The 55101-nt window shown below is 68.5% G+C and carries 57 protein-coding genes, 1 pseudogene and 1 riboswitch (2 of these 59 running past the window's edge); of the genes and pseudogenes, 28 read left to right on the top strand and 30 right to left on the bottom strand.

Annotated features, from left to right (window positions below):
• On the bottom strand, nucleotides 1–1874 hold the 5' portion of the coding sequence (locus tag ACP2AD_RS15915) for a M13 family metallopeptidase (protein WP_425231014.1). The gene continues 148 nt to the left of window position 1, outside the view; only the first 1874 of its 2022 coding nucleotides appear in the window; the start codon lies at nucleotides 1872–1874; the stop codon falls past the left edge of the window.
• Nucleotides 1875–1984: 110 nt separating this feature from the next.
• Between ACP2AD_RS15915 and ACP2AD_RS15910 the strand changes: the two genes are divergently transcribed.
• A complete protein-coding gene (locus ACP2AD_RS15910) occupies nucleotides 1985–2881 on the top strand; it encodes a hypothetical protein (RefSeq protein WP_425231013.1) in 897 nt (298 codons plus the stop codon).
• Between the two features lie 49 nt (nucleotides 2882–2930).
• Entirely contained in the window at nucleotides 2931–3599 is a 669-nt protein-coding gene (locus ACP2AD_RS15905) for a manganese catalase family protein (protein WP_425231192.1), read from the top strand.
• A 35-nt stretch (nucleotides 3600–3634) separates the two neighbouring features.
• On the opposite strand, the gene ACP2AD_RS15900 is transcribed toward ACP2AD_RS15905, so the two are convergent.
• From ACP2AD_RS15900 to ACP2AD_RS15865, 8 genes are all read right to left on the bottom strand, one after another.
• Nucleotides 3635–5458, bottom strand: coding sequence for an ABCB family ABC transporter ATP-binding protein/permease (locus ACP2AD_RS15900; RefSeq protein ID WP_425231012.1), 1824 nt, complete (start codon nucleotides 5456–5458; stop codon nucleotides 3635–3637).
• Nucleotides 5459–5506: 48 nt separating this feature from the next.
• On the bottom strand, nucleotides 5507–5713 hold the full coding sequence (locus tag ACP2AD_RS15895; protein WP_425231011.1) for a hypothetical protein: 207 nt from the start codon (nucleotides 5711–5713) through the stop codon (nucleotides 5507–5509).
• 47 nt (nucleotides 5714–5760) lie between these two features.
• Complete coding sequence (locus ACP2AD_RS15890) at nucleotides 5761–6708, bottom strand: phytoene/squalene synthase family protein (protein WP_425231010.1); 948 nt, start codon at nucleotides 6706–6708, stop codon at nucleotides 5761–5763.
• Nucleotides 6709–6736: 28 nt separating this feature from the next.
• Nucleotides 6737–7318, bottom strand: coding sequence for a TIGR00730 family Rossman fold protein (locus ACP2AD_RS15885; protein ID WP_425231009.1), 582 nt, complete (start codon nucleotides 7316–7318; stop codon nucleotides 6737–6739).
• Nucleotides 7315–7557, bottom strand: a complete 243-nt coding sequence (locus ACP2AD_RS15880) for a CPCC family cysteine-rich protein (RefSeq protein ID WP_425231008.1) — start codon at nucleotides 7555–7557, stop codon at nucleotides 7315–7317. The genes ACP2AD_RS15885 and ACP2AD_RS15880 overlap by 4 nt, the downstream gene beginning before the upstream one ends.
• Nucleotides 7554–9056, bottom strand: coding sequence for a phytoene desaturase (locus tag ACP2AD_RS15875; RefSeq protein ID WP_425231007.1), 1503 nt, complete (start codon nucleotides 9054–9056; stop codon nucleotides 7554–7556). Before ACP2AD_RS15875 ends, ACP2AD_RS15880 begins: the two co-directional genes overlap by 4 nt.
• Nucleotides 9053–10213, bottom strand: coding sequence for a lycopene beta-cyclase CrtY (crtY, locus tag ACP2AD_RS15870; RefSeq protein ID WP_425231006.1), 1161 nt, complete (start codon nucleotides 10211–10213; stop codon nucleotides 9053–9055). Before crtY ends, ACP2AD_RS15875 begins: the two co-directional genes overlap by 4 nt.
• A 119-nt stretch (nucleotides 10214–10332) precedes the next feature.
• Nucleotides 10333–10647, bottom strand: a complete 315-nt coding sequence (locus ACP2AD_RS15865) for a hypothetical protein (protein WP_425231005.1) — start codon at nucleotides 10645–10647, stop codon at nucleotides 10333–10335.
• 145 nt (nucleotides 10648–10792) lie between these two features.
• On the opposite strand from ACP2AD_RS15865, the gene ACP2AD_RS15860 reads away from it, so the two are divergent.
• The 9 genes and pseudogenes from ACP2AD_RS15860 to ACP2AD_RS15820 all read left to right on the top strand — a co-directional run bounded on the left by ACP2AD_RS15860 (nucleotide 10793) and on the right by ACP2AD_RS15820 (nucleotide 18741).
• On the top strand, nucleotides 10793–11602 hold the full coding sequence (locus ACP2AD_RS15860; protein WP_425231004.1) for a sterol desaturase family protein: 810 nt from the start codon (nucleotides 10793–10795) through the stop codon (nucleotides 11600–11602).
• On the top strand, nucleotides 11520–11945 hold the full coding sequence (locus ACP2AD_RS15855; protein WP_425231003.1) for a DUF2141 domain-containing protein: 426 nt from the start codon (nucleotides 11520–11522) through the stop codon (nucleotides 11943–11945). Before ACP2AD_RS15860 ends, ACP2AD_RS15855 begins: the two co-directional genes overlap by 83 nt.
• A 182-nt stretch (nucleotides 11946–12127) precedes the next feature.
• Complete coding sequence (locus ACP2AD_RS15850; protein ID WP_425231191.1) at nucleotides 12128–13003, top strand: MipA/OmpV family protein; 876 nt, start codon at nucleotides 12128–12130, stop codon at nucleotides 13001–13003.
• Between the two features lie 308 nt (nucleotides 13004–13311).
• A complete protein-coding gene (locus tag ACP2AD_RS15845; protein ID WP_425231002.1) occupies nucleotides 13312–14310 on the top strand; it encodes a ferritin-like domain-containing protein in 999 nt (332 codons plus the stop codon).
• 39 nt (nucleotides 14311–14349) lie between these two features.
• Nucleotides 14350–15384 carry a ferritin-like domain-containing protein gene (locus ACP2AD_RS15840; RefSeq protein WP_425231001.1) on the top strand — a complete coding sequence of 345 codons (1035 nt, stop codon included), beginning with the start codon at nucleotides 14350–14352 and terminating at the stop codon, nucleotides 15382–15384.
• Between the two features lie 97 nt (nucleotides 15385–15481).
• A riboswitch (TPP riboswitch) is annotated at nucleotides 15482–15571 on the top strand.
• A gap of 48 nt (nucleotides 15572–15619) precedes the next feature.
• A complete protein-coding gene (gene thiC, locus ACP2AD_RS15835) occupies nucleotides 15620–17488 on the top strand; it encodes a phosphomethylpyrimidine synthase ThiC (RefSeq protein WP_425231000.1) in 1869 nt (622 codons plus the stop codon).
• A gap of 59 nt (nucleotides 17489–17547) precedes the next feature.
• On the top strand, nucleotides 17548–17721 hold the full coding sequence (locus ACP2AD_RS15830) for a hypothetical protein (protein WP_425230999.1): 174 nt from the start codon (nucleotides 17548–17550) through the stop codon (nucleotides 17719–17721).
• A 65-nt stretch (nucleotides 17722–17786) separates the two neighbouring features.
• Nucleotides 17787–18215, top strand: a complete 429-nt coding sequence (locus ACP2AD_RS15825; protein WP_425230998.1) for a hypothetical protein — start codon at nucleotides 17787–17789, stop codon at nucleotides 18213–18215.
• A pseudogene (locus ACP2AD_RS15820) lies at nucleotides 18142–18741 on the top strand (TIGR02391 family protein). Before ACP2AD_RS15825 ends, ACP2AD_RS15820 begins: the two are co-directional and overlap by 74 nt.
• A gap of 25 nt (nucleotides 18742–18766) precedes the next feature.
• Here ACP2AD_RS15820 and ACP2AD_RS15815 read toward each other — a convergent pair.
• The 3 genes from ACP2AD_RS15815 to ACP2AD_RS15805 all read right to left on the bottom strand — a co-directional run bounded on the left by ACP2AD_RS15815 (nucleotide 18767) and on the right by ACP2AD_RS15805 (nucleotide 19477).
• Complete coding sequence (locus tag ACP2AD_RS15815) at nucleotides 18767–19033, bottom strand: Txe/YoeB family addiction module toxin (RefSeq protein ID WP_425230997.1); 267 nt, start codon at nucleotides 19031–19033, stop codon at nucleotides 18767–18769.
• Entirely contained in the window at nucleotides 19030–19281 is a 252-nt protein-coding gene (locus ACP2AD_RS15810; protein WP_425230996.1) for a type II toxin-antitoxin system Phd/YefM family antitoxin, read from the bottom strand. Before ACP2AD_RS15810 ends, ACP2AD_RS15815 begins: the two co-directional genes overlap by 4 nt.
• A 67-nt stretch (nucleotides 19282–19348) precedes the next feature.
• Complete coding sequence (locus ACP2AD_RS15805; RefSeq protein ID WP_425230995.1) at nucleotides 19349–19477, bottom strand: hypothetical protein; 129 nt, start codon at nucleotides 19475–19477, stop codon at nucleotides 19349–19351.
• A gap of 127 nt (nucleotides 19478–19604) precedes the next feature.
• Here ACP2AD_RS15805 and ACP2AD_RS15800 point away from each other — a divergent pair, with 127 nt between their 5' ends.
• The 3 genes from ACP2AD_RS15800 to ACP2AD_RS15790 are packed head-to-tail and all read left to right on the top strand — an operon-like array spanning nucleotide 19605 to nucleotide 20968.
• Nucleotides 19605–20018 carry a hypothetical protein gene (locus ACP2AD_RS15800; protein WP_425230994.1) on the top strand — a complete coding sequence of 138 codons (414 nt, stop codon included), beginning with the start codon at nucleotides 19605–19607 and terminating at the stop codon, nucleotides 20016–20018.
• Between the two features lie 25 nt (nucleotides 20019–20043).
• Nucleotides 20044–20631 carry a GNAT family N-acetyltransferase gene (locus tag ACP2AD_RS15795; RefSeq protein ID WP_425231190.1) on the top strand — a complete coding sequence of 196 codons (588 nt, stop codon included), beginning with the start codon at nucleotides 20044–20046 and terminating at the stop codon, nucleotides 20629–20631.
• Entirely contained in the window at nucleotides 20624–20968 is a 345-nt protein-coding gene (locus ACP2AD_RS15790; RefSeq protein ID WP_425230993.1) for a hypothetical protein, read from the top strand. Before ACP2AD_RS15795 ends, ACP2AD_RS15790 begins: the two co-directional genes overlap by 8 nt.
• Before the next feature lie 16 nt (nucleotides 20969–20984).
• On the opposite strand, the gene ACP2AD_RS15785 is transcribed toward ACP2AD_RS15790, so the two are convergent.
• The gene (locus tag ACP2AD_RS15785; RefSeq protein ID WP_425230992.1) at nucleotides 20985–22418 is read right to left on the bottom strand and encodes a S41 family peptidase; all 1434 of its coding nucleotides are present in this window, start codon (nucleotides 22416–22418) and stop codon (nucleotides 20985–20987) included.
• Between the two features lie 142 nt (nucleotides 22419–22560).
• Here ACP2AD_RS15785 and ACP2AD_RS15780 point away from each other — a divergent pair, with 142 nt between their 5' ends.
• Complete coding sequence (locus tag ACP2AD_RS15780; protein WP_425230991.1) at nucleotides 22561–23076, top strand: ferritin-like domain-containing protein; 516 nt, start codon at nucleotides 22561–22563, stop codon at nucleotides 23074–23076.
• A 42-nt stretch (nucleotides 23077–23118) separates the two neighbouring features.
• On the opposite strand, the gene ACP2AD_RS15775 is transcribed toward ACP2AD_RS15780, so the two are convergent.
• A complete protein-coding gene (locus tag ACP2AD_RS15775; protein WP_425230990.1) occupies nucleotides 23119–23529 on the bottom strand; it encodes a DUF1810 domain-containing protein in 411 nt (136 codons plus the stop codon).
• A gap of 84 nt (nucleotides 23530–23613) precedes the next feature.
• Between ACP2AD_RS15775 and ACP2AD_RS15770 the strand changes: the two genes are divergently transcribed.
• Nucleotides 23614–24231 carry a YbhB/YbcL family Raf kinase inhibitor-like protein gene (locus tag ACP2AD_RS15770; RefSeq protein WP_425230989.1) on the top strand — a complete coding sequence of 206 codons (618 nt, stop codon included), beginning with the start codon at nucleotides 23614–23616 and terminating at the stop codon, nucleotides 24229–24231.
• Nucleotides 24232–24234: 3 nt separating this feature from the next.
• On the opposite strand, the gene ACP2AD_RS15765 is transcribed toward ACP2AD_RS15770, so the two are convergent.
• A complete protein-coding gene (locus tag ACP2AD_RS15765; RefSeq protein WP_425230988.1) occupies nucleotides 24235–25251 on the bottom strand; it encodes a diguanylate cyclase in 1017 nt (338 codons plus the stop codon).
• A 63-nt stretch (nucleotides 25252–25314) separates the two neighbouring features.
• Nucleotides 25315–25848: a peroxiredoxin gene (locus tag ACP2AD_RS15760; RefSeq protein WP_425230987.1), complete on the bottom strand. Its 534-nt coding sequence runs from the start codon at nucleotides 25846–25848 to the stop codon at nucleotides 25315–25317.
• A gap of 58 nt (nucleotides 25849–25906) precedes the next feature.
• On the opposite strand from ACP2AD_RS15760, the gene ACP2AD_RS15755 reads away from it, so the two are divergent.
• Nucleotides 25907–26698, top strand: a complete 792-nt coding sequence (locus ACP2AD_RS15755) for an inositol monophosphatase family protein (RefSeq protein ID WP_425230986.1) — start codon at nucleotides 25907–25909, stop codon at nucleotides 26696–26698.
• Nucleotides 26699–26720: 22 nt separating this feature from the next.
• Here the strand turns inward: ACP2AD_RS15755 and ACP2AD_RS15750 are convergent, their stop codons facing one another.
• Entirely contained in the window at nucleotides 26721–28874 is a 2154-nt protein-coding gene (locus tag ACP2AD_RS15750; protein WP_425230985.1) for an AsmA family protein, read from the bottom strand.
• A gap of 149 nt (nucleotides 28875–29023) precedes the next feature.
• On the opposite strand from ACP2AD_RS15750, the gene rpmI reads away from it, so the two are divergent.
• The gene (gene rpmI / locus ACP2AD_RS15745; protein WP_425230984.1) at nucleotides 29024–29227 is read left to right on the top strand and encodes a 50S ribosomal protein L35; all 204 of its coding nucleotides are present in this window, start codon (nucleotides 29024–29026) and stop codon (nucleotides 29225–29227) included.
• A gap of 12 nt (nucleotides 29228–29239) precedes the next feature.
• Nucleotides 29240–29614 (top strand): 50S ribosomal protein L20, encoded by a 375-nt coding sequence (rplT, locus tag ACP2AD_RS15740; protein WP_425230983.1) that lies wholly within the window; start codon nucleotides 29240–29242, stop codon nucleotides 29612–29614.
• A gap of 183 nt (nucleotides 29615–29797) precedes the next feature.
• Here rplT and ACP2AD_RS15735 read toward each other — a convergent pair whose 3' ends face one another.
• Together ACP2AD_RS15735 and ACP2AD_RS15730 are read right to left on the bottom strand one after the other, a co-directional pair.
• Nucleotides 29798–30397 carry a hypothetical protein gene (locus ACP2AD_RS15735; RefSeq protein WP_425230982.1) on the bottom strand — a complete coding sequence of 200 codons (600 nt, stop codon included), beginning with the start codon at nucleotides 30395–30397 and terminating at the stop codon, nucleotides 29798–29800.
• On the bottom strand, nucleotides 30337–32982 hold the full coding sequence (locus ACP2AD_RS15730; protein ID WP_425230981.1) for a DNA methyltransferase: 2646 nt from the start codon (nucleotides 32980–32982) through the stop codon (nucleotides 30337–30339). The genes ACP2AD_RS15735 and ACP2AD_RS15730 overlap by 61 nt, the downstream gene beginning before the upstream one ends.
• A 92-nt stretch (nucleotides 32983–33074) precedes the next feature.
• Between ACP2AD_RS15730 and pheS the strand changes: the two genes are divergently transcribed.
• The 6 genes from pheS (at nucleotide 33075) to ppc (ending at nucleotide 42265) form a co-directional block, all read left to right on the top strand.
• Entirely contained in the window at nucleotides 33075–34154 is a 1080-nt protein-coding gene (gene pheS, locus ACP2AD_RS15725; protein ID WP_425230980.1) for a phenylalanine--tRNA ligase subunit alpha, read from the top strand.
• A complete protein-coding gene (gene pheT, locus ACP2AD_RS15720) occupies nucleotides 34151–36583 on the top strand; it encodes a phenylalanine--tRNA ligase subunit beta (protein ID WP_425230979.1) in 2433 nt (810 codons plus the stop codon). Before pheS ends, pheT begins: the two co-directional genes overlap by 4 nt.
• On the top strand, nucleotides 36580–37011 hold the full coding sequence (locus tag ACP2AD_RS15715) for a hypothetical protein (RefSeq protein WP_425230978.1): 432 nt from the start codon (nucleotides 36580–36582) through the stop codon (nucleotides 37009–37011). Before pheT ends, ACP2AD_RS15715 begins: the two co-directional genes overlap by 4 nt.
• Complete coding sequence (locus tag ACP2AD_RS15710) at nucleotides 37011–37889, top strand: aldose 1-epimerase family protein (protein WP_425230977.1); 879 nt, start codon at nucleotides 37011–37013, stop codon at nucleotides 37887–37889. The genes ACP2AD_RS15715 and ACP2AD_RS15710 overlap by 1 nt, the downstream gene beginning before the upstream one ends.
• A 131-nt stretch (nucleotides 37890–38020) precedes the next feature.
• Complete coding sequence (locus ACP2AD_RS15705) at nucleotides 38021–39544, top strand: peptide chain release factor 3 (protein WP_425230976.1); 1524 nt, start codon at nucleotides 38021–38023, stop codon at nucleotides 39542–39544.
• A gap of 42 nt (nucleotides 39545–39586) precedes the next feature.
• A complete protein-coding gene (gene ppc / locus ACP2AD_RS15700; protein ID WP_425230975.1) occupies nucleotides 39587–42265 on the top strand; it encodes a phosphoenolpyruvate carboxylase in 2679 nt (892 codons plus the stop codon).
• On the opposite strand, the gene ACP2AD_RS15695 is transcribed toward ppc, so the two are convergent.
• The 7 genes from ACP2AD_RS15695 to ACP2AD_RS15665 all read right to left on the bottom strand — a co-directional run bounded on the left by ACP2AD_RS15695 (nucleotide 42249) and on the right by ACP2AD_RS15665 (nucleotide 50398).
• Nucleotides 42249–43283 carry an HD domain-containing phosphohydrolase gene (locus tag ACP2AD_RS15695; RefSeq protein ID WP_425230974.1) on the bottom strand — a complete coding sequence of 345 codons (1035 nt, stop codon included), beginning with the start codon at nucleotides 43281–43283 and terminating at the stop codon, nucleotides 42249–42251. The genes ppc and ACP2AD_RS15695 overlap by 17 nt on opposite strands.
• A 60-nt stretch (nucleotides 43284–43343) precedes the next feature.
• On the bottom strand, nucleotides 43344–43601 hold the full coding sequence (locus tag ACP2AD_RS15690) for a PspC domain-containing protein (RefSeq protein ID WP_425230973.1): 258 nt from the start codon (nucleotides 43599–43601) through the stop codon (nucleotides 43344–43346).
• Nucleotides 43602–43760: 159 nt separating this feature from the next.
• Nucleotides 43761–44153: a thioesterase family protein gene (locus ACP2AD_RS15685; protein ID WP_425230972.1), complete on the bottom strand. Its 393-nt coding sequence runs from the start codon at nucleotides 44151–44153 to the stop codon at nucleotides 43761–43763.
• Nucleotides 44150–46237, bottom strand: coding sequence for a S9 family peptidase (locus ACP2AD_RS15680; RefSeq protein WP_425230971.1), 2088 nt, complete (start codon nucleotides 46235–46237; stop codon nucleotides 44150–44152). The genes ACP2AD_RS15685 and ACP2AD_RS15680 overlap by 4 nt, the downstream gene beginning before the upstream one ends.
• A 210-nt stretch (nucleotides 46238–46447) precedes the next feature.
• On the bottom strand, nucleotides 46448–48064 hold the full coding sequence (locus ACP2AD_RS15675; protein ID WP_425230970.1) for an SHOCT domain-containing protein: 1617 nt from the start codon (nucleotides 48062–48064) through the stop codon (nucleotides 46448–46450).
• Between the two features lie 32 nt (nucleotides 48065–48096).
• Entirely contained in the window at nucleotides 48097–48498 is a 402-nt protein-coding gene (locus ACP2AD_RS15670; RefSeq protein ID WP_425230969.1) for a surface-adhesin E family protein, read from the bottom strand.
• Nucleotides 48499–48571: 73 nt separating this feature from the next.
• Complete coding sequence (locus ACP2AD_RS15665) at nucleotides 48572–50398, bottom strand: DUF885 domain-containing protein (RefSeq protein ID WP_425230968.1); 1827 nt, start codon at nucleotides 50396–50398, stop codon at nucleotides 48572–48574.
• 59 nt (nucleotides 50399–50457) lie between these two features.
• Between ACP2AD_RS15665 and ACP2AD_RS15660 the strand changes: the two genes are divergently transcribed.
• Nucleotides 50458–51327: a 3-hydroxyacyl-CoA dehydrogenase NAD-binding domain-containing protein gene (locus ACP2AD_RS15660; protein WP_425230967.1), complete on the top strand. Its 870-nt coding sequence runs from the start codon at nucleotides 50458–50460 to the stop codon at nucleotides 51325–51327.
• Here the strand turns inward: ACP2AD_RS15660 and ACP2AD_RS15655 are convergent.
• From ACP2AD_RS15655 to ACP2AD_RS15640, 4 genes are read right to left on the bottom strand one after another with little or no spacing between them, the layout of a single operon-like run.
• Entirely contained in the window at nucleotides 51294–51740 is a 447-nt protein-coding gene (locus tag ACP2AD_RS15655; RefSeq protein WP_425230966.1) for a type II toxin-antitoxin system VapC family toxin, read from the bottom strand. The two genes, ACP2AD_RS15660 and ACP2AD_RS15655, sit on opposite strands and share 34 nt — an antisense overlap.
• Nucleotides 51737–52000, bottom strand: coding sequence for a type II toxin-antitoxin system Phd/YefM family antitoxin (locus ACP2AD_RS15650; RefSeq protein WP_425230965.1), 264 nt, complete (start codon nucleotides 51998–52000; stop codon nucleotides 51737–51739). Before ACP2AD_RS15650 ends, ACP2AD_RS15655 begins: the two co-directional genes overlap by 4 nt.
• Nucleotides 52001–52021: 21 nt before the next feature.
• Nucleotides 52022–52471 (bottom strand): YdeI/OmpD-associated family protein, encoded by a 450-nt coding sequence (locus tag ACP2AD_RS15645; protein ID WP_425230964.1) that lies wholly within the window; start codon nucleotides 52469–52471, stop codon nucleotides 52022–52024.
• The gene (locus ACP2AD_RS15640; RefSeq protein WP_425230963.1) at nucleotides 52468–53706 is read right to left on the bottom strand and encodes a NupC/NupG family nucleoside CNT transporter; all 1239 of its coding nucleotides are present in this window, start codon (nucleotides 53704–53706) and stop codon (nucleotides 52468–52470) included. The genes ACP2AD_RS15645 and ACP2AD_RS15640 overlap by 4 nt, the downstream gene beginning before the upstream one ends.
• A 280-nt stretch (nucleotides 53707–53986) precedes the next feature.
• Between ACP2AD_RS15640 and ACP2AD_RS15635 the strand changes: the two genes are divergently transcribed.
• Both ACP2AD_RS15635 and argB read left to right on the top strand, forming a co-directional pair.
• On the top strand, nucleotides 53987–54637 hold the full coding sequence (locus tag ACP2AD_RS15635) for a queuosine precursor transporter (protein ID WP_425230962.1): 651 nt from the start codon (nucleotides 53987–53989) through the stop codon (nucleotides 54635–54637).
• A gap of 46 nt (nucleotides 54638–54683) precedes the next feature.
• Nucleotides 54684–55101: the 5' end (the start) of an acetylglutamate kinase gene (argB, locus tag ACP2AD_RS15630; protein WP_425230961.1), read on the top strand. It continues 497 nt past the right edge of the window; the window shows 418 of its 915 coding nt (coding positions 1–418); its start codon is at nucleotides 54684–54686; its stop codon lies beyond the right edge, outside the window.

Here is a 55101-nt window from a genome sequence, read left to right as displayed (position 1 = left end):
GCCCGCAGTGCGCCCTCGCGGGTCTTGCCCTGCCACGCCTGTGCGAAGGCCAGAAAGAAGCGCTGGTCACCCGTATAGCCGTTCAGCACCGGCGGCTCGCCGTGGCGCGATACGTAACGCCGATAGGCCGCATAGGCGGTCTCCAGCCCGCCCAGATCCGCCAGGTTCTCGCCCAGCGTCAGCCGCCCCTTGATGTGGACGCCCGGAATCGGCTCATAGGTGTCGAACTGCGCCGCCAGCCGGTCCGCCTGCACCGTGTAGAGCCGCGCCGTCGCCGGCGTCCACCAGTCGTGGAGCCGCCCGCGCTCGTCGTACAGCCGCCCCTGATCGTCATAGCCATGCCCCATCTCGTGGCCGATCGTGGTTGCGCCGGTCTCCGCATAGTTGACCGCCGGATCGGCGTGCGCATCGAAGAAGGGCGGCTGCAGGATCGCGGCGGGCAGCGTGATCTGGTTCAGCGTCGGGTCGTAATAGGCGTTCACCGTCTGCGGCGTCATCTCCCACAGCCCGCGGTCAACCGGATGCGGGAAGCGCCGCAGCTGCAGCCGCCATTCGAACGCGTCTGCCGCGATGTCGTTCGCCAGCGGATCGGTGCGGCTGACAACGAGGCCGCCATAGTCGATCCACCGTGCCGGATGCCCGACCCGCGGGTCGAAGGTGCCGAGCTTCGCCAGCGCCGCGCGCCGGGTCGCGGCGTCCATCCAGGTCGCGCCCTCGATCTTGTCGCGATAGGCGGCGCGCATATCGCCGACCAGCTCGTCGGCGGCGCGGCTGGTCTCGGGCGTCCAATGCTGGTCGACATAGATGCTGCCGACCGCCTCGCCCAGCGCGCCGTCGATCAGCGCCATCCCGCGCTTCCACCGCGCTCGTTGCTCGGGCACATCGCGCAGCGTGTGCGAATAGAAGTCGAAACTGGCCTGGTCAAAGGCGCGGGGCAGGAACGCGGCGTGGTCGGACAGGAAGCGGATCGTCATCCACTCTTTCCAGGTCGCCAGCGGCACATCGGCCAGCCGCTTGCCCGCCGCGGCGACGGCGGTGGTCTCCGCCACATCGACCCGCGGCGCGGCGCCCAGCCCCATCGCGGCGAGCGTCGGCGTCCAGTTCCATTCGGGCGCCAGCGCGGTCAGCTGCGCGCGCGTCATCGGATTGTGGGTCGCGATCGGATCCCGGCGGCGCTCGGGGGTCCACTGATCCTGGCTGATCCGCGTCTCCAGCGCGATTACGCGATCCGCGCGCGCTGCGGCGTCGGCCATGCCGGCCAGCGTCTGCAGCTGGATGAGATAGGCGCGATACGCCTGCCGGAACGCGACATAGCGCTCGCCCGGCAACAGGTAATAGTCACGCGCCGGCAGCCCCAGCCGCGCCTGCCCCGCCGCCGCGGTGTAGCGGGTCGGATCGTCCTGATCGGCAGAGATGCCGATGCCGACCGGCGACGGGAAGCCCGGCGTCATCATCAGGTCGATCAGCTGCTGGCGCGTCGTCACCGCGTCGATCCGCGCCAGATACGGCCGCACCGGCGCCAGCCCGCGCCCCTCGATCCCGTCGGCATCCATCCACGCGGCGTAGAAGTCGCCGACCTTGCGCTGGGTCGTTGTCGCCGGATGGGCTGCGGCCTGCTCAACGATCGTGCGTACCTGCCCCTCGATCTCGTCGGGCAGGTCGTTGTTGTAGCCGGCGCTCGACTTGTCGGCGGGGATCGGGTGGTTGCGGAGCCACGTCCCCTCAGCATAGGCGAAGAAATCGTCCCCCGGCTTCACCGACGCGTCCATGTCCGCCAGCTCCAGCCCCCAGGGCAGATAGCGCGGCTGGCCTGCCGATTGGGCGAACAGCGGCGCGGTGATGAGGGCGGTGGCGACAAGGAGCGAACGGCGCATGGGAAACTCCGAAGGCAAAGGCTGAGCCTTCGCTATCGCGGGCGCTGCCGCCCGACAAGCGTCTCACCTGCGCCAATCGGCGGCGAGCATCGACGCGGCGGGAGTGCGCGATGCGGCGGTGGCGGGCAGTGGCGGCGATGGGGCTGGTGGGCACGGCTGCGCCGCCTGCCGAGCGGATCGTGACGGGCGACCGGCTGGTCGCGATCACCGTCGGTGGCCTTCCCCTGCGATTCCGGATCGATCCCGGGGTGCCCGGGCTGCCACTGGTCGCCGCCCCCGTCGCCGAGCGGCTGAGCCTGCGCGGCGGCGGTCTGCTGGCGCTCGGCGTCGCTTTTTCCATCGGGCATGAGCGGTTTTACGGCCGGACGCAGGTGGTTCGTCTCGGGTGGAACGGCACAACCGCAGGCAAACGGCGGGTCGGATGGCTGTTCCGCGCCTATCCGCTGGCGGTCGACGGCACGATCGGGCCGGCGGGCGTCCCGGAGCAGGTCGTCCGCTTCGCCTTCCACGCGCCGCGAGCGGGCGAGCGGACGGTGACACTGCCGATGGCGGGCGGCGGCGGGCTGTTCGGCGACTGGTTCGCCCTGGGCGCGGCGATCACGGTTGGCGGCAAGCCGCTGATGATCCGCTTCGACCCCGATCACGCGCTAACGCTGGTCACCGCACCGGCGGGCGTGCGCCTTGCCGCCGCCAATGGCGGGACGCTGACAGCCCAGACGGCGCGGCAGGAGATCGCGTACGGGGTCGAGCGGCCGTTGCGGGTGATGAGGCTCGCCCGGCCGTTGGCGGTGGGCCCGCTGTCGCTGACCAGCCTCGCCGTGCGCATCACGGACGGCGGCGGCGCCAACACAATTCCGGAAGCGGGCGCAGACCCGGCCGAGGTCATGGTCACCGCGCGCGGCCGGCAGCAGCCTGGAGTCATGACGGTCGGCGCGGACCAGCTCGACCGCTGCTCGTCGCTGGTGTTCGACAAGGGCGCGCGTCAGGTGCGGCTGAGCTGCAGCTGATCTGGATCAGACACTGAAGTTAGGGTAATATTGCCCGTATTCGCCGCCAATCGCCCGCTGCAGCATCGGGCATATCGAGATGCTGGCGACCGCGGTGGCGCTCAACCTCGAAAAGGCGCCTGCCTCGCTGCAGGAAGCTGGCGCCGGCGATGGTGTGGTCGCAGCCGTGATGGGCGGCGGCAGCGCCAAGGCGTCGATCGAGGGCCTGATTCACAAGAACCTGCTGTCAGCCGGGCTCGCGGCGATGCCGATGGACTCCGACGGCGTGCCATTCAACATGAGCCACATCTACGCGAGCGGCAACGTCGCGGCCGACATGTACTGCAACGTCGCCGCCGAGAGCACGGGCCGCGTGCTGGCGGTGCGGCTGTTCAACGCCGCCGAAGACGACGGCATGAAGAAGATGCTCCACTACATGATCGCGCGTGACACGATGCACCAGCAGCAGTGGCTGGCCGTGATCGAGGAGTTGGGTGCCGAAGCCGCAAACCTGCCGATTCCCAACTCCTTCCCGCAGGAAAAGGAGGACGGGGAGAACATCTACAACTTCTACGCGACGGCCGTCGATGGCTCTTATCCGGAGGGGCGCTGGACCAGCGGGCCCTCAATCGACGGCAAGGGGACGTTTACGGTGTTCGAGAACAAGCCGCTCGGTCAGGAGCCTGTGCTCGGGCCGGCACGTCCCGACAGCGGCGCGCAGAACCAGCAGATCGGTTGAGCACCGGCCCCCCCCCCGCGACGGCGGGGGAGGGGTTACTCCGCGGCCAGCGCCTCGCCCTCGACCTCCCGCTCGGCCTGCTGCCGGTTCCACATCTCGGCGTAAAGCCCGCCGCGCCGCAGCAGTTCGGCATGAGCGCCGCGCTCCGCCACCCGGCCTTCATCGAGGACGACGATCTGGTCCGCCGAAACCACTGTCGACAGCCGGTGGGCAATGACCAGCGTCGTGCGGCCGCGCTCCACCGCCTCCAGCGTGTCGAGGATCGCCGCTTCGGTGCGGCTGTCGAGCGCGCTTGTCGCCTCGTCGAGGACGAGCACCGGCGGATCCTTCAACAGCGTCCGCGCGATCGCGACGCGCTGCTTCTCGCCGCCCGACAGCTTCAGTCCGCGCTCGCCGACGCGCGTTTCGTAGCCTTCGGGCTGCGCCTCGATGAAGCCGGCGATCGACGCCCCCGCCGCCGCGCGCGCGATCTCGGCCGGGCCGGCATCCTCACGGCCATAGGCAATGTTGTAGCCGATCGTGTCGTTGAACAGCACCGTATCCTGCGGCACGATCCCGATCGCGCCGCGCAGCGATGCCTGCGTCACCCGCGCGATGTCCTGCCCGTCGATCGTGATCCGCCCGCCCGTCAGGTCGTAGAAGCGGAAGAGCAGCCGCGCGATCGTCGACTTGCCCGCGCCCGAGACGCCGACGATGGCGCAGGTGGTGCCCGGCGGCACGTCCAGGTCGATGCCCCGCAGGATTTCGCGCTCCTCATAGGCGAAGCGCACCCCTTCGAACCGCACATGCCCGCGTCCCACCGCCAGCGCCGTCGCACCGGGCGCGTCGACGATCTCGCCCGGCGTGTCGACCAGGTCGAACATCGCGCCCATGTCGAGCACCCCCTGCCGGATGGTGCGGTAGACCATGCCGAGCAGGTCGAGCGGCCGGAACAGCTGGGTCAGCTGCATCTGCACAAAGGCGAGCTGGCCGGTCGAGAACCGGCCATGCGCCCAGCCCCAGACGACAAACGCCAGCCCGCCCGCCAGCATCAGGTTGGTGATGAGGCTCTGGCCGATGTTGAGCCACGCCAGGCTGTTCTCCGATCGCGTCGCCGCGTCGGCATAGGCGCGCATCGCATTCTCGTACCGCCGCCCCTCGCGCTCCTCCGCGCCGAAATACTTCACCGTTTCGAAATTGAGGAGCGAATCGACCGCGTGCGCGACCGCGCCGGTGTCGAGGTCGTTCATCCGCGTCCGCAAGGCCGCGCGCCAGTCGGTGACGATGCGGGTGAACCAGATATAGGCGCCGACCATCACCAGCGTCGCCGCCACCAGCGGCCAGCCGAAATAGGTCAGGAACAGGCCCGTGACGAGCAGCAGCTCGAACACCGTCGGCGCAATATTGAACAGCATGAAATACAGCATCGTGTCGATGCTCTTGGTGCCGCGCTCGACCACCTTGGTCACCGCGCCCGTGCGCCGCTCCAGATGGAAGCGCAGCGACAGCTGGTGGAGATGGCGGAAGACCTGCGCCGCCAGCCGCCGGGTCGCGTCCTGCCCGACCCGCTCGAACACCGCGTTGCGCAGGTTGTCGAACAGCGTAGTCGAGAAGCGGGCGGCGGCATAGCCCAGCACCAGCACGAGGATCAGCGTGGCGGCGGTACGGTTCCCCTTCGCCATGCCGTCGATCGCCCCCTGAAAGGCGAAAGGCGCGCCATAGACCTGGACCAGCTTTGACACGACCACCAGCGTCATCGCGCCGACGATCCGCGTCTTCAGCGCCCTCTCGCCGGCCGGCCACAGATACGGCAGGAAGCGTCGCAGCGTCGGCCATAGCGGGCGTTCCGGACGGGTTTCTACGGGCAGGGCGGGGGGCATTGCCCGCGATATAGGCGCGGTCGATCCCGGCTTAAATGCTCGTCGACGTCACCGTCGCTCGATCCCGTCGCACTGGACAGGGAGCGACCATTTGATCTGATCGCGCAGCAACGCTTCCAGCGCGAGGTCGCCGACCGCATGCGCCGTTGCCCGCTTGCGCAGCAACACCTCAAGCAGCCCGAGCCGCGTCGGCGGCGGCGGCGCGACACGGCCTTTGGCGAGCGCCTTGGTCAGGCGGGCGGACAACATGGTCATGGCGGCTTTATCAGCCAAAAGGATGAGAGGCGGCTTGCCTGCGATGGTTACGCCGGTGGTAATCCTCGCGGCCGCGTCCACAGCGTCGGATCGCGCCCGGCAGGGCGGTAGAGGCGGGCGCGGTTTGCCGCCTGCCAGCCTGCGCGCGCGACATGGCCCAGCTTTGCCGCGCGCGAGGTGGTGACGCGCGCGTCCCACGCCCGCTCGCCGCGCGCTGCGACCTCCCGCCCGATCGCACCGTAGATGCCAGCCGCCGCCAGCACCGCCCAGGCCGAGCGCAACGGCAGCGCCGGTGCGCCAAGGCGCGCGCTCGCCTCGTGCTTCGCCGCCCCGTCCGCCAGCCGCTGCGCCAGCACCGCCAGCCCCGGGCGGTTTCGCGCCGCCATCAGCGCGTCCGGCGACACGTCCAGCTCGGCCAGCCAGTCGCGCGGCAGGTAGCAGCGTCCCGCCGCGGCGTCCTCCGCCACGTCGCGCGCGATGTTCGCCAGCTGAAAGGCGATCCCCAGGTCGCACGCCCGGTCGAGCGTCGCGTCGTCGGCTGCATCCACGCCCATCACGACGGCCATCATGCAGCCCACCACTCCGGCGACATGATAGCAGTAGTGATACAGGTCGCTCTCGGTCTGCGGACGCCAGTCCGCGGCATCGAGCCGGAAGCCGGCGACAAGATCGCGCGGCCACTGCGACGGCATCTTCACCTCCGCCGCGACCAGCCCGAGCGCGTCGAACGCCGGGTCGCCGGTCGCCTCGCCGCGCAGCGCAGCCTCGGTCAGCGCCGCCAGTTCGGCGACCTGCGCTCGAGCGTCGGCGACCGCGCGCATCGTGTGACCGTGATCCTGCCCGTCAGCGATGTCATCGCAGCGGCGGCACCAGGCATAGAGCAGCCATGCCCGCTCGCGGGTCGCCGGATCGAACAGTTTGGACGCCGCGGCGAAGGACTTCGACCCCCGCGCGATCGAGTCCCGTGCGGCGGCGACCAGCTCTGCCCTCGTCATTCCCGCGTTCGTGGGACGACGGAAGCGATCACAGCTCGCTCGCCCTTGTCGCCGTGATCGGCTTCGCGGGCACGAACGCCGCCATCCGCTCCAGCAGCGCATCAAGCGTGGCGGCCACGATCAGCAACTCGCGATGCTGCGCGCGCAGAAACCCGACCGCCGCCATCTTCTCCCAGAACGCGACCATTCCGTCATAATAGCCGAGCGCATTGAGCAACCCGACCGGCTTGGCGTGATAGCCGATCTGCGCCCAGCTCAGCGCCTCCCACAGCTCATCCATCGTTCCCGTCCCGCCGGGCAGCGTCACGAAACCGTCCGCCAGGTCGGTGAACGCCTGCTTGCGCTGGTGCATCGTCTCGACGACGTGCAGCTCGGTCAGCCCGCGATGCGCCACTTCCAGGTCGACCAGCGCCTGTGGGATCACGCCAATCACCTCGCCCCCCGCCGCCAGCGCGCTGTCCGCCACCGCGCCCATCAGCCCGAGCCTGCCGCCGCCATAGACGACGCCGATGCCGCGTTCGGCAAGGATTCGGCCGACGGCCTGCGCCAGCTCTATATAGGCCGGGTCGGCGGGGGTGGCGGAGCCGCAATAGACGGCGAGTCGCCTCACCGCCGCGCTTCCGTTGCCGTCGGCGCGCGCGCATGCGTCAGAAAACGCGCCTCGCACGCGCCGATCGCGCGATAATTGTAGCGTGCGTCGGTCAGGCTCAGCCGATAGTTGGGACCGCCGCGCACCACCGCAGCGTCGGCATCGTCCTGCCCGTCGTCATGCCAAAAGCATACCGGGCAGATCTCGTCGGCCGCGCGCTGCTCCAGCGTCAGGTTTGCGCAGCATGGGCAGGCGATCACCGCCCCTCTTCCAGCATCAGCTTCGCCGTCGCCTTGGCGCTCCCGACTACCCCCGGGATGCCCGCGCCCGGGTGGGTGCCCGCGCCGACGAAATACAGGTTGCCGATCGCGTCGTCGCGGTTGTGAACGCGGAAATAGGCGCTCTGGAGCAGCGTCGGCTCAAGGCTGAAGGCGCTGCCCAGATGCGCATTCAGGTCGCGGCCGAAATCGGGCGGGGCATAGCTGAATTTCGTCGCGATCCGATCGTGGATGCCCGGGATCAGCCGCCGTCCAATCTCGTCGAGGATGCGCTTCTCCAGGATCGGGCCGACCACGCTCCAGTCGACCGGCGCCTTGCCCAGATGCGGCACCGGGGCCAGCGCGTAGAAGGTGGAGCAGCCCGGCGGGGCCATCGACGGGTCGGTGACGGTGGGGTGGTGGAGGTATAGCGAGAAGTCCTCGCTCACCACGCCATGAGTATAGATGTCGTCGAGCAGTCCCTTGTAGCGCGGTCCGAACAGGATCGAATGGTGCGGGATGCCCGGCCACTCGCCCTGTACTCCGAAATGCACGACGAACAGGCTCGGCGAATAGCGCTTGCGCTCCAGCCGCTTGGCGGTCCGCTGCGCCGGGCGGGAGTCGCGCAGCAGCGCCTTGTAGGCGTGCATCACGTCGGCGTTGCAGGCGATCGCGTCCGCCTCGCCGCGCCAGCCGCTCGCGCAGACCACCGCGGTGGCGCGGTCGCCCAGCGTCTCGATCGCCGTCACCGCATCGCCCAGCCGCACGACGCCGCCCAGCCGCTCGAACTGCGCAACCATGCCGGCGACCAGCCGGTTGGTCCCGCCCATCGCGAACCAGACGCCGCCGTCCTTCTCAAGCTTGTGGATCAGCGCATAGATCGCGCTGGTCGTCATCGGATTGCCGCCGACCAGCAGCGTGTGAAACGACAGCGCCTCACGCAGCTTCTCGTTCTGCACATAGCTCGACACGATCGAATAGACCGACCGCCACGCCTGATATTTGACCAGCGCGGGCGCCGCCTTGATCATCGACGCGAAGTCCAGAAACGCGGCGTGGCCCAGCTTTTCATAGCCTTCGTGATAGACGCCCGCCGAATAGCCCAGGAACCGCTGATAGCCGCCGACGTCGGCCGGGTTCAGCCTGGCGATCTCGCGCGTCAGCTGCGCGTCGTCGTTCGAGTAATCGAAATTGGTGCCGTCGGGCCAATTGAGCCGGTAGAAGGGCGACACCGGCACCAGCTCGACATCGGCCGCCATGTCGCGCCCCGACAACGCCCACAGCTCCTGGAGACAGGCGGGATCGGTGATGACGGTCGGCCCGGCATCGAAGACGAACGTGCCGAGTTCGGTTGGACGCTCCCAATAATAGGCGCGCCCGCCCGGCTTGTCGCGGCTTTCGACGATCGTGGTCCGCACGCCCGCGGACTGCAACCGGATCGCGAGCGCCAACCCGCCGAACCCGGCGCCGATCACGATAGCGGTTCGCGGCACAGTCTTCATTGCACACCCTTCACCGCCGCAAGCGCGCGACCCACCGGCACCGGCGGCTTGCCGATGAGGATGCGCGCCTTGTCGCCCAGCGTCGACCGCCCGGCATAGAAGCGCCGCACCACGCCCGGCGACAACCGATAGAACCGTTCGATCACGCGATAACGATCGGGCGGGTCGGCGGCGCGGAACAGCATGGCGTTCAGCATCCGGTAAAAGCGCCGGCCGTGCCATGTCGCGCGCGCATGATCATGCGTCAGCGTGTGCAAGGCCGCGCCCGACAGGTCGCGAGTCCCGGCGATCTTCACCGCCAGGCGCACCGCGTCGGGAAGCGAATAGCCGGTGGCGGGCTGGAACAGCCCGGCGCGCATCCCGGCCTTGGCCACCCCGGCGCCGCCCCCCCGCCAATAGGCCTCGAAATCGCCGCCCAGCGCGATCGGCAGTACGCCCGTCTCCTCGCGTGTCGCCTTGAGCACCTGCCATCCCTGCGCCTCGGCATAATCCTCGATCCGGCGGCGAAGCGTCGGCGCGATCAGCTTGGGCGTGTCGCTGAAATAGGTGTCTTCGGCGAACAGCCGGTCCGCACCGAAGGGCAGCAGGTACATGAAGCGATAGCCGTCGAGCTGCGGCACGCGCGCGTCCATCACGGTCGGCCGCTCGCGCCCGTGCGGCGCCGCCAGCTGCAACGCGCGGCCGAGGAACTTCTGCCAGCCCAGCTCCAGCGTCGACAGGTCGCCGGCGCCGCGCGCGTCGACGACACCGCCCGCCTCGACCCGGTCGCCCGAGTGCAGCGTTACCTCGGTCGCCGATACGGCCAGCACCTTCTCGCCCAGCATCAGCGCCGGTGCGGGCAGCGCCGCCCGGACCGCGGCGTCAAGCGCCTCGCTTTCGATCGAGTAATAAGCCTGCCGCAACGTGCGGGCATGGCCCGGAAAGGCGACGTCATAGCCCGGCCAGGCATGGGTGATGAGCGGCGTCAGCAGCCAGCGGTCGGCATCGGCGATGTCCGTGCCGAAGAACGACCAGACATGATTGCCCCCGACCCGCTCGCTTGCCTCGATCAGCCGCAGGTCCAGCGATGGATGCTTCGCGCGCAGCGCCAGCGCCAGCAACCCGCCCGCCAGCCCGCCGCCGACGATCGCGAGGTCGCACCTGATCGTCGAACTCATGGTGCGCGCCTAGCCGATCGGAGCGGCGGACAACAGCCGCGACGGCAGGGGCGGCGACATGGATTGTCTTCCGCCGGGGCCAAACAAGTTCCGCTGCCGCCTCCAGTGAGCAGGCGCGGTCAGCTGCCGAACACCGCCCGCCACCACGGCCGCCGCGGCGGCGGCGCCGGTGAGGCAATCGCCGGGGCTGCGGTCGCCAAGGCTGCAACCGGCTTGGCCCCGGCGATCGGCGCCGCACCGGTCGGGTGCCCGTCGGGCGGCGCCACCCCCGGCTCGATCCGCGCCAATTCCAGCATCAGACCGGTCAGGTCCTGCCCCAGACTGTCGTGATTGTCGGCGCGATAGGTCGCGCGCAGCGCCCGGCCGAGCGGATACAGCCCGGCGTCCTGACGGTTCTCCAGCTCATCCTCGCCCGGAAACTGCTCATCCGCCACAAACCGACACCCCTGTCGGCACATCCAACGCAAGGCCCGCCCGCTTGGGTCCGCATCGGCTTTGCGGGCACGATTATGCCGCGCCGGTGTGGCGGGTTGGTCACGGTCGCTGGCAAGCCGCTGCCGCAACGGGTAGGGCGGGTGTATGGCCGTCACCCTCGCCATCCTCCTCGCCGCCGGCGCGATGACCGTCATGGTTGGCGGCCGCTACCTGCTCACCAGCGGGGGCTTTGCGTGGGTGACGCGGCTGCGGCATCCCGGACTTTACCGCGGCCTGGATGCGCAGATGTGGCGTGAGATCGGGTGGAGCCTGCTCTCCGCCGCGATCTATGGCGTGCCCGCCGGCGTGGTCGCCTGGGGGTGGGCGGCGCAGGGATGGACACGGATCTATCGCGACGTCTCCCTGTATCCGTCCTGGTATCTGCCGCTGTCGGTGCTGCTCTACATGCTCGCGCACGACGCCTGGTTCTATTGGACGCACCGCTGGATGCACCGGCCGGCGCCGTTCCGGCTGGCGCATGCGGTGCATCATCAAAGCCGTCCGCCGACCGCCTGGGCGGCGATGGCGTTTCATCCGATCGAGGCGGTGACCGGGGCTGTTGCCATTCCGCTACTGGTGTTCGTGATTCCGATCCACGTCGCCGCGCTCGGGCTGGTGCTGCTGGTGATGACGGTTATGGGCGTCACCAACCACATGGGATGGGAGGTTTTCCCCCGGTTCATGTGGCATGGCCCATTGGGGGGCTGGCTGATCACCGCCAGTCATCATCAGCGGCACCACGAGCAATACGGGTGTAACTATGGCCTTTATTTCCGCCACTGGGACAAGCTGTGCGGCACCGACCGCGGCATCGGCGACTTCGCGCGCGCGCATGCTCGTGCTCGCCGGCTTGCCGCTGGCGTGGACCCTGCTGGCGGGGACGGCGCCGGTCTCGCGGCTGGACGTGTCGCTTGACCGGATGCGATCGAGCCGGGGGCTGATCCGCGTCTGCCTGACCGCCGACCCCGCCAATTTCCCGGCCTGCATCGACGATGCCGACGCGGTGACGCTGAGCGTGCCCGCGGCCGATCGTCGCTTCGCCTTTCCGGCGCTGCCGCACGGCGACTATGCGTTGGCGGTGATCCATGACGAGAATGGGAACGGCAAGCTCGACACCTTTGCCGGCATCCCGCGGGAAGGGTTCGGCTTTTCCCGCAACGCGCCGGTTCACTTCGGCCCGCCACGTTTCGCAGCGGCGCAGTTCACCCTGACCGGCGGCAGCGAGGCGCAGCGGATCACGATGCGGTATATCCTTTAGCTCGCAGGCGAGCAGCGCCCGCCGGGTGAGGCTCGGGGATCGGGCGGGCCGGATGGTGAGCCTACCCGTCCCTTTTTGGTCTCTGATGCATTTCTGCCACACCCGCGTGCGTGCGTCGGCAACCCCCGGACCCATTCCCCCCAACCCGCGTTACGAGGCCGAACCAGCTTCATGACGGGGATATCATCTTGCGCCACCTTCTGCTTGCCGGTCTGCCGCTCGCGCTGATCGCCACGCCTGCATTCGCTCAGAGCGCGCCCAGTACCACCCCGCCCGATGCTGCCGGGCTGGCGGAGCAGGCGAGCGGAGACTCGATCACGATCGGCGCGGGCGCGGTCTACCTTCCCGATTACGAGGGCTCGAACGACTACCGCTTCACCCCCGCGCCCGGTGCGATCGGATCGGTCAACGGCTTCAACTTCACGCTGGCGGGCAATCGGCTCTCGGTGGACCTGATCCCGAACCGTCCCGGCCCCGGCTTCGACGTTCAGCTCGGACCGATCGGCGTGGTCAACTTCAACCGCCATAGCATCAAGAGCATCGACGACGTGCGCATCCGCGCGCTGGGCAAGCTCGATACCGCGATCGAGCTTGGCGGCTATGTCGGCGTCGGCAAAACGGGTGTCATCACGTCCGACTATGACCGGCTGAGCTTCTCCGTCTCCTACCGTCACGACGTCGCGGGCGCGCATGACGGTGGCATCTGGCAGCCCTCGATCAATTACCTCACGCCTTTGTCACGCAAGGCGGCGGTCGGGCTGTTCGCCTCCGCCGAGCATGCCGGTGACCGTTACGCACGCTACTATTTCACCGTCAGCGGGCCGCAGGCGGTCGCCTCCGGGCTGCCCGCCTACAGCGCGCGGGGCGGATGGAAGAACTACACGCTGGGTGCGCTCGCCACCGTGTCGTTGACGGGCGATCTGTTTCACGGGCTGAAACTGGTCGGCGGCGGCACCTATGCGCGCCTGCTCAACGATTTCGGCGATAGCCCGGTAACGCGGATCGCGGGCAGCCGCAGCCAGTGGCTGGGCGCGGTCGGGCTGGCCTATACCTTCTAGGCCGGTCGCCGCTGACGGGCCGATGCGCAACAGCCCGCCGATCTGATTGAAACGGCAGGACCATCGGCCGACCGCAGTGCGGTTGCGCCGACACAGCCGTCTGCGCCGGCGGGTTTGACCTGACGCACGTCAATCAGATTTATTTACCCAACCTTGCATCTCTGTCGCATCCTGTCCCGTTACTGCCTCAGTGCCGGATCTCCGCAAAAGGGTGGAGTGACGCGCGCAGGCGTCATGACGCCTTCGTTCGTCCTCATCTCTCCCGCGCAGGCCCGGTTCGCGCCGGCCGACGGCTGAGGAGAGATTACATGGGCGAAGACGTGCAACTGATCGAAGCGTTCGACCGCCGGGTCCAACGCCGCACCGAGCGGCGCGAGATGTTCAAATACGTTCTCGGCGCGGCCGCGGTCGGGGCCGGCGCCTTCGCTTTCGCGTCCTCCGCCGAAGCGCAGACCGTTACCGATGCGGACATCCTGAACTTCGCGCTCAATCTCGAGTATCTCGAGGCGCAGTTCTATTCCTATGCGCTCAACGGCACGGGCATCACCGTGGCGCTGACCGGCACGGGAACCCAGGGTGCGGTGTCGACGACCGGCACGGCACCGCCGCGGGCGGTCGACTTCACCGGTGAGCCGGTGATCCAGCAATATGCCCGAGAGATTGCGGCAGACGAAGCGGCGCACGTCGCTTTCCTCCGCACCGCGCTGGGCAGCGCCGCGGTGGCGCAGCCGGCGATCAACATCTCGGGCGACGCCAACGGCTCGTTCACGGCCGCCGCCCGCGCCGCCGGGATCGCGACCACCACGGGAACGCTGGCGGGAACGCAGAGCGCGACCGGCACCTTCGATCCCTACAGCTCGCCTGATGCGTTTCTCCTCGGCTCGTTCATCTTCGAGGATGTCGGCGTCACGGCCTACAAGGGCGCCTCGCCGCTGATCCAGAGCGCGGTGTTCCTCGACGCCGCGGCGGGCCTGCTGGCCGTCGAGGCGTACCACGCCGCCATCGTCCGCACGGCGCTGTTCGGGCGCGGCGTCGCCACGCCGGCTCTGCGCACCGCCGCCGACAAGATCTCGGATGCGCGCGACGGCGTGGATGGGGCAACCGACCTCGACCAGGGTGTCTCGGCCGTGACGGCGCTGGGTGGCAGCGCGTCGAACATCGTGCCGACAGATACGAACGGGATCGCCTTCAGCCGCAGTGCGGCGCAGGTGCTCAACGTCGTTTATCTGAACAAGGCGGCGGTGACGCTGGGCGGGTTCTTCCCGGCGGGCGTCAACGGCACCATCAAGACCAGCGCGGCCAACTGAGCCGATCTCCTTTCCCGTTTTACCCGAAAGGGAACACCCATGCCGAACGAGCAATCCATTCTCGAAGTCCTCGACGCAGCGGCGAAGCGCCGTCAAGAGCGTCGATCTTTCCTCAAAGTCGCCGGCGCCTCCTCGGCGGCGGCCGGCGGCCTTGCGCTGCTCAGCGCCTGCGGCGGTTCGCAGGGCGGTAGCCTGAGCCAGAGTGGTGGCACCGCCACGCCGACGCCGACCCAGACGCAGTCGACCACCGACATCGACGTGCTCAACTTCGCGTTGAACCTCGAATATCTGGAAGCGCAGTTCTATTCCTACGCCGTCACGGGCGCGGGGCTCAGCGCGTCGCTCCAGACCGGCGCCGGCACGCAGGGCGCCGTCGCCATCGGCACGGGGGCCGGGCAGCCGCGCGCGGTCGATTTCACCGGTGAGACGCTGATCGGGCAATATGCCCGTGAGATCGCGGCGGACGAGATCGCGCACGTCGCATTCCTGCGCAGCGTGCTCGGCACCTTCGCGGTCGCGCAGCCGGCGATAAACATCTCCGGCGACGCGACCGGCGCGTTCACGGCGGCGGCCCGCGCGGCCGGGGTGGTGACGGCGACCGGACTGTTCGACCCTTACTCCTCGCCGGACAACTTCCTGCTCGGCGCGTTCATCTTCGAGGATGTCGGCGTCACGGCGTACAAGGGCGGGGCGCCGTTGCTGACCAACAAGACCTATACCGAAGCCGCTGCGGGCATCCTGGCGGTCGAGGCATATCATGCCGGGCTGATCCGGTCGGTCTTGTACAACCGTGGCCAGACGAACGCGGCGCTGATCACCAATGCGGGCAAGATCTCTGACGCTCGCGACAGCCTGGATGGATCGACCGATCTCGATCAGCCGATCACGACGGGGACGGCGGCGAACAACTATGTCGGCAACGGCAATATCGTTCCGACCGACGCCAATTCGCTGGCGTTCAGCCGGACGCCGTCGCAGGTCCACCACATCGTGTACCTCAACGCGACGGCAGGCGTGTCCTCGGGCGGGTTCTTCCCCGCCGGCACGAACAGCAACTTCCGCGTCGCCAATTAAGACACGGGCGACCCGGACTATCGATCGGAGCCGCGGGCGATACGCCCGCGGCTCTTTTCTTTTGCCCCGGCCCCGCGCGCCTTCTATGCTCGCGCCATCCCCGGGGAGCCGCTGTCTGGCGGCTGAGAGTCGGCCGCGAGCCGAGACCCGCCGAACCTGATCCCGTTAGCGCGGGCGGAGGGAGGGAGCGGCCCGCCACCGCTGCGTCCTCGTTCCGGTACTGGAGCGAGCACGCATGGCCGACTACGAAGCGCCCACTGTCACCACCGGCCCGATCCGCGGCAGCCGCAAGGTCCATGTCGCGACCCCCGGCAACCCCGATGTCCGCGTCGCGATGCGCGAGGTCGTGCTCGACCCCGCCTCGGGCGAGCCGCCGCTACGCGTGTACGACCCCAGCGGCCCGTACACCGATCCCGAGGCGCGCATCGACATCATGGCAGGCCTGTCCCCCGTCCGCCGCCGCTGGATCGAGGCGCGCGGCGATGTCGAGCGCTACGACGCCCGCCAGCTCCGCCCCGAGGACAACGGATGGAAGGCCGGGAGCCAGCTCGGCCCCGACCGCAGCGGCGGGGTGCAGCCCTTCCCCAACGTCGTCCGCCGCCCCCTGCGCGCCAGGCCCGGCGCCAACGTCAGCCAGATGCACTACGCCCGCCGCGGCATCATCACGCCCGAAATGGAGTATGTCGCCACCCGCGAGAATCTCGGCCGCGAGATGGCGCGCAAATACCACCGCGACGGCGAGTCCTTCGGCGCCAGCATTCCCGACTACGTCACGCCCGAGTTCGTCCGCGACGAGGTCGCCCGCGGCCGCGCGATCATCCCCAACAACATCAACCACCCCGAATCCGAGCCGATGGCGATCGGCCGCAACTTCCTGGTCAAGATCAACGCCAACATCGGCAACTCCGCCGTCGCCAGCAACGTGGCGAGCGAGGTCGACAAGCTTGTCTGGGCCACCCGCTGGGGCGCCGATACGGTCATGGACCTGTCGACCGGCCGCAACATCCACGACACCCGCGAATGGATCATCCGCAACTCGCCGGTCCCGATCGGCACCGTCCCGATCTACCAGGCGCTCGAAAAGGTCGGCGGCGTCGCCGAGGAGCTGACCTGGGAGATCTTCCGCGACACGCTGATCGAGCAGGCAGAGCAGGGGGTCGATTACTTCACCATCCACGCCGGCGTCCGCCTGCCCTACGTCCCGCTGACGGCGAAGCGCGTGACGGGGATCGTGTCGCGCGGCGGCTCGATCATGGCCAAATGGTGCCTGTCGCACCACAAGGAGAGCTTCCTCTACGAGCGCTTCGACGAAATCACCGAGATCATGAAGGCGTACGATATCGCCTATTCGCTCGGCGATGGCCTCCGCCCCGGCAGCATCGCCGACGCGAATGACGAGGCGCAGTTCGCCGAACTCTACACGTTGGGCGAGCTGACCCACCGCGCGTGGAAGAGCGACGTCCAGGTGATGATCGAGGGCCCGGGCCATGTGCCGATGCACAAGATCAAGGAGAATATGGACAAGCAGCTGGAGGTCTGCGGCGAGGCGCCCTTCTACACGCTCGGGCCGCTCACCACCGACATCGCGCCCGGCTACGACCACATCACGAGCGGCATCGGCGCGGCGATGATCGGTTGGTACGGCACGGCGATGCTCTGTTACGTCACCCCCAAGGAGCATTTGGGGTTGCCCGACCGCGACGACGTCAAGGTCGGCGTCGTTACCTACAAACTGGCCGCCCACGCCGCGGATTTGGCGAAAGGCCACCCCGCCGCGAAGCTGCGCGACGACGCCCTGTCCCGCGCGAGGTTCGAGTTCCGCTGGCGAGACCAGTTCAACCTCTCCCTCGACCCCGACACCGCCGAGCAATATCACGACCAGACGCTGCCGGCCGAGGGCGCCAAGACCGCCCATTTCTGCTCCATGTGCGGCCCGAAATTCTGCTCGATGAAGATCACGCAGGAAGTTCGGGATTTCGCCGCGAAGCAGAACGCGCCGATGGAGACGTTCGTCGCGGCTGAGGAGGCGGAGGCCGGAATGGCGGGAATGAGCGAGCGGTTTCGGGAGCAGGGTGGGGAGGTGTATCTGCCAGCGGCCTCATAATTTCCGAGTGCAAATCCTGAAAAGTGATTTAGCCTTCTCCTTTCTATAAGGGGAAGGCTATGGCTGGCACGGGCGGTTATCCGCAGTTACCGACTACCGTCTGGCGAGGTGTTTGGAACGCGCTGAACAAAGCGCCATCTCGCAAGCTTGATGAGCGGGTACTCGCTATCGACTTGGGCGTGCAGGAGACGGCCGCCCGTCAATACCTGAAAGAGTTCCGGAAACTTGGCTGATTGACAAGGATGGTCAACCGACGCCGCTTGCTGATCGTTGGCGCCAGGATGGCAACGACGCCGAAGTGATCGCAGGTATTCTGCATGAAGCTTATCCGGAGTCACTGCTGCAGCTTGCACCACCCACTAATCTCGATCGGGACAAGATCACTCGATGGTTTTTAGGCGAGAAGCTGGGCGTGGGCGCAGCGAAGAACAAAGCTGCAACCTACGTCATGCTAGCCCAAGGTATGCCGGAGAATGGAGCCAAGACTAGTTCAAAGCCCGCCACTCCAGCTACGGTCAAACCAGCGAAAACTGCACCGATTGGTAAACGCGCCGCGTCAAGACCAAATCGCCAACAGAAGCGAGTGGAAGAACCTAAGGCGGACAGGCGAACGCCACAGCTAGCTGTGAACGTGCAAATCCACATAGCGGCGGATGCCGGCGCAGAGCAAATTGACGCGATATTCTCGGCCATGCGACGCTACTTCGATGAATCTGAAGCTGATTGAACGCCTGAGAGATATTCAGGCAACGATTAAGAGTGTCGGCTTTGGGGTAGCGCCCCTAGCCCTCCCCGCTCCTAAGGTTTTGCTGTTACCTGCTCCGAACGCCGAGGAGCGGCGGGGCGGCCTGTATGAGGAGCTAGTGACCGAACCTGAGATTGTCGATGTAAGTCGCGACCTCTTCGAATCAGCTTTCTACAATCAGGCTGTGACGGAAGCCTTCAAAGCGGTGGACCTGTTTGTACAAGATAAGGTCAATCGACATGACCTGTCAGGCACGGAATTGATGCAACTAGTCTTCTCGACCGAAAAGCCTATCCTCTCTTAGACGGAGCGAAAGACGCTCTCTGAGCAGAATGAACAAAAGGGATATCAGTTCATTTTCAAAGGGAGCTATATTGGTATCCGCAGCCCTTGCACTCATGCTCGTGATTGGGTGTCCGAGCAGCGGCCAGCGCTTGATTTGATCCTCTTGGCTCAACACCTTTTACGCAAAGCTAAATCTGCGAAGGTGACGAAGCTGAAGGCATAGTGCAACAGGGGGTGAGGTGATACTTTTAGTAATGATATCGACACTGCGCCACCTGCAGTGTCTGCTCCGCCCCGCTCCCCGCGACGCGGTACACCAGCCGGTGCTCGCCGTTGATCCGCCGCGACCACCAGCCTGACAGGTTTCCGCCCAGCGGCTCGGGCTTGCCCGTGCCCTTGAACGCATGCCGCCGGCATTCCTCGATCAGCGTGTGCAGCTTTTCCAGCAGCTTGGGGTCGGTGTCCTGCCAGTGGCGATAGTCCTCCCAGGCCGTCGGCCAGAAGGCGACCTTCACGGCAACGGCACGGCCTGCTCGCCGCCCGCCTCGAACCCGCGCACCGCCTCCAGCAGCCGATCCGCGTTGCGCGGCGATTTGAGCAGGTACAGCGTCTCCTCAATCGACGCCCACTCCTCCTGCGAGATCAGCACGGCGCCGCCGCTGCCGCGCTGGCGGGTGATCGCGATCGGCGCCCGGTCGACATTCACCTTGTCGATCATCGCCTTCAGGTTCTCGCGCGCTTCGGTGTAGCTGACAGTCTGCATAAGCAGCTACTGGACATAAATCTGTCCAGAGTCAACAATGCTCATGTCGGCCGTCAGACCTCCGCACCTACCCCTTCAACGTCACCATCTTCACCGCCTCCCCCTTGGTGCTCGGGTTCGACGCGTTCTGCTTGGGCGGCTTTTCCGCCTTGGGCTTGCGCGCTTCCTTGCTCTTCTTCTGCTGACCCTTGGCCATGACACGATCCGATCGGGCGGGAGGCCCCGCGCGGGCGTACACGCTTCCACCCCCGAAATCGCGTCATTCCGCGCCGCGCGCAAAAACCGCTGTCCTACAGCGCCCCGCCTGTGCCCTACACTCCCCGATGGAGCACGATGACCAGCGCAACCCCGCGCCCGCGTCCACCGACGCCGGCGTTCCCCCCCTTCCGCCGGGCGCCGAAGCCCCGCCGGACTACGACCCCGCCGACTATCGCTGGGTGCCCGTCCGCCGCCGCCCGCGCTATGACGGCTGGGCCGAGGAGAAGCAGCGCCGCTTCATCGAGGTGCTCGCCGACACCGGGCTGGTCAATCGCGCGGCGAAGGCGGTCGGCATGTCGCGCGAGAGCGCCCACCGCCTGGAGCGGTCACCGCACGGCGCCACCTTCGCGCGCGCCTGGGACGCCGCCCGCGCGCATGCCGGCGGGCTGATCTCGAGGACATCGCGTTCGAGCGCGCGATCGAGGGCGTCGAGCACGAGGTGTATAACGACTGTGGCGAGGTGGTCGGAGCGAAGCTGACCTATGACAACCGGCTGCTCCATATCTGCTGCGGCACCTGAACCCCGAACGCTATGGCGGGCCGCGCGACGCGTCCAGCGCTTGCGGGATCGCGCGGCGCCGCTTTAGGAAGGCAGACGCCATGACCGTGACGATCCAGCCCTTCACCGACGTCCTTGCGCCGCACTTCCACACCATTAACGCGGCGTGGATCAGCACGATGTTTGCGCTGGAGCCGCATGACGAGGAGGTGCTGGCGGACCCGCGCGGGTTCATCGTCGACCGCGGCGGCGAGGTGCTGTTCGCGGTCGCACCCGACGGCGGCGTGATCGGCGCGGGCGCGCTGATGCCGACCGCGCCGGGCTGCGTCGAGCTGACCAAGATGGGGGTGCTGGAGGCGGCGCGCGGCACCGGCGCGGGGGGGCTGCTGCTGGCGGCGCTGATCGAGCACGCCCGCGCGATGCCGGGCGTTGACACGCTGTACCTGCTCACCAACCACCGCTGCGCCGCCGCGGTCCATCTGTACGAAAAGGCGGGGTTCCGGCACGATGCCGCGATCATGGCGCGCTTCGGTGGCGACTATGCGCGCTGTGACGTCGCCATGCGCTGTCCGCTGGAGAAGACCGATGCCTGAGCAAACCCCCCGCACCGTCCGCCGCCTCGGCTGGGTGCTCTTGTTCATCGGCCTGTTTCTGGTCGGGCTGATGGGCGCGATCACGTGGAAGATGTATCCGTCGATGAGCCACCCCGGGGTCACCGATGCGAGCGGCACGACCTTCACCGGCACCGCGGCGCAGGCGCATGACGCACTTCAGCTGTTCGCCCTGGTGATCGCGTTCGGGTTCGTGGCGATGGCCAACGGCGTCTGGCAGATTGCGACCGGACGGCGCAATCTGGCCTTCGCAGCGGTGTCGCTGGTGCTCGGCGCGGCGCTGTTCCTGTTCGCGCGCAGCATGGCGGCGGCGTTCTGACCCGCTGCGGCAAGTCCTAGAACAATCCTGGCGTCTCGCGCTGGGCCGTGGTCGGGTCGGCGGGGATCAGCAGCTCGCGCCTGCCGCCGGCCGCCGATTGGCTGGTGGCCTCGCCCGCCGATATGCGGGTGCAGCTCACGCCTTCGAGGAAGTTGAGCGCGGCCCGGGTCGAGCCTTCCTGCGGGTCGCCCAGCGGATGCGCGTAATCGTCCGCCGCCTGACAGCTCGCCTCGACCACGCTCGCCAGCCCGTCGAAATAATTGCCCTGGCGGCTGGCGTTCTGCGTCGCAAAGGCGATCACGCGCAGCCGGTCGTCGCACGCCGCGCGGTCGAGCGCGATCTGGCCGACCGGCTTGCCATAGGTGTTGGTGCCGATCAGCGCGGCATTGGCGTGAAGGTAAGGGATCTGCGCATTGATCGTGAGTTCGCTGGCCGACGCGGTGCCGCCGGTGCCGATGAAGGCGAGCTTCATCGGTGCGATCGATTGGCTCTGCGGCTGAAAATAGCGGGTTGAATTGTTCGCCGCCTTTTCCGGCCGGAAAGTGGTGTAGTCGAGCACGTCCGAGGTGGATCGAGCGGCGCCGAGCAGGTCGCCGATCAGCTCGGAGATCGAGACCAGCCCGCCGCCATTGTACCGCAGGTCGATGACGACGTTGGTCACACCCGCCGCGCGGAACTGCGCAAAGGCGCTGCGCAAGGGCGCCTCGGCGGTGCTGATGAAGGTGCGAAGGTTGAGGTAGCCATAGGGCTTGCCGCCCTCGGTGATGATCCGGGTGCCGTAGCGGCTCGACACCGGCGTCAAGGAATAATCCGCCTTCGTCACGTTGACATCGCGCGAGCCCGCGGCGTCGGTAATACGGAGCAGCCTCGTCGTCCCCGCGGTGCTCGGCCCAAGCGCGTTGGTGACGCCCGCCGTCCCCTCGGCGGCGATGATCGACGACACGGTGCGCAGGTCCGCGGTCGTGGTGCCGATCGCGGTGATCTCCGTGCCGCGGTCGATCCCCGCCGCCAACGCCGGCGCGCCCTCGAACGCCTCGCTGATGAACACGCGCCCCGCTGCCCCGTCGGTGACGACGCGGACACCGAACCCGGCGCTGGCGCCCGAGTTATAATAGGCGTCTTCGGACGCGATCGAGGTCAGATAGGTGAAGTTGCGGTCGCGGCGCTGCGACCGGGCGGTGGCGGTCAGCGCATCGATATAGGACTGGACGTCGGCATAGGGGGTGGGATCGAGGTTGGCGGGCAACGTCTCGGAGAACAGATACCATTGCTGCAGCTGCTGGAACGCCCAGTCCTGCCGGTCGCGCAGCGAGCAGGTGCTCGCCGCGGTCGCGGTGGTCGTGGCCGTGCCGCCGGTCGTGCTCGAACCGGCGGTCGAGCCGCTGCCTCCGCCGCCGCAGCCCGCCAGCGTCGCCGCGATCGCCAGCGCCGATACCCATCGCCTGATCATGGAAGCTTTCCTGTCCACGCAATCACTTAGCGCCGATCTGGGACGTTTCGCCGCCAAAGGCAAGAAGCGTCGCCAGCCATCGCAACCTCCAGCACCCCCGCACGTTTACCGGCGCTGAACCCTTAACCCTAGGAGCACCGACATGGGCCTGTTCACCAAGGACATCGCGACACTGAACGACCTTTACGTCCACACGCTGCAGGACGTGTTCTACGCTGAGAACCAGATCACCAAGGCGCTGCCGACGATGATCGAGAAAGCGACGGACCCGCAGCTCAAGCAGGGTTTCGAAACCCATCTGCGCGAGACCGAAGGACAGATCGAGCGGCTCAAGCGCGTCTTCGCGATCGAGGGGCTGGAGGAGAAGGGCGTGACCTGCCCGGCGATCGACGGCATCATCAAGGAAGCGAACGCGACCGCGGGCGACATCGCCGACAAGGCGGTGCTCGACGCCGCACTGACCGCCAACGCCCAGGCGGTCGAGCATTACGAGATCACCCGCTACGGCACGCTGATCGCCTGGGCGAAACAGCTGGGCCGGACCGCGAGCGCCGAACTGCTCGCCGAAACGCTCGCCGAGGAGAAGGCGACCGACGAAAAGCTGACCGCGATGGCGGAGGCGCGGGTCAATCCGGCAGCGGAACTCGCCGAAGCGTAAGGGCTGGTTCGTCGCCCCGCGGCCTTAATCCCGGGGCGACGGCTACCGAGCCAGCAGCCGCAGCGTCAGCGGGTCCGGCTCGCCGCCAAAGAACCGGTCCAGCACCGCACGAAATGGTGCCGGATCGGTGGCGACCGCGGCAAACAGCGTCGCCGAGGACCGGAGCTTGAGCGCGTCGACCCCGCCCATGATTGCCGTGGCTGTTCCCGGCGCCGCTGCAACCGCCGCCATCGCCTCGCTCAGGCGGGGCCCCAGCACCGGATGCGCGAGATAGGCGCCCGCTTCGTCGGCACCTGCGATCCCGTAATGCTTCGCGGTCGGGCTGAGACCTAGCGTGGCTAGCTGCGGGAATATCCACCACATCCAGTGTCCCGTCTTGCGTCCGCGGCGAAGCTCACCGAGCGCATCGGCGTAACTGCTCGCCTGGGCGGTGATGAAGCGGTCGAGGTTCACTCCTCGCCAAGCGCGGCGCGCGCCTACCGGTTCCCGCGGACCCTACGACGCTCCCCGTCGTTGAGCGGTCAGGGAGAAAGATACATGCTCGAACACGTTCCCGCCTGGCTGGGCCGTGCGCTGGCCAGTGTCCGCGCCGGTGCCGACAAGCTCGTGATCGCCCAGCCCGGCATGGCGGGCGAGGGGCAGCTGTCGCTGACCAGCCCGGCCTTTGCCGACGGTGCACGACTGCCCGAGCGGTTCACCGCCGACGGTGCCAAGAACGGCGGGGGCGTGTCGCCGCCGCTGCTTTGGACAGGCGTGCCCGACGGCGCGACGCTGGCGCTGATCGTCGAGGATCCCGACGCGCCCGCGGTGCAACCGCTGGTTCATTGCATCGTCTGGGGGCTGGATGCCGCGGCGGGCGGGCTAGGCGAGGGTGCGATCACGGCCGAGGGCGAGGCAGGCGATGTCGGGCGCAGTTCCTTGTTCCGTGTCGGCTGGCTGCCACCCGATCCGCCGACCGGGCATGGCGAGCATCGCTATGTCTTTCAGCTTTTCGCGCTGGCCGCCGCCTCGCCTGATCCGAAGGATACGCCCGGCCGATCCGCGCTGGTGGAGGTGATGCGCGACCGGGTGCTGGCGTCTGCGGTCCTGGTGGGCACCTATAGCCGCGGCGAACCGGCGGCAATCGGCCCGGTCGCCGCCGCCGCGCCCGCGTGATGATCAGCCCGCGATGACGCGATCACGGCCATCGGCCTTGGCGGCGTAGAGCAGCTCGTCGGCACGCGCGAGCGCGGCGCCCAGCGTCTCGCCCGGCCGCACCGAGACCACGCCCGCGGAGAGCGTGATCCGCCGCAGCGCCGCGCCGGTCGCCCGGTCGCGAAACTGGCGCGCCGCCAGCGCCTCGCGCGCATCGTTGAGCATGGTGGTGGCGTCGGTCAGCGGCACACCGCCCATCAGCACCGCAAACTCCTCGCCGCCATAGCGGGCGACCAGCTGGCCGGTACAGGCCTGTTCCAGCCCGCGTCCGATCGCGCTCAGCACGCGGTCGCCGACGCCGTGGCCATGCTCGTCGTTGAAGCGCTTGAAATGATCGACGTCGGCGATCGCCAGACAACGCGGCGCCGTCGCATCGACGGGGGCGGCAAAGGCCTCCTCAAAGCTCAGCCGGTTGGCGAGCCCGGTCAGCGGATCACGCCGCGCCTGTGCCTGCGCTTCGCCCAGCTTGGCGCGGAGCGTGTCCGTCTCGGCCGTTGCGCGGGCAAGCCGGACCTCGGCATCGCGGATGCGGGTGACCATTGCGCCGGTGATCCGGGCGATCTCATCGATGCCCGCGATCTGTGGCTGCCGCCCGATCGCCGCCGCGCTCTCCTGCAGGTCACGGCCGAAGCCGCTGGTCTCCTGCCGAATCGAACGCATCAGGTCGGCGAAGCCGTCGACCTGCGCCTGCGTCTCGGCGACCAGCCGCATCGTTTGGTCGTCCGGCGGCGTCGCGACGGTCCGCTGGGTCCGCCGGGGCACGACGCTGCCGCCGAGCTGCTCGATATCGCCGCGGCTCAGCCTCACGCCGTCGTCGGTCAGCCGCGCCACCGCCGACCCGATCGCAGGATCGGTCAGCGCGGCATGGGCGAAGCTGTAATGTGCGGGGCTGGGATCGAGCCCCTGCGCCGCCAGAAACGAGCCGATCTGCGCGAACAGCGCATCCTTCCCGTTGTCCAGCCGCACTGCCGCGCTGCGCATCGCTACCCCGCCAAGCCCCTGTCACCCGCTTAAGCAACAGAGGTTAGCATCGCGTGAAGCGGATCAGCGCCGCGTTCGCAGCGACCTGACAGCCGCCAGTGTCGTGGCGACATGCTCGGCCGGGTTGAGATCGTCGTGGACAAAGGCGATACGACCGTCGCGGCCGATCACATAGCTGGTGCGCCCGCTGACGCTGCGCCCCTGCACCTGCCGCCCGAGCGCCACGTCATAGGCGCGGATGGTCGCGGGGTCGGCGCTGGCGACAGTGAATCGGCCCGCGCACTTCTCCTGGCTGAAGCGCTGCAGAGTCGGCACATCGTCGGCCGACATGCCGATCACCGTCGCACCTGCCGCGCGGAAGTCGTCGACGGCCTCGGCAAAGGCATGCGCCTCCGCGTTGCAGCCGCCGGTGAACGCGGCGGGGAAGAAGTACAGCACCACCGGCCCGCGGCGAAGTTCTTCGCTGAGATGGATCGTGCGTTCGACCCCCGCAGCGGCGCCCTGCGTCGTGAAATCGGGCGCTCTGGCGCCGATCGGCAAGGCGGCGAGCGCGGGCGCGGCGACGAGCGAGCAGGCGGCGAGAAGCAGACGGCGCATGGCGGTGATCTCCGTGACGGGGTGCCGCCACGCTACGCGCATGTGCTAGGCGCGGGCAATGCCCGTGTCCGCTGCCGACCGCCTGCTCGCCGAGCGCCTCGCCGATGTCGCGGGGGAGGCGATCCGTCCCTTCTTCCGCAGCACCTACGCGCAGGAGATAAAGGCCGATCGGTCGCCAGTGACCGAGGCCGACCGCGCCGCCGAGGCCGCGATGCGCCGCCTGCTCGATGCGGAGGCGCCGGGCGACGGCGTGGTGGGGGAGGAATATGGCGAGAAGCCCGGGGTCACCGGCCGTCGCTGGGTACTCGACCCGATCGACGGGACGCGCAGCTTCACCGCGGGCCGCGCGATTTTCGGCACGCTGATCGCGCTGGTGGAGGGCGACTGGCCGGTCATGGGCCTCATCGACCAGCCGGTGCAACGGGAGCGCTGGATCGGCGTCGCAGGACGGCCGACTTTATTCAACGGTGTACCCGCCCGCACCCGCGCCTGCGCTGCGCTGGACGGTGTGCTGCTGGCGACGACCAGCCCGCATCTGTTCCGCGGCGAGGAGGTGGAGGCGTATATGCGCCTCGCGCTGGCGGTCGCTGGCGGCAACCTGCGCCAGGGGCCAGTCTATGGCGGGGACTGCTATAATTACGGCCTGCTCGCGATCGGGACGCTCGACCTGGTGTGCGAGGCTGGACTTCAGCTCTACGACTATGCCGCGCTGGCGCCGGTCGTCGAGGGCGCGGGCGGGCGGTTCTGCGACTGGCAGGGCGATCCCGTCTCGGCGACGGGCAGCGGCCAGGTGCTCGCAATCGGCGACCCGGCCCGGGTGGATGACGTGTTGGCGGCGCTGCACGGTTAGTCCGCTGCGCAGCGCAACAGCGTCAGAAGATGCCCAGGAACCGGTGCCGTTGCTGCCGCCGTTCGCCGGGGGAACGCCGCCCGTTCTCGGCCGTCGCGGTCGTCCCATGGCCGACGTCATCGCGCGGCCGTCCGTGCGTATCGCGCTGCGCTGCCGCCGTCGCGCCCGCCAGTACCGGACCGCACGCGGCCGACTTCGCGTCGCCGACGTCGACGAACGCCAGGATGCCCGCAAGCGGCGTCGCAACCAGCGCCAGGCCCAGACCGGCGCCGGCGCGTTCCAGCAGCTGTGGGCTGATGACGTTGAAGCCCGGCCGCGCGAACACGCCGTTGATCGCGACCGGCGACTGGCCGGAGAAGAGCGAGAAGCGCTTGCCGTCCGCCCGGAACGCGAGGTCGAGCGCCTCCGTCCGGAAGCTGAATCCGCCGCGGCCGAGCATCACATTCTTCTGCGTGTCGATCAGGATCGGGTCCGCCGCGGCGACGCCGTTGCGGACGGTGAAGCCGATCAGGCCACAGTTGATCCGCACCGGTTCCTTCAGCTTCTTCTGGAACATCTTGAAGACAAAGGTGCCGAGATCGAGTTCGGATAGCTGGACGTTGCGCGTCCAGAAGGTGCCGCCGGGCAGGATGAAGGCGATCCGGCCGCTCGCGCTGCTGAGCGATGCATGGATCGTGTCGCCGCGTCCGGCGAGCTGGATGCGGCCCTTGATCGTGCCGCTGGTCCCCGACTCCGCGACGCCATAGCCCGCCAGCAACCGCCCGAGCGGCGTGGGCGACAGGCGGATGTCATAGCTGACCGCGCTGGGCCGCGGCCGCGTGTCGAAGACGAGATCGGACGCGACATGCCCGCGCGCCATGTCGAATGTCAAAGGCGACAGCGTCAGCTTGCCCGCGGTCAGATCGAGCGTCAGGTCGACATTGCTGACCGGCAGGTTGCGCGAGCGCACGGCCGTGACCGTCCAGTGCAGGTCGGCGTCGAACTGCCGCATCGTCTCGACCGGGAAGCGCGCGTCGGGCATGATCCGCTGCGGCGCGGCGCCGGTCGCCGCCGCCGCCGCCACCGCCCCGCGGGTGGCGACGATGTCGGGGTTGTAGCCGATAAGGGGGGCGGCATCGACGATGTCGAGGCTGCGCGTCGTCATCACGCTGTCGAGGTGGAGCCGCGCACCATTGGTGACCGTCAGCCGCCCGGCAAGATCGGTATCGCCCGCGCGGCCGGTGATGTGGGTAAAGCGATACTCCTCCCCATGCTTCACCAGCTGTCCGCGCAAGGCATAGGCCCGGGTTTGAGGCAGCACGACGCCGATGATCTCCAGCAGCTCCGCAATGTTGCGGCCATGCGCCCGCACCTGCAGCGGCACATCCTCCACCTCCGCCAGGCTCGGCAGCGTGCCGTCGACATCGACGACATTGTTCGCCGCCCACAGATGCGCCGCGAGCCTGTTCTCGCCATTGCGCGCGGTCGCATCGGGAGACAGCAGCTGCGCTTCGACCCGGAACGGCGTCGTCCTGAGCGTGCCGCCGCCGTGCAGCCCGACCGCGCGCCCGATCCGCTTGTCGAGCGCGGTGATGTCGTCGACCGCAAGATCGGCAAGAACGCGCAGCTTCGGGTCGCGATAGCGCAGCGTCGTGCCGGTGACGGCCGCGCGGTCGATGCGCGGCAGGTGGAAAGGCTCGCCGCCCTTCTTGTCGCTGAATGTCCAGCTGTTGGTGGTGTGCCCGCCGTTCCATTCCATGTCGAGCGCCGCGCCGCGCAGCTCGATCCAGCGCAGATGCTTCGTTCCGAACAGCAGCGACAGCGGTGCGATCCGCGCCTCGGCATGCGCCGCCTGGAACAGGTTCGGCCGCGTCGTCCAGGCAGGGTTCGAGACCGTCAGGCCGTCGGCCAGGAACTTGATCGTCCACGGCGCGAAATACAGCTGGAAGTCGCCGCGCACCCGCACGTCGCGGTGCAGCATCCTGCCGACCACCGACTGGAACGCCGGTTTGAGGAAGCGCCCCCTGGTGACAAACAGCACCAGCCAGATCACCGCCAGCACCGCAAGGACGGTCAGCGCGATGTTGCGCGCGATACGCCACGGCCGCGTCAGGGCGAAGGGGAGGAGGCGGCGACGCGGCGGCGCCGTGGTCCCGGCGCTGGTCGACGCCTCCTCACGCGAGGTCGTCACATCCATCTCCGCTCAACCGTTGCGCAAGCGATTCGGTTGCAAAGCCGCGGCGATGCCGCTACGGGCCGCCGCTTCACGCAGCGAGGCGTCCACAACGGCCCGGCCATCAGGGCTGCCGCGGCCGTTCCAGTCCCGCTCGAAACGAAAGGACCAAAATGCCCAAGCTCAAGACCAAGAGCGGCGTCAAGAAGCGCTTCAAGCTCACCGCGTCGGGGATGCTGAAGCACGGCGTCGCCGGCAAGCGCCACCGGCTCATCAGCCACAACGGCAAGTACATCCGCCAGAATCGCGGCACCACGGTGCTGTCGAAGGCCGACACCGCGACGGTGAAGGCCTGGGCGCCGTACGGTCTGGGTTGAGGAGCTGAATAGATGGCACGCGTCAAACGGGGTGTAACCACCCGCGCCAAGCACAAGAACATCCTGGAACAGGCCAAGGGCTATCGCGGCCGCCGCAAGAACACGATCCGTGTCGCGCGGCAGGCGGTCGAAAAGGCCGGCCAGTACGCCTATCGCGACCGCAAGGTGAAGAAGCGCACCTTCCGCGGCCTGTGGATCCAGCGCATCAACGCGGGCGTCCGCGCCGCGGGGCTGACCTATTCGCAGTTCATGCACGGGCTGAAGCTGGCGGGCGTCGAGCTCGACCGGAAGGTCTTGGCCGACATCGCGATGCACGAGGAGGCGGCGTTCGGCGCCATCATCGCGCAGGCGAAGGCGGCGCTGCCGCAGCAGCAGGCGGCGGCCTGACTTTCCCTCTCCCATCGGGAGAGGGAGGGGGCGCCGAAGGCGCGGAAGGGTGAGGGCGATCAGGTTCGCCGCTCACCCTCACCTTCCCACTCGCTTCGCGAGCGGGCCCCTTCCTCTCCCAAATGGAGAGGAGTTCAGCCAGGCGTCTGACCTGACCGGCTCGTCACATCCGGCGGACAGGAGCTACCCGCCCACCCCCGCGCGCGCCTGATTGAGCGCGAACAGCCGGGCCAGCACCGCGTCGTCGCTCATGCCGGCGCGCCATTCCTCGCCCCAGCCATAGGCGCCGGCCACTGCCGCATCGAGCGCGGCATGAGCATTGGCGAGCCAGGCCGGGCGCGCGTTGTAGAGATTGGTGAGCGTCCGCCCCTTGAGCAACCGCGCCGCCGCCTCGTCGCGCGGCAGCAGGCGGTCGGGATAGCCCGGCACCACCTCGGCCTTGCGGACGACGAGGTCGGCGGGGTTGAGCCAGTTCTCGCGCAGTTCGTTCAGCCGCGCGGCGGCGGCGGCGATCGCCTGTGCGCGCGGGCCGCCGGCATAGGCGGCGGCGGGGATGTCGGGCGTCAGGCCTTCGGGGAAGGGGAAGGTCTCGAAGGTCGCAGTATGTAGGTATTCGGGATCGTTACCGACACCATGTCTGCCGCCAAACCTGAGCGACCAGAGTTCATGCAGCTTCGAGTGCAGGACACCGGCGAAGGTATCGTCCTCTCTGCGGAACGCGACTAGGCGAGTGTCTGGAACGATTTGCGCCTCAAGCCAGACGAAGAACCGGTGTTTGGACACCCGAGGGGTAGCAAGATACCGAGTCTGCCCTTGCAACGCTGTGAGTAGTCGATTGCGTCGCCTCTGAAGTATCCACCAGCGCGCCGCGCTCTTTGCTTCACCCTTACGGAGCAGTCGTTCGCCTGCCTCCTCGCGGCGAGACTGCGCCTCGGCCCACGCGTCTCGCAGTACAGCAATGGCAGTTCAAATAGAGCAGCGTCATCCAACGCCAGAGTTGATCCGAAATCTATAATCCACCAATCCGCTGGCCGGTCGGTCAGGTCGTCACCGTTGCGCCACGGGCGGACAACCGCGCTATTGCTCTGAAGATTAGGGTTGAGCGGGGCGGCTAGCATCCTGCGTGCAACGGAGGGCGGCACCTCGAAGGGGCCGCCGCTGATTGTTCCTTGGCCCGCAACGTGCAGATTGGTCTGCAATATGTTCGGACGCCTACCATCGCCATCGCTACTTAGGTCCGCTCCGATCCGCGCCACCGATTGCCGGTCGAGAGTGCTGAGGCCAGACCGGTCGCGCCCAAAGCAGATCAGCGAAACGCGGACGTCAGCACCTTCGACAGTCCATTCTTCATCGCTGAGAGCGTAGAATATGCGGCCCTCATCTACGACCGGCTGGAGCACTTTCCGGTTCGTACCACGCCGAATGCTCTGAGTAGAAACTAGTCCGCTGCGCTGTGTCCTTCCCGCCACGATTGCAGCCCACGCCTTGGCGAACCAATAGCATACGAGATCGACGCCGCCCGGCACCTCCGGATAGGTGGCACGCAGCGCGCGCGTATAGTCTTCGCCCAGTTCGGCGATCATCTTCTTGTTGCCGAGGAATGGCGGGTTGCCGATGATGACGTCGGCGGCCGGCCAAGCGGCTCGTCTTGATCCTCCCCCGGAGGGGGAGGGGGACCGCTCGCCGGAGGCGAGTGGTGGAGGGGCGTCCGCCACAAGCCGCTCGCCCGGATCGGCCGCCCCTCCACCATGCTTCGCATGGTCCCCCTCCCCAGCAAGCTGGGGAGGATCAAGCTCACTCAGCACCGCATCCCTGCACTCGATCGTCGTCAGCGGCTTCAGCACCGGGTCGCGCGACGGCTCGAAGCCGTTCTTGCGCATCCACTGGATGTCGCCGATCCACACGCTGGTCCGCGCCAGCTCGGCGGCGAAGGGGTTCAATTCGATGCCCAGCACGTTCGCCGGCCCGACCTCGGGCGTCACCACCGGCACGCCCAGCGCCTCCGCGTCGACATTGACGCGATGCTCGATGTCCTTGAGCAGCTTCAGCGCGACGTAGAGGAAATTGCCCGACCCGCACGCCGGGTCGAGCACGCGGAACGCGCGCAGCTTCGCCATGAAGCCGTCGCGCGCCGCGCGCACCGCCGCCCGCGCCGCCCGCACCCGCGCGGTCGCGGCGCGCACCTCGGCCGCCAGCGCGTCCAGCTCGCGGACCAGCTTGCGGCGCGGCGCGTCGGGGAACAGGTCTGGCTGGCGGCCCCTGGCGAGCGCGCCCTCCAGCTCGCGAACCTCGGCCTTCAGCTCGCCATGCACGCCCGCGCGCTCGCGCAACGCCGCCGCCGTCGTCTCCGCCGCCTCGACCTCGGCGGTGACGCGGTCGCGCAGGCCCACCCACTCCGCCGTCAGCGGCCCGGCGATGGTCGGGTCGACGATCAGCTCGATCTTGGCGCGGTCGGTATAGTGCGCGCCCAGCTGGCTGCGCTTGCCGGGGTCGAGCCCGCGCTCGAACAGCGTGCCCAGGATCGACGGGTCGATCTCCGCCCAATGCTGCTTGCAGGCGTCGTGCAGCAGGTCGAGGTCGACGCGGTTGAGCGGCAGCGCGACGTCGTCGTCGAACAGCCCGCCGTTGAACCAGGCGACGCGCTCCAGCCCCAGCCGCCCGCCGGTGCGCATCAGCCGGAACAGATCGCCCGCCAGCTCGACGAACTCATCGGGGTTGCGGCGGCTTTCGGCGACCAGCCGCTCGAACATCTTGTTCGGCAGCAGCTCGACATCCTCTGCGAACATGCAGAAGGCGCAGCGGACGACGAAATGGGCGACGGCCGTCGCCTCGTGCCCCCGATCGCGCAGCCGCTGCGCCAGGGTCGCGAACTCGCGCGCGACCTGCTCGGTCAGCATCGCGCGGGTCTTGGCGGGGCGGAAGGCGTCGGGATCGATGAACGCCTGTTTCAGCCGCTCGCGCTTGTCGCCGTCGAGCAGATCGTCCAGCGTGAAGAGGTGCACCTCCTCCACCGTGTTGGTGAAATTGGTGTGGACCCGGATCACCGTCATGTCGCTGACGATCAGCAGCGGCGGGTTCTCCAGGCTGCGGGCATAGCGCAGCAGCTGTTGCAGCGCGCGGTCCAGATCCTTGCCGGGTCCCTTATACTCCCACGCGAAGCAATCGCGCCGCCAGACATCGGCCCAGCCCTCTCCGCCGCCGGTCTTGCTCGCGCCCTTCTCGAAGGTGAACCATTCACCCTTCCGGTCCGCCGCCGCCGGGTTGGCTAGGCCGAGCAGCACGCACAGGTCGTTGAAATGGCTCTGCGACCCGCTGCGCTCCTTCAGCTCGGCGCCACGCCATTTGGTCAGGAAATCGTGGGGGGTCACCGCGTCGGCCTCTGCCCTGCCGCCCGGCGCGGGGCAAGCGCGCGTCGCGCCCGCCCTTGGCGCTCCGCCCGCGCGCGGCTATCGCGCCGGCGATGAGCGACATCGACGACCTCCAGACCCACCTCCTGACCGCGATCGACGCCGCGGCCGGGCTCGACGCGCTGGAGACGTGCCGCGTCCATGCGCTCGGCAAGCAGGGCGTGGTGACGCAGCGGCTCAAGACGCTGGGCGCGATGACCCCCGGCCAGCGCCAGGCCGAGGGGCCGCGCATTCATGCGCTGCGCGAGGCGGTGGCGGGTGCGCTGGCGGCGCGCAAGGCGGTGCTGGAGACGGCGGCGCTCGACGCCAGGCTGGCGGGCGAGCGCGTCGACATGACGTTGCCCGTCGATCTCGCCGCGACCGGCTCGATCCATCCGGTCAGCCAGGTGATGGACGAGCTTGCCGAGATCTTCGCCGACCTGGGCTTCGCGGTCGCGACCGGGCCGGAGATCGAGGACGACTGGCACAATTTCACCGCGCTCAACATCCCGGAGACCCATCCCGCGCGCGCGATGCACGACACCTTCTACGTCGAGCGAACGGACGGCCAGGGCGAGCGGCACGTGCTGCGAACCCACACCAGCCCGGTGCAGATCAGGGCCATGCTCGCGCAGAAGCCGCCGCTGCGCATCATCGCGCCGGGGCGCGTCTATCGCTCCGACTGGGACGCGACCCACACGCCGATGTTCCATCAGATCGAGGGGCTGGTGGTCGATCGCGGCATCACGCTCGGGCATCTGAAGTGGACGCTGGAGACGTTCCTCAAGGCGTTCTTCGAGCGCGACGACATCGTGCTCAGGCTGCGTCCCAGCTTCTTCCCCTTCACCGAGCCGTCGGCGGAGGTCGATGTCGGCTGGACGATGCGCAACGGCAAGCGGGCGCTCGGCGGCAGCGAAGGATGGATGGAGCTGCTCGGCTCCGGCATGGTCCACCCGCGCGTCCTCGCCAATGCCGGTGTTGACCCCACCGAGTGGCAGGGCTTCGCGTTCGGGGTGGGCGTCGACCGGCTGGCGATGCTGAAATACGGCATGGATGATCTGCGCCCCTTTTTCGAGGCCGACGGCCGCTGGCTGCGCCATTACGGCTTCTCCGCGCTCGACGTGCCGACGCTCTCGGCGGGGGTTTCCCCATGAAGTTCACCCTGTCCTGGCTGAAACAGCATCTGTTGACCGATGCGACACTGGACGACGTGACCGATGCGCTGACGCGGGTCGGGCTGGAGGTGGAAGGCGTCCACAATCCCGGCGTGGCGCTCGCCCCGTTCCGCATCGCGCGCGTGTTGTCGGCGGAGCGTCACCCGCAGGCCGACAAGCTGCAGGTGTTGCAGGTCGACGCCGGGGACGGACCGCTGCAGGTCGTCTGCGGCGCGCCCAACGCGCGCGCCGGGCTGGTCGGGGTGTTCGGTGCGCCGGGCGCGTACGTCCCGGGGTCCGGCATCACGCTGAAGGTCGCGAGCATTCGCGGCGTCGAATCGAACGGCATGATGTGTTCCGCGCGCGAGCTGGAGATCGGTGAAGGCCATGACGGCATCATCGACCTGCCCGCCGACGCGCCCGTGGGTACGAGCTACGCCGATTATGCCGGGCTGGCCGATCCGATGATCGAGGTCGCGGTGACACCCAACCGGCCCGATTGCATGGGTGTCCGCGGCATCGCGCGCGACCTGGCGGCGGCAGGGCTGGGCAAGCTCAAGCCGCTCGCCGAGGCGTGTCGCGTCGACACGCACCCGGTCGAGGGCGCCGGCCCGGCGCCTGACGTCCGGACCGACGATCCGGACGGCTGCCCCGCCTTCTACGCGCAGGCCGTCGCGGGGGTGCGCAACGGCGACGCGCCGGCGTGGATGCGGCGCTACCTTCAGGCGATCGGGCAGAAGCCGATCTCCGCACTGGTCGACATCACCAACTTCGTGTCGGTCGACCTCGGCCGGCCGCTCCACGTCTATGACCGCGCGAAGCTGACCAGCGCGCTCGTCGCCCGCCGCGCGCGAACGGGTGAAAGCGTCGAGGCGCTCAACGGCCGCACCTATGACCTGGCGCCGGGAATGACGGTGATCGCCGATGACGCGGGCGTCCACGACATCGGCGGCATCATGGGCGGCATGGCGTCCGGCGTGTCGGCGTCGACCACCGACGTGCTGATCGAATGCGCCTATTTCGCGCCCGGTGCGATCGCGCGGACGGGACAGGCGCTGCAGCTGACCAGCGACGCGCGCCAGCGGTTCGAACGCGGCGTCGATCCGGCGTTCCTGGACGAGGGGCTGGCGATCGCGACGCGGCTGGTGCTCGATGCCTGTGGCGGCGCGCCGTCGGCCGTCACCCGCAGCGGCGAGCCGCCGCTCCAGCGGCGCGCGGTGATCTACGACCCGCATCTGGCGCGCGACCTTGGCGGCCTTGCCGTTCCGCCCGGGAGACAGGCGCGTATCCTGCTGTCGCTCGGCTGCACGATGGGCGCGATCGACCATCCCGACGCCTATACCGACGCCCTGTTCGCGACGATCCAGCGGCCCTGGCCCGTTACCGTGCCGAGCTGGCGTCCCGACATCGACGGCCCCGCCGACCTGGTCGAGGAGGTGATCCGCATCGCCGGGATCGACCATGTCCCGTCGATGCCGCTCGACCGCCCGCCCGGCGTCGCGCCGCCCGTCGCCACGCCCGCGCAGAAGCTGGAGCGCCGCGTCCGCCGCGCCGCCGCCGCGCGCGGGCTGGATGAGGCGGTGACCTGGAGCTTCGTCCCGGAAGAACAGGCCGACGCGTTCGGCGGCGCCGCCTGGGTTGTCGCCAACCCGATCAGCGAGGAGCTGAAGGCGATGCGCCCGTCGCTGCTTCCCGGGCTGCTCGCCGCGGCGGCGCGCGATGTCCGGCGCGGCGCGGGCGCGACGCGGCTGTTCGAGATCGGGCGGCGCTATGTGGCGGATGCGGAGCCGCTGACGCTGGGGCTGGTGCTGGCAGGCGACAAGCGCGTGCGCGGGTGGCGTGACGGCAAGGCGGCGGCGTTCGACGCCTTCGACGCTAAGGCGGAGGCGCTGGCGCTGCTCGCCGCGGCGGGTGCGCCCGTCGACAACCTTCAGGTGATGGGTGAGGCGGGCGAGGCGTGGCACCCCGGCCAGTCGGCGACGCTGCGGCTCGGGCCGAAGACGGTGCTGGCGCGCGTCGGTCTTCTCCATCCGGCGACCCTTAAGGCGTTCGATCTCGACGCCCCGGTCGCCGCGGCGGAGCTGTACCTCGACGCGATCCCGGCGCGGCGGGCGGCCGGAACCGCGCGTCTTCCCTATGCGCCGCCCGTTCTACAGCCGGTACGCCGCGACTTCGCATTCACCGTGCCCGCGGACCTGACCGCCGAGGCGCTGGTCCGCGCGGTCCGCGGCGCCGACAAGGCGGCGATCGTCGCGGCCCGCGTGTTCGACGTCTTCGCCCGGGCGAAAGAGGAGGGTGGCGACCAGTCGATGGCGGTTGAGGTGACGCTGCAACCCGGCGACAAGGCATTCGTAGAGGCCGAACTCAAGGCGATCGCTGACCGGATCGTCGCCGCCGCGGCGAAACAGGGCGCGAGCCTGCGCACGTGAAGGGCGCCGACGCCCTGATCGCGCGCCTGCTCAGCGACGCCGCGCCGCTCCTCGCCGACCCCGACCCCGGCGCCGACATGGCGGTGCTGTTCCCGGTCGATATGGACCCGGTCGACCGCCACTATCGCTACGGCGTCGCGATCGACGCGGAGTTGCGGTTGGCAGGCGTAGGCTGCGACGCTGGCGGCGGCATGCTCTATGCCGCGGACGACGAAGCCGACGAGGATGGCGAGCACGAGACCGTATTCACCGTACTGGAGATCGACGCGACCGACGTCGGTGGCGCGCGCGCGCTGATGCGGCTTCATTTGCCCGACCTCGGCTGTCCGGCGGGGACGCTGATCCACTGGGGCGATGACGGCGAGGATAGATGGGACGGCGAGCGCTGGCACCTTGACGTGCCGCGCAGCTTCGAGGTGGAGGATTGATGACCGACGCGTGGGTCACGATCGCGAGCGATTGCCTTACCGCAGCGATCAATCCGTTCGGGGCGGAGCTGTCGTCGCTCCAGGACGCCGCCGGCCGTGAGCTGATGACCGACGCCGACCCCGCTTTCTGGACCGGGCGCGCGCCGATCCTGTTCCCGGTGATCGGCACGACCAATGGCGGTGTCGTGCGGGTTGAAGGGCGCGATTATCCAATGGCGAAGCACGGCTTCGCGCGCCGGTCACGGTTCGCGGTTGCCGCCGCCGAGCCGTCGCGCGCCATCTTCGCGCTGGAGGATAACGCAGAGACCCGCGCCGCCTATCCCTTTGCCTTCAGGCTGGAGCTGAGCTTCGCGCTCGATGGTGCGACGCTGGCGGTCGAGGCGCGGATCGCGAATTGCGGCGCGATCGAGATGCCCGCACAGTTCGGTTTTCACCCCGCGTTTGCCTGGCCGCTTCCCTACGGCCTGCCGCGCGCCGAGCACCGCATTGCCTTTGCGGCGGACGAGGACCAGCAACTGCGACGCGTGCAGCCCGACGGCCTGATCGACCCGGAACCGCGGCCCAGTCCGCTCCACGGCCGCGAGCTGGTCCTGTGCGATGAGCTGTTCACCGACGATGCGCTGGTGTGGGACCCGGTCCGCTCGCAGCAGGTCGGTTACGGCGCCGCGTCCGGCCCGCAGTTGACCGTCGCCTTCCCCGACACCCCCCGGCTGGGCATCTGGACCAAGCCGGGCGCGCACTATGTGTGCATCGAGCCGTGGCACGGCATTGCCGACCCGGCCGGCTTCACCGGCGAGTTGCGCGACAAACCAGGCGTGTTCCTGGTCCCCCCGGGCGGCAGCCAGCGGATCGGCATGCGCGTGACGCTGACGGAATAGCTGTCCTACAGGACCTCGCTGTGCCACAGGCGCCATCGCACCGTCGCCGTGCGGCGCCTGAACCGACGACGCAAATAATCGCATGTGCGGCAACTTAGACAACTTCGGCCACCCGGCTATCAGGGATGACGATGACCTCCTCCCGCCGCACCTTCGCGATCATTTCGCATCCCGACGCGGGCAAGACGACCTTGACCGAGAAGCTGCTTCATGTCGGCGGCGCGATCCATCTCGCCGGCGAGGTCAAGGCGCGGGGGCAGAACCGGCGCGCGCGCTCCGACTGGATGAAGATTGAGCAGCAGCGCGGCATCTCCGTGACCAGCTCGGTGATGACGTTCGAGAAGGACGGCGTCACCTTCAACCTGCTCGACACGCCGGGGCACGAGGATTTCAGCGAGGATACCTACCGCACTCTCACCGCGGTCGACTCCGCCGTGATGGTGATCGATGCGGCGCGGGGCATCGAGGCGCAGACCCGCAAGCTGTTCGAGGTCTGTCGCCTGCGCTCGGTGCCGATCATCACCTTCGTCAACAAGGTTGACCGCGAAGGGCGCGCCCCGTTCGAGCTGCTCGACGAGATCGCCGACGTGCTAGCGCTCGACGTTGCCCCGATGAACTGGCCGATCGGGATGGGGGGCGAGTTCGAAGGCGTGCTCGACCTCGGCTCCGGGCAGGTCGCCCGGCCCGATGGCGAGAGCCGGACGTTTCAGGGACGCACGGATACGGCGCCATTGTCCCACCGCTTCGCCGAGGAGGTCGAGTTGGCGCAGGGCGGCTACGCGCCGTTCGATGCGCAGGCGTACCGGCATGGCGACCTTACGCCGGTGTATTTCGGCTCGGCGCTAAAGGATTTCGGACCCGCCGAACTGATCGCCGCACTCGCCGCCTACGCCCCGCCGCCGCGGCCGCAACCCGCCGAGCCCGCGCCCGTGCCGCCCGATGCCGACGAGGTCACGGGCTTCGTCTTCAAGGTGCAGGCCAATATGGACCCGCAGCATCGTGACCGAATCGCCTTCATGCGCCTGTGCTCGGGGACATTCCGGCGCGGCATGAAGCTGACGCCGTCTGGCACCGGCAAGCCGATCGCGGTCCATTCGCCGATCCTGTTCTTCGCGCAGGACCGCGAGCTTGCCGACCTCGCCTACCCCGGCGACATTATCGGTATCCCCAATCACGGTACGCTGCGCGTCGGCGATACACTCTCGGAGCGCGCCGACGTGCGTTTCACCGGTCTGCCCAATTTCGCGCCGGAGATCCTGCGCCGCGTGCAGCTGAAGGACCCGACCAAGACCAAGCAGCTGCGTAAGGCGCTCGACGATATGGCCGAGGAAGGGGTGACGCAGGTCTTCTATCCCGAGATCGGCTCGAACTGGATCATTGGCGTTGTCGGCCAGCTCCAGCTCGACGTCCTGCTCAGCCGCCTCGATGCCGAGTACAAGGTCGCCGCCGGACTCGAACCCGCGCCGTTCGACACCGCGCGCTGGGTGTCGAGCGACGATGCAGCCGACCTCAAGGCTTTCGCCGACCTCAATCGCACCGCGATGGCAAAGGATCGCGACGGCAATCCGGTGTTCCTCGCCAAGTCGGCCTGGGAGGTCGGCTATGTCCAGGACCGCTACCCAAGGGTGCGTTTCGCCGCGACGCGCGAGCGCTAGGGCGGCATTGACCGCGCCTTCGCTGCGGCGCAGCATCGTGCGATGATTGCGCTACCCCCGATCGCCAACGACCCCGACATCCGGTTTTTGGGCGCAATGCTGGGCGAGGTGATCCGCGGCTATGCGGGCGAGGACACCTATGCGACGATCGAGGCGATCCGCCGCGCCTCGGTCGATCGCCGCCGCGCGGGGGAGGCGGCGATGCCCGACCTGTCCGGGGTGCCGCTCGACCGGACGCTGGAGGTCGTGCGCGGTTTCATGCTCTTCTCGATGCTCGCCAACCTGGCCGAGGATCGGCAGGGCGCGGTAGCCGAGGAAGGCGCGGACCTGGCGAGCGCGCTCGGTCGTTTGCGCGCGGAGGGCGTCGATCCGGGGCTGGTCCGCGATACGCTGGCGAACGCGCTGGTCGCGCCGGTGCTGACCGCGCATCCGACAGAGGTTCGGCGCAAGTCGATGATCGACCACCGCAACCGCATCGCCGCGCTGATGGCGCTGCGCGACGCCGGCACGGCGGAAACGTCCGACGGCGATCTGGTTGACGACGCGATCCGCCGTCAGGTGGCGCTGTTGTGGCAGACCCGCGCGCTTCGCCGCGAGCGGCTGGTAGTAACCGACGAGGTCGAGACGGCGCTCTCTTATCTGCGTGACGTGTTCCTGCCCGCGCTGCCCGCGCTCTATGCGCGCTGGGACCGGGCGCTGGGCGAGCGAATACCCTCGTTCCTCCGCCCCGGAAGCTGGATCGGTGGTGACCGAGACGGCAACCCGTTCGTCACCGCGGACTCACTCCAGACGGCACTCGCCCGTGCGGCGGAGGCGGCGATCGGCCATTACCTCGACGCGGTGCACGCGCTTGGCGCCGAGCTCTCGGTAGCGGCGGCGCAGGCGCCGGTGGACGAGGAAGTGCTGCGGTTGGCGGCACAGAGCGGCGACACCGCCGCGAGCCGCCAGGACGAGCCCTACCGCCGTGCGCTGTCGGGCGTCTATGCGCGGCTCGCGGCGACCCATCTAACGCTGACCGGCAGGGCAGCGCCGCGGCCCGGGTCGCAGACCGGCGCGGCCTATGCCGACCCGCAGTCGTTGCGCGCCGATCTGGTCGCGATCGCCCGCGGGCTGGCCGCGGGCGGCGGCGGCGCACTGGCGAGCGGCGGGGCGCTGGGACGGCTGATCCGCGCCGTCGACCTGTTCGGCTTCCACCTCGCGACGCTCGACCTGCGCCAGAACTCGGCGGTGCTCGAGCGCGTCGCCGCCGAGTTGCTGCGCGAGGCGGGCGTCGAGCCCGACTACCTCGCGCTCGACGAGCCGGCGCGGGTGGCGGCACTTCGCCGCGAGCTGGCGAGCCCGCGGCCGCTCCGTACCCGTTTTGGGAACTACAGCGACGAGACGCTGGGCGAACTCGCCATCGCCGCTGCGGCCGCCGCCGCCCATGCCCGCTATGGGCCAGAGTGCATTCGCCAGCATATCGTCAGCATGACCAAGTCGGTCAGCGACCTGCTGGAGGTGCAACTGCTACTCAAGGAAGCCGGGCTGTACCGGCCTGGCCGGGGCGAGGGGGCGCTACCGACCGCCGCGGTCATGGCGGTGCCGCTGTTCGAGACGATCGAGGACCTGGAAGCCGGTCCGGCGATCATGCGCGCCTGGTTCGCGCTGCCCGAGGTCGCCGCGGTGACCCGCGCCCGCGGCGATCAGGAGGTAATGATCGGCTATTCGGACTCGAACAAGGACGGTGGCTATCTGACATCGACCTGGGCGCTGTCGAAGGCGTCCGCCGCGCTGCTGCCGGTGTTCGAGGCGTCGGGGGTGCGGCTGCAGCTCTTCCACGGCCGTGGCGGCGCGGTGGGGCGCGGCGGCGGCTCGGCCTTCGCCGCAATCCGCGCGCAGCCACGCGGCACGGTCGGCGCGCGCATCCGCATCACCGAACAAGGTGAAGTCATCGCGGGCAAATACGGCACCCGCGCCAGCGCCGAGGCGAACCTGGAGGCGATGGCGTCTGCCACGCTGCTCGCGACGTTGGCGCCGCCGCAGCTCTCGCCCGCCGCGAACGAACGGTTTGCCGCCGCAATGGAGTCGCTGTCGGCCACCGCTTTTGCCGCCTATCGCGACCTGGTCTATGGCGACGACCGGTTCCGCACCTTTTTTCGCCAGATGACCCCGGTTCGCGAGATCGCGGACCTCAACATCGGCAGCCGCCCCGCCAGCCGCACCCGGTCGGACCGGATCGAGGACCTGCGCGCGATCCCCTGGGTGTTCAGCTGGGCGCAGGCGCGGGTGATGCTGCCGGGCTGGTACGGAGTCGGCCAGGCACTGGCGGAATTTGCCGACAAGGGGCTGCTGGCCGAAATGGCGGCGGGCTGGCCGCTGTTCGCGACGACGCTCGCCAATATGGAGCAGGTGCTCGCCAAGTCCGACATCGCCATCGCCGCGCGTTATGCTGCGCTGGTCGAGGATCGAGCGTTCGCCGACCGCACGTTCGGCCAGATCGCCGACCAGCACGCCCGGACGATCGAGGCGCTGCTCGCCGCCACCGGGCAGTCGCGGCTGCTGGAGAAGAGTCCGCGGCTCGATGCGTCGATCCGGCTACGGCTGCCTTATGTCGAGCCGCTGAACCTGCTTCAGGTCGAGCTGTTGCAGCGGCATCGCACGGGGGAGGACGATCCGCGCATCGCCGACGGCATCCTGCTCTCGATCAACGCGATCGCGACCGCGCTCAGGAACTCTGGCTGAGATCGAGGTGCGGCCAGTCCTCCGGCCGTTCCACCGCGACGATTGGGTTGCCCGCAGTCTCGCAGATCGCGGCCTCGATGGGCCGTCCGCTGACGGCATGGCCGACCAGCTCGACCCGTGGGCTGAGCGGGTTTTCCGGCACCTCGCTGATTACCACCGCCAACTGCCCGCGCTGCAGCCGCACCAGCGTGCCCGCCGGAAAGGCGCCGATCAGCGTCCGCAGCGCGCGCAACACTTGCGGGTCGAACTGCCCCACGGCGCGTGTCATCACCTCCAGCACCGCCGCGGCCGGCCGCGCCTCCTTGTACGCCCGGCGCGAGGTCAGCGCGTCATAGACGTCGCAGACCGCGGCGATGCGGGCGTGGATGCTGATCTCGTCCGCCCTGAGCGCATGCGGATAGCCCGAACCATCGAGCCGTTCATGGTGGTGGAGCGCGACGTCGAGCACGATCGGGTCCATCTCCCCCAAGCGGCGCAGGATTGCGGCGCCGCGTTCGGGATGGGTCTTGATCGTGACCCACTCGTCGGACGAGAGCGGGCCGGGCTTGTCGAGGACGCTGACCGGCACTTTCGACTTGCCGATGTCGTGGAGCATGCCCGCCAGCCCCGCGGCGGCGACCTGTTCCTCGGGCAGGCCCAACTCGCGGGCGAGGCCGATCATCAGCGCGCTGACGGCAATCGAGTGGATATAGGTGTATTCGTGGCTGCTGCGCAGGCGGGTAAGGCCGATGACGGCGTGACGGTGGCGGTTGATCGACAGCGCCACGTCGCGGGTCAGGCGCCTGATCGCCGGCAGGTCGATCGGCTGGCCGTCGCGCAGCGCGTCGAACTGCGCGCGCAGAACCTGCTTCGCCTTGTCGATCAGCGCCGCGGCCTTGGCCATCTCGCGCGCCGGCGGCAGCTCCGCCCGCGGCTGAGCCGACCGGGACGGGGCGCCGTCGGGCATGCGCGGCGGCGCCGTCGCGCGGCCCCAATCGGTCGCCACGAAGCCGCTGGGAAGGGAAGTGGCACTCGCCATCCCGGTTCCGTACCGGCAAACCTGCTTGCAAATGGTTATCGGCGGCGGGGTTGTCGACGGTCAGACCAGCATCGGCCCGCCCATTTCGATGCGGGGCGAACGACTGGCGGCGCGAAGCGGAAAGGCCCAGCGGAAGACCGCCAGCGCCATTCCGGCAGCGGCATAGCCGATGATCACGGCGACCGGGTTCCAGAACAGCGCCAGCGCGATCAGCACGCGGGGCAGCAGTGGATTGATCCCGAGCTCTTCGCCCAGCCCCGCGCAGACGCCGAGCAATGTGTCTTCGCGGGTGAAGAGATTGGCGGACTGATCGGTCATGGTGGCGTCCCTTGCTACGGCGAAGCGGTTTGTTCGCGTTCAGAGCAAGCTTTGCAGGGGGCGTGCCAGTTACGATAACCTCGCTCTTACAATAGCATAGCGTGTGCAGAGCAGATGGGTTTCTTCGGGTGTAGGGATAATACGCCATGACATAGTGCTTTACGCCAGAAACGGCGCGGCGAACTCCGGGCGGACGCGGAGCAGGCGGCCGGTCGCGCGATCGAGCAGCGCCCAGGTCGAACGGCCCTCGATGCAAACACGGCCGTCGCTGCCGGTGAAGCGGAAGCAGCGGTCGAAGCGCGCGCCTCTGGGCTCGCCGACCCAGGTCTCGCCCGTTACCGTCTCGCCGATACGGACATTGCCGCGGTAATCGATCTCGTGCCGGGTCACGACCCAGACATGCGCCGCCCGGTGCTCGGGCGGCGCGACCGCCTCCCAATGACTGACCGAGAGGCGTTGCACCCAGACGACCCATACCGCGTTGTTGACATGGCCGAGTTCGTCGATGTCCGCGGGGGCGGCGGTGAAGGCGAGGCGAAAGGGAGCGCTCACTCCCCGATGCCGAGCTGCCACAACACGAAGGCATGTTCCTCCGCCGCCTCGCGCAGGTTCTCGAAACGGCCGGATTTTCCGCCATGGCCTGCGCCCATGTTGGTTTTCAGCAGCAGGATGTGGTCGTCAATCTTCGTCGCGCGCAGCTTGGCGGCCCATTTGGCGGGTTCCCAGTAGGTCACGCGCGGGTCGTTGAGGCCCCCGGAGATGAAGAGCGGGGGATAGCCCTGCGCGCGGACATTCTGGTACGGGTCGTAGCCGCGGATCAGGTCGAACGCGGCCTTGTCCTCGATCGGATTGCCCCATTCTGGCCATTCGCCCGGCGTCAGCGGCAGGTCGGCGTCCATCATCGTGTTCAGCACGTCGACGAACGGTACGTCGGCGATCACCGCGCCCCACAGGTCCGGGTCCGAATTGACAACCGCACCCATCAGCTCGCCACCCGCCGAGCGCCCCGCAATCGCAATGCGCCCGGCGTCGGTCCAGCGGTCGGCGATCAGGCCTTTCGCCGCGTCGACGAAATCGTTGAACGTGTTCTCGCGCTTGTCGAGTTTACCGTCGTGATACCATTGCTGGCCCAGATCGTCGCCGCCGCGGATATGCGCGATGGCAAAGGCGAAGCCGCGGTCGAGCAGGCTGAGCCGTCCTGTCGAAAAGCCCGGCGGGATGGCGTAGCCATAGGCGCCGTAAGCGTAGAGGTAGAGTGGCGCTTCGCCGTTCTTCTCGAACCCGGCGGGATAGACGATCGACACCGGGATCTGCGTTCCGTCGCGCGCAGCGATGTGAAGACGCTCGGTCTGGTATTTCGCGCTGACATAGCCTGACGGGATTTCCTGGACCTTGCGAAGGACGAGTTCCTGCGTTTCGATATCATAGTCATAGACGGTGCCGGGCGTGACCATCGACTCATAGCCGAGCCGCAGCGTGTCGACCGCATATTCGGGATTGTCGCCCAGTCCGGCGGCATAGCTTGCCTCCGGAAAGGCGATCGCCTTTCCTGCGGTGGGCTTGTCGTAGTGATGGACGGCGAGCTGATCGAGGCCGTCGAGGCGGCCTTCGACCACGAAGAAGTCGCGGTAGCATTCGACGCCCGTCATGTAGAAATGCGGGTCGGGCGCGATCAGCTCGGTCCACTCGCCCGGCCGCTCGACCGGCGCGGTGCACAGCCGCCACATCGGATCGGTGTCGTTGGTGTGGATGAACAGCGTGCCGTCATGCTCGTCGACGTCGTATTCACAGCCGGGGAGGCGCGACGCGACCAAGATCGGCGCGGCGAGCGGGTCGTTGGCGGGGAGCAGGCGGATTTCGCTGGTGACATGATCGCCGGTGGCGATGACGATCCAGTTGCGCGCGCTCGTCTCCGCCACCGCGACGCGATAGCCCTCGTCAGCCTCGTGAAAGAGCACCACATCGTCCGCTACCGCTGTTCCGAGCCGGTGGAAGCGGGCGTTGTCGGTCCGCCATTGCTCGTTGGCCAGGCCGTAGAGGAAGCCTGAATCATCGCTGGTCCAGACGATGTCGGAAAGCATGCCGGGGATGACCTCCGGCAGGTGCTCGCCGGTCGCGAGGTCCTTGACCCGCACTTCGAACCGCTCGGCGCCGCTGTCGTCGATCGCATAGGCGAGTTTGCTGCCGTCGTTCGACACCGCGAACGCGCCGAGGCGGAAATACTGCTTGCCCGCGGCAAGCGCGGGTTCGTCGAGCAACAGCTCGTCCGCGCCCCCGGCCACCGGCTTTCGCCACCAGCGGCGATACTGGCCGCCGGTCTCGAAATCGGTCCAGTAGAGCCAGTCGCCGTCCTTCTGCGGCACCGAGGATTCGTCCTCCTTGATGCGCGCTTTCATCTCTTCGTAGAGCCGGTCGACCAGCGGCTGATGCGGCGCCATCACCGCCTCGAAATAGCTGTTCTCGGCCGTCAGATAGGCGAGGATGTCGGGGTCGGTGACGTCGGGATAATCGGGGTCCTTGAGCCACGCATAGGGATCGTCGATCGTTGTTCCGTGCGCGGTGAAGCTGTGCGGGCGGCGTTCGGCAATGGGGGGGGCAACGGGGATGGCGGCGATGGGGGGCGTGGGGTCGATCATGGGTCCGCCCTATCGCGTGAGCGCCCGAAGTCGAGCCGTGCGTCATCGGAAGTAGAGGCTAAGTAGAGGCATGATCGCGCCATTCACGCCGGCGCGGCGGGTGCCGGATGTCGGCGGTGGGCTGAGGAGGGTGCGATGCCGCATCCGCCGTACCAGCCACGGCAGGGGGCGTGTAGGACAGCTGATTCTTTCCACACGGCGCGGTGTGGATCAGTTCTTGCCCGAATCCTGCGATGGCGTGTCGGGTTCGGGCTGGTCCTCGCCGCTACCCGGCGGGGCGGGCGGCTGCCAGCTCCGCGCGACATAGCCGTGGCGCTTCAGGAAGGCGGCGAGCGCGTCGGGATAGCTTTGATATTGTATCTGCCGGTCGGCGGGACACTCGCCGGTGCCGACCGCTACCGAACAGCCGGCCGGTAACTGCCATTCGACCGATGCGTCATAAGCGGAGACCATCTCCTGCCAAGCCCGATCGAGCCGCCCCGCGCGCGCGGCGGCGGCAACATAGGCGGCGCACGCGCCGTTGCGCGTCATGCCGTCGCCGCCGCCACGGCACGTTTCGCCGTTCGCGCGCATCGCGTCGGCGAACAGGCGGCGAAAGGCGGGACGCGCCGACACGTCAACGACGCGGCCGCCGGTGACGTTGAGCACCCTCGGCACACTGGCGCTCATCGCGTAGGGAGCGAATGCGTACAGAAACGACTGGTCGGTCAGCACGAAGTCGGCGACGCCGTCGCCGGATACGTCGTGCGGTGGCGTGACGGAGTCGCCGTCCCAGGCGCCGAGATCGACGGTACGCAGCTGCCCGCCGGAAAGCCCGGCGAGTTGCAGATGCGTGCAGCAGTGTGCGCCGCCGGTGTAGCTCTGCAGCATCACGACGGGCGCCGCGCCCGCACGATTCTGTACCGCGGTGATCCGGTGTTCGGCAGTGGGCGCGCCGGGGTCGCCGGTGAGCCGGACGCTGGCCGTGCCATAGCTGACGTCGACCACGGGCGCGGTGGTCTCCCCACTGCCGGTGGCGGCGATGCGGACCGCCATCGCCCCGACCTCTCGCTCCACCGTGCCGCCAGCGGTGGCGCCGGTCCAGGTCAGCGTCTCGCCGGGGGCCAGCGGCGGCAGCCCGGGGTCGGGGGGCAGCGGTGCGGGAAAGGCGACCGGCGTTGCCGACGCGGCCGGGTGCGGCAGCACACCCGCGGGGCGGGTCGGCGGCAACAGCGCCCACACCATCGCTGCAACCAGCAGGATGGCGGCGACGACCCCGCCGATGATCAGCAGCGGATTGAGCGGGGCGCCGCGGCCGCGTGATGCGCCGCCGGGCGAGAGCGGACGCTGTTGCGGCGGCGACAGGAGCGGGGGGCCATAAGGTGGTGGCGGCGCCGGGTTGCCCGGCGCGCCGATCGACTGGCGACGGTCCAAAAAGGCGGCGCCCGGCTGGCCCCCGATTTGAGCCGGCGTGGGACCGTCGGGCGGCGTTCCCAGCCGCAGCGTCGGCGTGGCGGGCGGCGGGCCGGGCGGCGCGTCCGTCGGCTTGTCACGCGGCGTGAACCCCGCCGGAGCGGCCGCACCGGCCGCCGGGGGAAGCCGGATGGTGGGCGAGACGGCCCCCCCGTCCATCCGCGGCGAAGGTGCGGCGGGCGGATGGGATGGCGTCGGGGCGGCGCGCTCGACCGGCGACGCCGGCGGGGTCACGGGCGCCGCTGTTACCGGCGCACGCGACAGCCCGGTCTGCGCCAGCACCTCCGCCTTGGCGGCGTCGAACTCGGCGTCGGTGATATGCCCCGCCGTCCGCAAGGCGCTCAGCCGTTCGAGGTTCTGGATCCAATCCGCCACGCGCTTCTCTCTACTCCGGAAACGCGGCAGCCTTAGTTGTTGGCGGCGGCGCAAACCAGCGAGAACACCTTGTCGCCGATCGTCTCAGGGACGACCGGCTCATAGCCGGTATCCGCTGCGTAGGCGGGTTCGCTATAGCTGTCCACGTTGCGCCCGTAGCTGTCGTAAGTGGAGCTGGAGATCACTTTCTCCGTCTGCGCGCGGCAATCGAAACTCCATAATTGCATGGCGCGCCGGAAGCTTACCGTGCGGTCTCGCGAGAAATCGATCTGAACCCAGGTCTGCATCCTGTTGCCCACGATTCGTGGCGCACGCGTGGCATCAACGGAATAGGTGCGACCGTCATCGCTGGTTGCGATCCTAACCCATTCGGCGGCGGCCGCTTGGGACAGGCCGCTCACGACCAAAGCAACGCCGATGAATGAGTGCCGCATAATCATCTCCCGGCTGTGGGAGTCGGGCGGCGGAACACGGTGAGCAAGTTACAATGATGAAAGGTTGCGGGATTTACGATGGCGCGGTCGGTCCGCCCGCTGCGATCCACGCCGCGATCTTGCGTTCCAGCACCGGCATCGGCAGCGCGCCAGTGTCGAGCACGGCGGCGTGGAAGGCGCGGGGGTCGAAGCGGGGTCCGAGCGCCGCCATCGCCTGCGCCTTCAGGCGGCTGATGGTGAGCTGACCGACCTTGTAGGCGAGCGCCTGGCCAGGATTGACGATGTAGCGCTCGACTTCGGCGGTCGCGTCCGTCCGGCTCTCGGGCGAGTTGGCCATCAGATAATCGATCGCCTGATCGCGGGTCCAGCCTTGGGCGTGCAGGCCGCTGTCGACGACGAGGCGCATCGCGCGCAGCATCTCGTCGTTGAGGCCGCCCATGCGCGCGTAAGGGTCGGTCTCCATCCCGAGCGGCTGCCACAGGCTCTCGGCGTAGAGCGCCCAGCCCTCCACATACGCCGTGTTGCCGCCGAAGCGCATGAAGGCCGGCAGCGCCGCGTTCTCCTGCGCCAGGCTGATCTGATAATGATGGCCGGGGATCGCCTCGTGCAGATACAGCGTCTCCATCGACCAGGTGAAGCGCGAGGGCAGGTCGTAGGTGTCGTAGTAGAAGATACCGGGCCGCGTGCCGTCCGGCGTGCCCTGCTCGTACGACCCCGACGCGGCGGTGCGCTCGCGGAAAGCGGGGACCTGGCGCAGCTCGAGCGGGGACCGCGGCACCAGCGCGAACTGCTCGCGGACGCGCGCGTCGACGCGCCGCCCGATCGCCTCGAAATCGGTACGGACCTCGGCGGCCGAATGCGGCGCGAAACGCGGGTCGGTGCGCATGAAGTCGAAGAACTGCCGGAGCGTGCCGGTGTAGCCGACGCGGCGCTGCTGCTGCTCCATCTGGCCGCGGATGCGCGCGACCTCGTCCAGTCCCATCTGATGCACCTGTGCGGCGGTCAGCGGCAGCGTCGTCTCCGACTCGATCCGGTAGGCGTAATAGGCCGCGCCGCCGGGCAACGCCGACAGCCCCACCGTGTCGCGGGCGCGGGGCAGGTAGCTATCGTGCAGGAAGTCGCGGACGCGGCGGTGCGCGGGCGTCAGCACGTCACGCACCTGCGCCGCATAAGCCGCGGTGAGGCGGCTGCGCTCGGCGGCGGGTACGGCATCGGGGAACATCGTCACCGGTGCGTAGAAGGTGGAGTGTTCGACGCCCTCCGCGATGAGATTGTCGAACTGCTCGATCATGTTGACGACGGTCAGCCGCGGCAGAAGGATGCCCTGCGCCAAGCCTGTACGCAGCCGCTCGATCACCCGGTCATAGGCGGCGGCATATTGGGCGTTGCGCCGGAGGTTGTTGTCATAGTCGAGCACCGTCCTGAACGGCGCCGCACCCTTGCCGCTGGCGAAGTCGGGATACCAGGTCTGGATGCCGCCGAAATGGTCGATCGGCATGCCGCGCGCGACCCGCAGGTTGGACGGCGTGCGGTAGAACTTCAGCCCGATGTCGAGGCCGTTGCGGAAAACGTCATAGGCGATCTGGTCGACCGCGGTCAGGCGCGCGCGGTCGATGCGCGTCAACGCCGCGAGGTCGGCCCGTGCGTTGCGACGCTCCCGTTCGGTCGCGGCATCGGAGAACAGGTCACCGAGCCGGTCGGCATAGCGCAGGTCACCGCGATAAATGGCGCTGATCGGGTTTTCGCGCAGGTCGCGCTCATCGCTGTCGTAGAACAGCTGCTTGAGCTGCGCGTCGGCCGGGCCGTCGCCCGGCAGCGGCACGGGCGGGGGCAGCGCCTGTGCGCAGGCCGGGCCTGTGCCCGCCAGCAGCGCCGTCGCGATCAGAAGGGCAGCCCGCATCTCATATTCCTCTGGTTGCCGCGAGACGCTAGCGGCGGGAAAAGTCGGGAGCAACGAAGATGGACATGATCGGCGTGATCGGCGCAGGCCAGATGGGGGCAGGCATCGCGCAGGTGTCGGCACAGGCGGGCTTCCGGGTGCGGCTCGCCGACGTCTCGCGCGAGCGGGCGGAGGCGGGCAGGGCGGAGATCGCAAGGGCGCTCGACCGGCAGGTCGGTAAGGACAAGATCGACGAGGGCGCACGTGACGCGGCGCTGGCGCTGATCGAGCCGGTCGACGGGGTGGCGGCGATGGGCGAAGCGCGGCTGGTGATCGAGGCCGCGACCGAGCGCGAGGAGATCAAGCGGCGCATCTTCGCCGACGTGGGCGCGGTGATGGCGGCGGACGCGATCCTGGCGAGCAACACCTCGTCGATCCCGATCACCCGGCTGGCGCAGGCGGCGCCCGACCCGGCTCGGTTTGTCGGCGTCCATTTCTTCAACCCGGTTCCCGTCATGGGGCTGATCGAGCTGATCCGCGGGCTGGCGACCAGCGACGCGACGGTGGCGGCGGTCGAGGCCTATGCGGTGCGGCTGGGCAAGGAGGTGGTCCACGCCAACGACGCCCCCGGCTTCATCGTCAACCGGGTGCTGATGCCGATGCTCAACGAAGCCTGCTTCGCGCTGGGTGAGGGGGTGGCGAGCGTGCGCGACATCGACTTGGCATGCCGGCTTGGGCTGAACCATCCGATGGGGCCGCTGGCGCTCGCGGATTTCATCGGGCTCGACACCTGCCTGGAGATCACGCGCGTGCTGTTTGAGGGGACGGGCGATCCCAAGTTCCGCCCGGCGCCGGTGCTGGTCAAATATGTCGAGGCGGGGTGGTTCGGGCGAAAGGCGGGGCGGGGGTTCTACGACTATACGGGCGCGGAGCCGGTGCCGACGCGATAGTCCCACGGATTGACAAGGTGGACGCCGGTGTCGGCGAAGCCGCGTGTGTTGCGCGTTGCAAGCGTCAGATGGTGAACCAGTGCGGTCGCGGCGATCAGCGCATCGTGCCGTGAGCGTGTGACCGGCACATGCAGCGATGCGCAGGCGAAGGCCACCGCGGTGTCGACCGGCAGAATGGCGTCGGCGAACAGCGGCAATAACTGGCGTTCAAGCCATCGCGAAAGCGTCCGGCCCTGCACCGGATCTTTGCGCTCCTTCAACAACACGCCCGTCCGCAGTTCCAGGATTGTGATTGCGGATAGAAATACCGGCGTGCTCCCGATCGAGACATTCCAGGCGGCAACCGCAGGATTGATCCTGCCCGATGCTATACGTCGTAGCTCCGATACCACGACCGTATCGATAAGGATCAATCGCTGTCGTCCGCAAAGGGGTAGACGAATGGCTCTATGACCCGCGGTGGCAGCTCGAGATCGATGTCCGCCACGTCGGCGTTCGTCAGGAGGTCGGCGAGCGAGAGGCGCGTCGCGGACAGACGCCGGTATTCCTCGATGCTGAGCAAGACGTGTTTGGGCTCCCCGCGATCCGTGATGAACACGGGCTCCTGCAATGCGGCGCGGCGCGCACGCGCCGTCTGCTGATTGAACTCGCGGCTGGAGTATTGAACCGTCATCGCCAATGTGTGGCAACGGCGCTACATTGCGGCAACCATCGCCACGCATTGCTCGATCCGTCGCACTCGCGTAGTCGGCCGCTTCGCTTCCGCCACCGCCTCCACATGCTCGCGTTGGTGGGTATAGGCGAGTGTCGTCCACCGCTCCCAGGCGCCCGCCGCCTCCAGCGCGGCGCGCAGGTCGGACGGCGCCTCAATCGTGCGCGGGGCGATGTCGAGGTTCAGCGTGACGGTCAGCGGCTGCCCCTCGACCACGCCCGCCGCCTCGCGGTGGCTGCGGCGCAAGGGCACGAAGACGCCGTCGCCCATGTTGGCGATCGTGCTGCGGTAGCTATAGCCGCCGATCGTCACCACCACCGGCGCCCGCGCCTTGCCGAACACCGCCTTGGGATCGAAGGGCAGGCGGATTTCGAGCAGTTCGCCCGCGACCGGCACGACCGTGAAGGTCCGGCTCGGCGGTTCAGCCGTCATCCGATCAGCAGCCCCGCGAGCGCAGCGCTCATCAGGTTGGCGAGGCTGCCCGCCGCCAGCGCGCGCAGGCCGAGCTTCGCGATCACCGGCCGCTGGTTGGGCGCGAGCCCGCCCGTCACCGCCATCTGGATCGCGATGGAGGAGAAATTGGCGAAGCCGCAGAGCGCGAACGTGACGACCGCGACGGTGTGCGGCGACAGTGCCGCCTTGGCATCCTTGAGGTAGCCGAATGCGACGAACTCGTTGATGACCACCTTGGTCCCGAACAGGCCGCCCGCCGCGCCTGCTTCGTCCCAGGGCACGTTGAGCAGGTACATGACCGGCTGGAAGACGCGCCCGAGGATCGCCTGGAAGGTCAGGTCCGGATGGCCGAACCAGCCGCCGATACCGCCCAGGATGCCGTTGGCAAGCGCGACCAGCGCCACGAAGGCGAGCACCATCGCGCCGACCGCGACTGCCAGCTTGACGCCGGTCTGCGCACCCTCTGCGGCGGCCATGATGACGTTGGCGGGACGCTCCTCGCCAAACGGGATGTCGCCTTCGACCGCAGGCTCCCGGCCTGCGTCGGCGGGGTCGTCGGGCATCACCAGCTTGGCCATCAGGATGCCGCCCGGCGCCGACATGAAGCTGGCGGCGAGCAGATAGGGCAGCAGGTCGGTGCCGAGCATCGAGGCATAGGCGGCGAGGATGGTGCCGGCGACGCCGGCCATGCCGACGGTCATCACGCAGAAGATCTGCGACGGGGTCAGCTCGGCCAGGTAGGGACGGATGACGAGCGGCGCCTCGCTCTGCCCGACGAAGATGTTGGCCGCGGCGCCGAGCGATTCGACCTTGGAGATCCCGGTGACATACTGGATGCCGCCGCCGATCCATTTGACGACGAACTGCATCACCTTGAGATAGTAGAGGATCGAGATCACCGCCGCGAAGAAGATGATGACCGGCAGCGCCGCCAGCGCAAAGCTGTGGCCGCCCAGCGCCGGCCCGGCGAGCGGGCCGAAGATGAAGTCGATACCCGCCTGCGCATAGCCGAGCAGGTTGGCGACGCCGCGCGCCAGCGCCTCGATCACCAGCTTTCCCGCGGGGACGTAGAGCACCAGCACCGCGATTCCCGCCTGTAGCGCAAAGGCGGCGCCGACGACCCGCAGCCGGATCGCGCGACGGTTCGTCGACAGCAGCACTGCGATACCGAGGATGACGAGAATGCCGGCGAGGCCGATCAGGAGGCGGGTCATGGGCGGCGGTTGTTGCAGGGTTGCGGCGGAAGGGGAAGATGCCCCTGCCCGTGCCGCATGTTGGTGCGTGGAGGCCGGACCGGTACAAGGGTCCCGCAAGGTAACACCAAATGATGACCTCGATCGTCCCGCGGGTGGTGGCCTCGATCGACGATCGTGGCGATCCAGCCACCGGAGAAAGACCAGTCCATGGCGGCACACCGGCACGCCGCAGCACCTGTAGGACAGCTCTTTTCCGCGATGATGGACCGGGCGTGCCGGGTGCGTTAGCAGGCTGCGCATGACCGTCGACACGCCCGCCGCCGACGCCCGCGGCCTCTTCGCGCTCACCGTCTTCTATGGCGGGATGGTGACCCTTGGCGGCGTGCTCGGGGCAAAGCAGGTGGCGCTCGGGCCGCTCGCGGTGGAGGCCGGGATCTTTCCGTTCCTGACGCTGGTCGGCATCTCGTCGGGGGTCGCCGAGCTGTATGGCAAGGCGACCGCCGACCGGCTGGTCCGGTTCGGGTTCGTGCCGCTGCTGTTCGCGATCTTTCTCGTCTGGCTGGTCATCCGGCTGCCGACCGATCCGGGCATGTATGAGCCTGCCAAGGCCGCGTTTCCGATCATCCTGGCGCAAGGCTGGCGGATGATGGCGGCGGGCATCCTCGCCTACGGGATCTCGGTAACGCTCAACATCTGGCTGTTCGCGCGGCTGCGGACGGTGACCGGGCGCTGGGCAGGGCTCGCGGGGTTCATGGCGGCGGCGTTGTCGCAGATCGTCGACACGCTGATCTTCATCACCGCCAGCTTCTATGGCGAGCGGCCGATCCTGACCCTCATGGCTGGCCAGATGCTCGCCAAGGTGGTGCTGTCCGCCGTGCTGGTGCCGCTCATCATCGCGCTGGTGGTGAGGGTGGGACGGCGGCTGGATGGACGCGCGGCCGCGATCTGATCCCAGGTGATTGGCCTGTGCCGGCGCTTGCCCTAGGGCGCCCGGCATGACCGATCACACCCCCGACCCCGCGCTGCTCGCCAAGGCGGAGACGCTGACGGAGGCGCTGCCGTACCTGCAGCGCTATGCCGGCTCGACCTTTGTCGTGAAGTACGGCGGCCACGCGATGGGCGATCCGGAGCGGCAGCGCGACTTCGCCGAGGACATGGTGCTGCTCAAGGCGGTCGGGATCAATCCGGTCGTGGTGCATGGCGGCGGTCCGCAGATCGGCGCGATGCTGAAGCGGCTCGGCGTGGAGTCGCGCTTCGTCGACGGCCTGCGCGTCACCGACAAGCAGACCGCCGACATCGCCGAGATGGTCCTCGCCGGGTCGATCAACAAGGAGATCGTCGGCTGGATCGGTCAGGCGGGGGGACGCGCGGTCGGCATCTCGGGCAAGGATTCGGGGCTGGTCGTCGCCGAGA

The sequence above is a fragment of the Sphingomonas sp. genome (assembly GCF_965248875.1).
GTDB lineage: Bacteria > Pseudomonadota > Alphaproteobacteria > Sphingomonadales > Sphingomonadaceae > Sphingomonas.
This window is presented reverse-complemented; position numbering and strand designations above follow the sequence as displayed.

Excerpts from the sequence above, each read along its gene's own strand:
- ACP2AD_RS15830 (WP_425230999.1), top strand. The coding sequence starts at position 17,548 with ATGGCTGGCACGGGCGGTTATCCGCAGTTACCGACTACCGTCTGGCGA.
- ACP2AD_RS15755 (WP_425230986.1), top strand. The coding sequence starts at position 25,907 with ATGCCCGTGTCCGCTGCCGACCGCCTGCTCGCCGAGCGCCTCGCCGAT.
- ACP2AD_RS15640 (WP_425230963.1), bottom strand. The coding sequence starts at position 53,706 with ATGACCCGCCTCCTGATCGGCCTCGCCGGCATTCTCGTCATCCTCGGT.
- ACP2AD_RS15845 (WP_425231002.1), top strand. The coding sequence starts at position 13,312 with ATGGGCGAAGACGTGCAACTGATCGAAGCGTTCGACCGCCGGGTCCAA.
- ACP2AD_RS15665 (WP_425230968.1), bottom strand. The coding sequence starts at position 50,398 with ATGCGGGCTGCCCTTCTGATCGCGACGGCGCTGCTGGCGGGCACAGGC.
- ACP2AD_RS15635 (WP_425230962.1), top strand. The coding sequence starts at position 53,987 with ATGACCGTCGACACGCCCGCCGCCGACGCCCGCGGCCTCTTCGCGCTC.
- ACP2AD_RS15705 (WP_425230976.1), top strand. The coding sequence starts at position 38,021 with ATGACCTCCTCCCGCCGCACCTTCGCGATCATTTCGCATCCCGACGCG.
- ACP2AD_RS15660 (WP_425230967.1), top strand. The coding sequence starts at position 50,458 with ATGGACATGATCGGCGTGATCGGCGCAGGCCAGATGGGGGCAGGCATC.
- pheS (WP_425230980.1), top strand. The coding sequence starts at position 33,075 with ATGAGCGACATCGACGACCTCCAGACCCACCTCCTGACCGCGATCGAC.
- rplT (WP_425230983.1), top strand. The coding sequence starts at position 29,240 with ATGGCACGCGTCAAACGGGGTGTAACCACCCGCGCCAAGCACAAGAAC.
- ACP2AD_RS15840 (WP_425231001.1), top strand. The coding sequence starts at position 14,350 with ATGCCGAACGAGCAATCCATTCTCGAAGTCCTCGACGCAGCGGCGAAG.
- ACP2AD_RS15680 (WP_425230971.1), bottom strand. The coding sequence starts at position 46,237 with ATGATCGACCCCACGCCCCCCATCGCCGCCATCCCCGTTGCCCCCCCC.
- ACP2AD_RS15860 (WP_425231004.1), top strand. The coding sequence starts at position 10,793 with ATGGCCGTCACCCTCGCCATCCTCCTCGCCGCCGGCGCGATGACCGTC.
- ACP2AD_RS15810 (WP_425230996.1), bottom strand. The coding sequence starts at position 19,281 with ATGCAGACTGTCAGCTACACCGAAGCGCGCGAGAACCTGAAGGCGATG.
- ACP2AD_RS15805 (WP_425230995.1), bottom strand. The coding sequence starts at position 19,477 with ATGGCCAAGGGTCAGCAGAAGAAGAGCAAGGAAGCGCGCAAGCCCAAG.
- crtY (WP_425231006.1), bottom strand. The coding sequence starts at position 10,213 with ATGAGTTCGACGATCAGGTGCGACCTCGCGATCGTCGGCGGCGGGCTG.
- ACP2AD_RS15895 (WP_425231011.1), bottom strand. The coding sequence starts at position 5,713 with ATGACCATGTTGTCCGCCCGCCTGACCAAGGCGCTCGCCAAAGGCCGT.
- ACP2AD_RS15785 (WP_425230992.1), bottom strand. The coding sequence starts at position 22,418 with ATGATCAGGCGATGGGTATCGGCGCTGGCGATCGCGGCGACGCTGGCG.
- ACP2AD_RS15875 (WP_425231007.1), bottom strand. The coding sequence starts at position 9,056 with ATGAAGACTGTGCCGCGAACCGCTATCGTGATCGGCGCCGGGTTCGGC.
- ACP2AD_RS15650 (WP_425230965.1), bottom strand. The coding sequence starts at position 52,000 with ATGACGGTTCAATACTCCAGCCGCGAGTTCAATCAGCAGACGGCGCGT.
- rpmI (WP_425230984.1), top strand. The coding sequence starts at position 29,024 with ATGCCCAAGCTCAAGACCAAGAGCGGCGTCAAGAAGCGCTTCAAGCTC.
- ACP2AD_RS15750 (WP_425230985.1), bottom strand. The coding sequence starts at position 28,874 with ATGGATGTGACGACCTCGCGTGAGGAGGCGTCGACCAGCGCCGGGACC.
- ACP2AD_RS15910 (WP_425231013.1), top strand. The coding sequence starts at position 1,985 with ATGCGGCGGTGGCGGGCAGTGGCGGCGATGGGGCTGGTGGGCACGGCT.
- ppc (WP_425230975.1), top strand. The coding sequence starts at position 39,587 with ATGATTGCGCTACCCCCGATCGCCAACGACCCCGACATCCGGTTTTTG.
- ACP2AD_RS15765 (WP_425230988.1), bottom strand. The coding sequence starts at position 25,251 with ATGCGCAGCGCGGCAGTGCGGCTGGACAACGGGAAGGATGCGCTGTTC.
- ACP2AD_RS15695 (WP_425230974.1), bottom strand. The coding sequence starts at position 43,283 with ATGGCGAGTGCCACTTCCCTTCCCAGCGGCTTCGTGGCGACCGATTGG.
- ACP2AD_RS15890 (WP_425231010.1), bottom strand. The coding sequence starts at position 6,708 with ATGACGAGGGCAGAGCTGGTCGCCGCCGCACGGGACTCGATCGCGCGG.
- pheT (WP_425230979.1), top strand. The coding sequence starts at position 34,151 with ATGAAGTTCACCCTGTCCTGGCTGAAACAGCATCTGTTGACCGATGCG.
- ACP2AD_RS15645 (WP_425230964.1), bottom strand. The coding sequence starts at position 52,471 with ATGACGGCTGAACCGCCGAGCCGGACCTTCACGGTCGTGCCGGTCGCG.
- ACP2AD_RS15780 (WP_425230991.1), top strand. The coding sequence starts at position 22,561 with ATGGGCCTGTTCACCAAGGACATCGCGACACTGAACGACCTTTACGTC.
- ACP2AD_RS15800 (WP_425230994.1), top strand. The coding sequence starts at position 19,605 with ATGGAGCACGATGACCAGCGCAACCCCGCGCCCGCGTCCACCGACGCC.
- ACP2AD_RS15900 (WP_425231012.1), bottom strand. The coding sequence starts at position 5,458 with ATGCCCCCCGCCCTGCCCGTAGAAACCCGTCCGGAACGCCCGCTATGG.
- ACP2AD_RS15855 (WP_425231003.1), top strand. The coding sequence starts at position 11,520 with ATGCTCGTGCTCGCCGGCTTGCCGCTGGCGTGGACCCTGCTGGCGGGG.
- ACP2AD_RS15710 (WP_425230977.1), top strand. The coding sequence starts at position 37,011 with ATGACCGACGCGTGGGTCACGATCGCGAGCGATTGCCTTACCGCAGCG.
- ACP2AD_RS15790 (WP_425230993.1), top strand. The coding sequence starts at position 20,624 with ATGCCTGAGCAAACCCCCCGCACCGTCCGCCGCCTCGGCTGGGTGCTC.
- ACP2AD_RS15770 (WP_425230989.1), top strand. The coding sequence starts at position 23,614 with ATGCTCGAACACGTTCCCGCCTGGCTGGGCCGTGCGCTGGCCAGTGTC.
- ACP2AD_RS15690 (WP_425230973.1), bottom strand. The coding sequence starts at position 43,601 with ATGACCGATCAGTCCGCCAATCTCTTCACCCGCGAAGACACATTGCTC.
- ACP2AD_RS15760 (WP_425230987.1), bottom strand. The coding sequence starts at position 25,848 with ATGCGCCGTCTGCTTCTCGCCGCCTGCTCGCTCGTCGCCGCGCCCGCG.
- thiC (WP_425231000.1), top strand. The coding sequence starts at position 15,620 with ATGGCCGACTACGAAGCGCCCACTGTCACCACCGGCCCGATCCGCGGC.
- ACP2AD_RS15670 (WP_425230969.1), bottom strand. The coding sequence starts at position 48,498 with ATGCGGCACTCATTCATCGGCGTTGCTTTGGTCGTGAGCGGCCTGTCC.